Consider the following 40,962-nt stretch of genomic DNA (forward strand, 5'->3'; position numbering starts at 1 on the left):
CCTCACGAGCGGAGTGAGGGAGGGCACAGAAGAGCTTGCTCTTCCGGCGTCTTGCCGAACGGGGTGAGGCAAGGCTCGAAAGACGAGTGAAATGAGTCTTTCGGCGCATTTTGCGGCGAACAATCTGTGGCCGCAAATGCATTTTGAGGGTATTGAAGTAGAGAAGTCGCAGCCCCGGAACGGCCGAACACAGTGAGGCCGCATTCCCAGAACGTCTCCCTCCGGTTCGATTTCCGAATGACGACCGCATCGTTCGGAGAGAATCTGTTCGATTCAGGAACGACGGACGGCCAGCACCGAGAGGTCCGAGAACGGGGTATCCTCCGGCCCCGATCCGCCGGCGTGTTCGGCCAGCGTGCCGAGCGAGCGGCGGGTGATCGTCTCGCCTTCGAGGGTGAGTTCCTCCAGGACGAGAGTTTCGAGGTCGGGCGACGCCTCGGCGTTCAGCAACTCCGCCGCGATGTCACCGGGCATCATGTCGTACGGACGGGGAAGTACCAGCAGGTGACGCTGGCCGACGGCCTCGCGCAGGCGATCGAGATCGGACTCGATCTCTCCGGACTTGTGGAGCGTGACGAAACAGGTCTCTTCGAGGGGCGTCCGGGCCCGACTCGCCGCGACTTGCACCGCCGAGATCCCCGGCACCACCCGCACCGGCCGATCGATCGCGCGTTCGACCTTGCCGAGGAACTGGTAGCCCGAGTGGTTCGGATCGCCCATCAGGACCGCGACGCCGGTCGCGCCATCCGCAACCTGGTCGCCGAACGTCGAGAGCGCCTCGGCCTCGTCCGCGTAACCACACCGCAACAGTTCGGCGTCGGTGAGATCGGCGATGAAGTCCACGACCGTCGAGAAGCCGACGATCACGTCGGCCCTCGCGATCGCTTCGCGCGCTCGGTGCGTGAGGAAGTCCGTATTTCCCGGCCCGATTCCGACGGCTTCGACCGGCGCCTCGACGTTTGAGTCCTCATGACTCGCGGCCGCAAAGACGGCCGGGTCCGGCCCGGAATCGAGATCGTGATCGCTCATCCGTCGGTCCTCTCAGTCGTCGCTTCGTTCGCGACGTGGATCAGTTCGTTCGTCAGCGCCGCGGCGAGGCCGCTGCCGCCTCGCCGGCCGACGTTCGTGATTGTCGGGACATCTTGGCTGGTCCCGGCCTCCCGGAGCCGACGGCGGCTCTCGGCTGCCTTCACGAACCCGACGGGTGTGGCGACGACGACCGCCGGGCGCGCCCCCGACTCGATGCACTCCGCGAGGGTCAGGGCGGCCGTGGGTGCGTTCCCGACGACGGCGATCGCGCCGTCGTAGATGTCGCGTTCGTCGAGCGCGAGGACTCCTGCACGGGTTCGCGTGATGCCTTCTTCGGCAGCGAGCTCGTCGCCTTCGCCCAGCGCGGTGCGTTTCTCGCAGTCGTGACCCCGGTCGGTGATGCCGTGCCGTGGCATCGTGACATCGGTAACGATCGGTTTGCCGTCCTCGACCGCTTCTGCCCCGCGACGGACCGGATCGTCGCCGAACCGGAGCAGATACTGGAATTCCGGGTCGCCCGTCGCGTGGACAGCCTTCCGGCGTAGTCGATCCGCGAGCGAGTCGCCGGGTACGAGGTCCGTCACGATGTCGAGGCTGGCCTCGGCAATCGTTGTGCCCTCCGCCGTCGTCTCCCCAAGGTTCGTGTACGGCCCGTCCTCGTCGCTCATCGTCTTCCCTCCGGGCCGTCGGGAGCCGCTTCGAGTTCCCCGTCGACGGTCAATTGCACGTCTTTGAGTCGGTCGACGATTTCCCGGTCGGCGGTCCAGAGATCGCGGTCGACGGCTTCGAGCAGTCGGTCGGTGATGTGTTCCAGCGCCCACGGGTTCTCCGCGAGGAACCACTCCCGTCGATCCTCGTCGAGGGCGTATTCTGCGGCGATCTCCTTCCAGAGCGTGTCACTAATCGCGTCCGTCGTCGCGGCCCAGCCGAGCGCGATTTCGACGGTCGTCGCGAGGTCGCCGGCGCCCTTGTAGTCGTGTGCTTGCATACTGTCGATCCAGTCTGGGTTGAGTACTCTCGTTCGCATCGTTCGTCGCAGTTTCTCCTCGTTGGTGTAGATCTTCGGTCGGCTCGGATCGCTCGCGTCGCCGACGTAGGAGACGGGTTCGACGCCTCGTCGGTCGGCCACGGCACGCTTGAATCCGCCGTGGAAGGCGTACCAGTCCGAGCTGTCGAACTCGTCCTGTTCGGCGGTATCCTCTAGTTTGACAGTCGCTTCGATCTTCGACAGTCGCGTCTCGAAGGCGTCTTTCGCCTCGGCAACGTCGCCAGCGTCGTCGACTGCATAGCCGCCCCAGGTCACGAAGACGTCGGCGAGGTCGGCACCGTCGTCCCACTCGCCGGTGGTGATCGCCTTGTTCGTCCCGGAGCCGTAGCCGCCCGGTCGCGTCGTGAAGACCCGGGGGAGCACCGTCTCCAGTTCGCCCTTGCCGCTTACCGACGTCGCACGCTCTTCGAGGTAGTGTTTCCGCACGAAATTACGGGCCGGCGGTTCATCCAGGGCTGCGACCGTCTCGACGGCCTCCTGGACGAGGCCGGCCACGCGGGGGAAGGCGTCCCGGAAGAGTCCGGAGATGCGCGTCGTCACGTCGATCCGCGGTCGACCGAGGGCCGCGAGTTCGATCGGCTCGACCCCTTCGACGCGGCCGGCCGTCGAGCGGGCTGGTTCGACGCCGAGCAGCGCCAGGATCTGGGCGACGGTTTCCCCCCGGGTCCGGACGGTCGGGGTCCCCCAGGCGACGACGCCGATCTCCTCGGGATACGCTCCGGTCTCCTCGCGGTGGCGCTCGAGCACCCCCTCGGCGATCGACTGCCCGACGTCCCAGGCGGCTTTCGAGGGGACGCGCCGCGGATCGAGTGTGTAGAAGTTCCGCCCCGTCGGGAGCAGATCCGCCCCGCCGCGGGTCGGTGCGCCGCTCCCGCCGGGCGGTACGTATCCACCTTCAAGCGCGGCGACGGTGTTGGTCGTCTCTTGGCGTGCCGCCTCGACGCGCGCCAGGAGGTCCGTGGCGATGAATTCGAGGACGTCCTTCAGCTCCGAGACGGCCGTCGGCTCCGGCTCCGAACCGATAACGGGAACGGTAGCCACGACCGATTCGATTTCACTCGCAGTGGCCTCGAAATCGCGGGCCGACAGTGCCCCGACGAGATCGACGCTCGTCTCGTAGACGCGCTCGGCGGCCGTCCCGTAGCACATGTCCAGGTCGGGATCGTACGTCTCGGGTTCCTCGATCATTCGCTCGGCGGGGACGCCCATTACCTCGGCGACGGCTTCCCGGAGACTCGGGGCACCGCTGTTCTCGAAGCGGGTGAGCGCGACGAGGTACTCTACGAGCCGGTCGCCCGTCGGCGGCTGGCCAAGCGTGTGCAGCCCCATCCGGATCTGGGTCGTGCTGACGTCGGTGAGATATCCGTGGAGCTGTACGACGAGATCCTCGGTGTCGACGGCGTCGATGTCCTCGATCCCCAGATCGGGTCCCAGGTCCTTCGCCCGGACCCGTTCCCTGATCTGCGCTTCGAGGCTCGCCAGACCCGTCCCTGTCGCACCGTCGCGCGCCCGCTCGCGGTACTCCCGGACGACCCCCTCCAGTTCCGCGAGGTCGTCGTCCGTCCCCGCAGCGCGCATCGGCGGCGTCAGGTGATCGACGATCGTGGCGTACGAGCGGCGGGTGGCCTGGGTCCCCTCACCGGGGTTGTTGATGACGTAGGGGTAGACGTTCGGGATCGAATCGAGGAGACCGTCCGGGGCGCTGGCCCCGTCCAGCCCGACCGTCTTGCCCGGGAGCCACTCCAGACTGCCGTGCGTGCCGAGGTGGACGACCGCGTCCGCGTCGAGCCCCTCCGCGAGCCAGCGGTAGGCGGCGACGTACTCGTGGGGTGGCTGAAGTGCCGAGTCGTGATACACCCGCTCGGGGTCGACCTCGAATCCGCGTGGCGGCTGGACGGTGACGAGGACGTTCCCGAGGGCGACCCCCGGGATCGCGATCGGCTCCGTGGGTGGGTCGCCCCACTCGTCGCAGACGGCGGCCTGCAAGTCCGGATGCAGGGCTTCGAACCACTCCCGGTAGGTCGCCGGATCGACCGTCTCGATCCCGTCGCTGTCGTCGGGATCGGTCCACCGTACGTCCGCCGTGAGCTGTCCGACCAACTCCTCGACGATCGCCCCGCCGTCGGCTGGCCGGTCGGTAATCCGGTAGCCTGCCGCGTCGAGATGATCCAGCAACCGATCGAGACTCGCCGGCGTGTCCAGCCCGAATGCGGTCCCGATCCCGTCATCCGAGGGGGGATAGTTGTGGAGGACGACGGCGATCCGTTTCTCGGCGGGTGGCGTCCGTCCGAGGCGTGCCCAGTTGGCGGTGAGTTCCGCGGCGTGTTCGACGCGACCCTCGATCGGTCGGTGGACGTGCGGGGCCGTCCCGTCGATGCCCTCGGGCTGGTCGGCCGGGTCGACGCGCTCTTTCCCGCTGATCGGGTGGGAGACGATCGTCCCGTCGAGTTCCGGGAGGGCGACCGACAGGGCGAGTTCGAACGGGGGGAGGCCGGCGTCGTCGGCCCGATAGGCCGCCCGGGGGCGCATCGTCGTCATCGCCTGGACGACGGGTACGTCCAGCGTTTCCAGGAACCCAACCGTGGGGTCGGCAGGTTCGGCGGCCGATCGCCCACGATCGGTCATCGTCAGCGAGTACATGAACGTCGTCAGGATCGCGTCGACCCGTACGTCCGTTCCGTCGCTGCAGAAGTTCGTCGCGACCCAGGCAGCGTCCCGTCGATCCGGGTCCGCGGCCCGCGGGGTGGTGAATACCGGGAACGCGTCGACCCCCTCGGCTTCGAGCGCTCGGACGAGCGCGTCGACGTAGCGGGTGTTCTCGGCGGTCCAGTGGCTCTCGTAGAACCATATCCCGACCGTCGGTCGGCCTGAATCGAACGTCTCGGCGAGCGTCTCGACGGTCGCCCCCGGATGGTCGGGATGATACACCCCAGTCGAGGGGAGGGCGACGGGGTCGTCGTACGCCCGGGTTCCCTCGCCGAATTCCGACGCGAGATACCGACAGAGGTTCGCGACGTTGAGTACGCCCCCCTGTTCAAGATAGCGCCGAACCCGGCGCTGGACGGCAGGCTCGACCGTCGAACCCTCGCCGCCGCTGCCGTCCGTTCCCGACCGGGCAACGACGACGTCGACGCCTGCGCGACGCAACTGTTCGCGGACGGATTCGAGATCCGGGAGTCGTGATTCGGACCCGTGGAGCCAGCAGACGACCACGTCACAGCCTTCGAGTCGGTCGACGAACGCCTCGATTGCTGTCGGATCGTCCAGATCCGATCCCGAACGAACGAGGAGGTCGATCCCCGAGAGGCGTTCGGCGGCCGCCCGGATCGCGGCGACGGGCTGATCGGTCGCCGTGTAGAGTCCGATCGAACACATCCTTATTATAGTACCATTGGATTACCACAAGTATGGTTGGATTTCGGTCCGCGGTCCCGTTCCCCGACATCGTCGGGCAGGAGCGCCTCAAGCGGGCGTTGCTCGCGGTGGCCGTCAACGACGCCCTCGACGGGCTGTTGATCCGGGGCGAGAAGGGGACCGCGAAGTCGACGGCAGTACGGGGACTGGTCGAGTTACTTCCCGACCAGCGGGCGATCGCGGACTGTCCTTACGGTTGTCCGCCGGAGGAGCCGGCCCGTCAGTGTAACTCCTGTCGGGGCCGAGAGGATCCGCCCGTCGAGACCCGTCCCGTCCCGCTGGTGACGGTCCCGCTGGGCGTGACTCGCGAGCGGCTCGTCGGCTCGTTGTCCCTCTCGGACGCACTTGACGGTGAATCGACGTTCGAGCCGGGGTTGCTCGCCCGGGCTAATCGAGGCGTATTGTACGTCGACGAGGTGAATCTCCTGGACGATCACCTGGTCGACGTGTTGCTGGATGCCGCCGCCAGCGGCGTCAATCGCGTCGAACGCGACGGGATGAGCGAGACGCACCCGGCCGAGTTCACCCTGATCGGTACGATGAACCCCGAGGAGGGGGATCTTCGTCCGCAACTCCGTGATCGATTCGCCATCCAGGTCGAGGTCACCGGGACGCGAGATGTCGAGGAACGAGTGGCGATCGTCGAATCGGCGCTCGGCCGTACCCGGGAACTCGATCCAGGGTCGGACGACGACGCGGAACTCGATCGGCTACGTCGGACGATCGGCGCCGCGCGAGACGACCTCGGGGACGTCACACTACCGCGTGAACTGGCTACGACCATCGTCGAGGTCTGTCTCGACGCCGGTGTGGACGGCCACCGAGGGGACATCGCCGCTGCTCGCACCGCCCGGACCTTTGCGACACTGGACGGCCGTCGAAACGTGACGGAAGGTGATGTCCGGGAAGCCCTCGGATACGCGCTCCCCCACCGACTGCGAAGTCGCCCCTTCGAGGAGACCGAACCCATCGAGGACCTGCTGGCGGAGCATTTCGACGAGTCCGACTCCGATCCCGGGGACAGTGCCGGGGACACGGATGAAATCGACCGGAAGGGGGAACGAGAGCCGTCTCGGGACGGGGACTCGGCCAACGACGCCGAATCGGAAGCGAGCGGGGCGGTCGACGGGACGGACACCCCCGGCGACGCAGGCGGCCACGGCCCCGCTCGGGATCACTCGACGGACACCGAGGACGGACGACCGGGAACCGGTCGATCGGAAACGGAGCCTGCGACCGGGAGAGATCGATCCACCACCGATGCCGCGGAGACACCTGTCGAGACCGTTGGCGAGGAAGAACCACGATCCGGGGCGGACGATCGTTCCGGAAACGGCGAGCAGTCCAAGCCCACGGACGGCGAGCAATTGGGCCCGACGGACGACAATCAGTCTGACGAGACGACCGGCGATCGATCGGAAGATCCTGGCAGCGAGCGAACCGCCAGACCACCGTCGGGAGAACTCGACCGGGTGACGCCGGTCGAATCCAACGACATCCCTGGATTGAACGTCGATGACGGAACGACAGCGGGAGCAACTGTCGGCGCCGGCCGCCTCGAAACTGACCCGGACATCGACGCGGTCGGGCCGCGCGTTCGCACGGAGCCCGCCGATGCGGCCGAATCCGTCGACGCGGCTGCGACGATCCGGGCGGGCGCAAAGCGTGGGCGGACGGACGTTCAGCGGCAGGATCTCCGGCAGTCGGTCAGAGCGGGCTCGGCGACGGCGCTGGTGGTCTTCGCTGTCGACGCGAGCGCGTCGATGCGGCCGGCGATGGAGGCTGCGAAAGGGACCGTCCTCGAACTGTTGAAAGAGAGTTACCGGGAGCGCGACGAGGTCGCGTTCGTCACCTTCGCGGGCGAGGAGGCGACCGTCCTCCTCCCGCCGACGGACAGCGTTTCGCTCGCGGCCCGTCACCTCAAGGAACTGCCGACCGGCGACCGGACGCCGCTCCCCGACGGGCTGGCAACGGCCCGCAGGGTGATCGACCGTGCCGATCCGGCCGCGAGCGTGGCCGTCGTCGTGACCGACGGACGTCCCAACGTCGCGGGCGGACGGCCGACGGCGGCGACCCGCACGGCCGCTTGCGACCTCGGTGAATCCGCCGACGAGGTGCTGGTCGTCGACGCCAGTCAGCCCGACGACCGGGCAACGGTAACGGGGGATCTCGTCGAGGCCGCCGACGGCCGGACGATGGAACTTGAAGACCTCTCCCCCGAGTCAGTACAGTCCGCGTCCCGATCCGCCAGGCAGTGAGCGGCGCACCTGGGTCATCCCGAGCGGGACTCGTCGTGCCCGTGGCCGTGTTCGTGCGTTTCTGTGCGCTCGTGATCGTGACCGTGCTCGTGTTCGGTTGTCTGTCCGTGATCGTGACTGCTGTCGTCAGTCTGTTCGTGAGTGTGGCCGTGTCCGTTGTCGTGGCCACTTGCCTCGCCGTGATCGTGACTGTGGTCGTGGGCGTCGCTGACGTGTGCCAGCGTGTGTTCGAGCGCGTCGACGAAGGCCGTTTCGCCGTCAACCACCGAGCCGTGTTCGGCGAACGAGACCTTGTGCGTACACGTGTCACAGGACATCGAGACGGTGCCGGTTCGCGCCTCCTGCACCCGGTATTCGAGCGCTCGGACGAGCCGTTCGTCGACACCTAAGACGTCCGTCGTGGCCGTTTCGATCCCCGGGTGTGCATCGTCGAAGTCCTCGACGTCCTCGCGGACGCGCTGGGTGAGGACGCCGTCGCCGAGCATGTACGGGACGACGATCGTCGCGTCGGGGTCGTGACGAGCGACCTCCCGGAGCGTCCGATCGAGTTGCGGTTCGGTGATCCCGACGAACGTCGGCTCGACCCGGCTGAAGGCTCTACCCTCCTGGACGAACCGGGCGAGCCGATAGGCGTCGGCGTTCGCGTTCGGGTCGCTGGATCCGCGACCGACGAAGACGACCGCCACGTCTTCGTCGTGTCGATCGGCATCGAGTTCGGCCTCGGCGGCCTCGATTCGATCGGCGACGATCTCGATCAACTCCGGGCGAACGCGCAGGCTCGATCCGTAAGAGAACGCCACGTCGGGGAATCGCTGTCTGGCGTACTGGACGACGAGTGGAACCTCGTTTTTGACGTGGCCGGCGGCGAACAGCGCGAGCGGGACGACGGTGATCGCTTCCGCGTCCGGCGCCAGTTCCGCGATCCGCTCGTGGACGTGTGGCTCGGCGAGTTCGATGAAGGCCGGTACCACCCGGTCGCCCAGTCGCGATTCGAGGGCGGCCGCGACCGCCCGTACCTGCTCGTTCGATTCGTTGCGTCGAGAGCCGTGTCCGGCGAGTACCACCGGCGTGTTCGTCGTCATACGTGCTCAATAGTCGTATTTCCGCTCGTAGCCTCTGGGGGTCACCAGCCGATCGCCCCAGACGCGCGTTTGTTCGGTCCCGACGATGACAGTCGTCGTCATGTCGAGGAGGTCCGATTCCCCGAGTTCCGGAAGCGTCTCCAGGTCGGTGACGTGCGTCCGCTCCTCGGCCCGCCCGGCCCCGCGGACGATGCCCACCGGCGTTTCGGGGTTCCGGTGAGTCGAGAGGATCTCACAGGCCAGCTGGAAGTTCCCGGCCCGGTTTGGACTCCAGGGGTTGTAGAGGACGATGGCCATTCCCGTCGGGGCGACCGCCTCCAGTCGGGATTCGATTTCCGCCAGGGGCGTGAGGTGATCCGAGAGGCTGATCGATACCGTGTCGGTGACCAGCGGCGCACCGAGCCGTGCCGCCGAGGACTGGGCAGCCGGGACGCCCGGGACGACCTCGAAGTCCATCTCGTCGGGATGGATCCCCCTGGATTCGAGGACTTCGAGGACGAGACCGCCCAGCGCGTAGACGTTCGGGTCGCCGCTCCCGACGAGGGCGACTGACACCCCGTCGAGGGCCCGATCGACGGCGGTCTCCGTCCGAGAGACCTCTCTCCCCATCCCCGTCGCGTGGACCGCCTCGGCGTCCCGACGGAGCGACTCGGGAAGCAACTCGACGTAGGTCTCGTAGCCTACGATGTGATCGACCGATTCGAGCGTGTCCCTGGCCCGGATCGTCATTCCCGCATCGTGGCCCGGGCCGATCCCCACGGCCGCGAGGTATCCCCCGTCTGCGCCGTCGCTACGTTCGTCACCGTCGAAGGGACTGTCGTCGGGTGTCCGATCAGCCCCCATGCTCGCCACCTCCGTCGGAGAGCGGGGCGGAACCGTCCCGCGGCGTGACCAGAAACGGCCGGCCCCCGTTGGCGGGACGGAGGACCCGGGAGTCCTCAGTGCCGACGACGACGAGCGTGCCCGTCGTCACGACGTCGATTTCCTCGGGGAGCGCCGCCAGCGTCGTAACCGTGACCGTCTCGCCCGTCGGCGAGCGGCCGCGTTCACCCCGGGCCACGTCCTCGAGCACCGCAACCGGGACCGAACCTGATCGGTGAGTCTCGATCACGTCCAGCGCCGAGCCGAGCGATCGATTGACGTTGTACAGCGCGATCACGAACCCGGCCCCGGCGACAGCTTCGAGTTTCCGATCGATCGCCTCGCGGTCGCGTCGGGCCGTCGAGAGCGAGAGCGTACAGAAGTCGTTCGAGAGCGGCGCCCCGAGCAGTGCCGCACCGCCCAGCGCCGCGGTGACGCCGGGCAGGATCTCGATCGGGATCTCATCGTCAGCGTGGGTCTCGGCTAGCGTCACGAGCAGATCGGACTTGCCGTAGACCGCCGGGTCCCCGCCCGAGACGTGGACCACCGTCTCCCCGTCACGGACGCGATCGAATGTTGCCGCCGCCTGGCTCCGGCGGTCCCGCCGCGAGGAGTTGATCACGACCGGTTCACTGTCCGGCTGGTCCCCCTCTTCCGCGTGGTCGGTCTCGCCGCCGAGCAGTCCGTCGGCCCGCAGGAACCGCTGATACAGGGGTGCGGCGTAGACGGCGTCGGCCGCCCGGATCGCCTCGCGGGCGGCCCGGGTCAGATGCGCCGGTGACCCCGGTCCCATGCCGACGACGACGAGCTTGCCAGCCGACCCGTCGTCTGACTGCGACGGGTCGGGACGGGCGAGATGCTCGGCCCTCGGCCAGTCGGTCATCGTCCCACCGCCACCGTGACGCTGTCCTCGACGGTTCGTTTCTCGGCCAGCAACTCGTGGTTCCGTCCCCCCGCGATGGCGCTGGCCTCCGCGATTCCGGGCCAGTCGAGCAACTCCCGCGCCCGCGAGTCCGAGGGCCCCTCGAAGCGTTCGAGCGTTTCCCGTTCGAAGGCGACGACCCCGAGGTCCAGCGACGCTGCGGCCTCCCGCAGACCGGGTTCGTCCGATTTTAGCGTCCCCGTTGCGACGAACTCGACGTCTGACCGGTCCCGATCGGTCGCTTCGAGAGCGTCCAACCAGGCCTGCCGACAGGTTCCGGCGTCGGTCCCGGATCGACAGCCGGTCCCGATCACGATCTCGCCTGCGTCCGTCCGTCTGAGCACGGTCACGTCCCCATCGACGAGGACGGCCCGCGGCCCGTCGAGGCGCTCGACCGGCCCGAGGTCGCCGTCCCGAACGGCGAGGTTCGTCGCCACCGTCGAGTCGGGGGTCTCGATCGTGGCCCCGAGCGCCGCCGCACGGGCCTCGACGCCCTGCTTTCCGGCCGCGTCGGTCGCCGTCGTCACCGCCGGGACGGGGCCGGCGGACCCGATTTCCCTGGCCAGCCGGTTGGCCCCGTGATGGCCGCCCACGAGCGGGATCGCCCAGGTCCGTTCCGCGTCGACTGCCACGACCGCCGGATCGGTCCACTTCCCGTCGAGCAGCGGCGCGATCCGCCGGACGACGATCCCACTCGCCATCAGCGCCACGATGCCATCGTAGTCCCAGACACGCTCGAAGACCCCGTCGCCGTACGGGTAGATCTCGACCGTCCGACAGTCGGTATCGAGGGCCTCAGCGATCTGTTCGGCCGTCGATCTCCCGCGTTCGAACGAGATCACGGCGACGGAATCGACGCGTGCCTCGCTACTCACGGTCGATCATCCTCCGTGGTCTCGTCCTCGTCAGCTGCCCAGCCATCGTAGAGGAACGATCGATCGTACTCGCCGCCGGTCACCGCCTCACCGACGATCACCAGCGCACTGGACTCGTAGCCGGCTGTTTCGACCTTTCCCGCGATGTCCGCGACCGTCCCCCGGAAGATATCCTCGTCCGGCCACGAGGCATGATAGACGACCGCCACGGGCGTCTCGGGATCCACGCCGCTTTCCAGTAACCGGTCCATCGTCGCCTCGATCGCGTGGGTTCCCAGGTAGATCGCCGTCGTCACGTCGCCCATCCCGACGAACTCGCTGACGTGCTCGTCGGCGGCGTCGAGCGTTCGGCCCTGCGGGCGGGTGAACGCGACGTGATTTGCGACGCCAGCCAGCGTGAGCTGGGTCCCGAGCGTCGCGCTGGCAGCGAAGGCGGCAGTGACGCCGGGGATAACGTACGCCGGGACGCCGCGCTCAGCCAGCGCGTCGATCCCCTCGAGGGCCGCGCCGAACACCGCGGGATCGCCGCTGTGGAGGCGGACGACGTCCTGGCCGGCCTCGTACGCACTCGCCATCTCCGACACCAGCGTCTCCAGGTCCGCTCCGGCACTATCGAGGCGGTCGGCCCCGGGGGCATAGGTGTCGAGAACCTCGCTGTTGACCAGCGAGCCCGCGTGGACGACCAGATCGGCCCCCTCGAGTGCTTCCCGGCCGGCGACGGTCACGAGCTTCGGGTGGCCGGGCCCGGCGCCGACGAAGGGGATGGCGTCCGGTTCGGCCCAGGGGAGTCCGGTCACGGCGACCGCCCCCCATCGGCGCGCTCCGCGTAGGCGACCGTGAAGTAGTCGCTGTCCGAAAGCGCATCCGGATCAGTCGTGACGGTGGCGTCGTCCATGAACAGCCGCCGGCCGTAGGTCGCCGTATATCCCGCTGCAGTCAGTTGTTCGTGGGCGTCGGCGACGTCGGTGACTTTCAACAGCAGTAACTGCTCCGGGTGGTTCGGTGGGATTCCGGCGGCGGCCTCACGCACAGTGAGCGAGCCTTCGTCGATCTTCACGTCGAGTGCCGTCGTGAACGCCGTGACGACGCTCACCCCGGGCACCGTCCGGACCTCGACGGCCGGGTAGTCCGCGAGTGCACCGTCGAGGTGACCGAACGTAGCGTAGATCCGCGGGTCGCCGACTGTGGCGAAGGCGACGTCGTCCTCGCGGGCCACCTCGGCCACTCTCGCGGCCGCTTCTTCCCAGGCCGCCTCCAACACCGCCTGATCGTCTGTCATCGGAAACGTCAGACGTTCGATGTGATCCGCGTAGGGTTCGACGAGGCGTTCGGCAATATCGCCCGGGGTGAACACGATCGTCGCCCCCGCAACGACCTCCCGGCCCCGGACAGTCACCAGCGCGGGATCGCCGGGGCCGAGTCCGACGCCGTACAGCGTCACGACGCCCCCCGGTCGGGATGGCCGCTGATCACGTACACCGGTCGTGCCGGGTCGATCGCCGTCCCGCCGGCCAGCTGTTCCCCTCGGCCGATCGAGACGCGGCGCACTTCGGGATCGAACGCCCGGGACCGGAACCCCTCGATCGCCCGGACGGCCGTTTCGAGTCGTGCCGCGTTCAGGACCACGATTCGCGGGGCGGCCGTCGCTACCCAGTCCAACACAGTCTCGAGATTGCGCGTTCCGCCGACGAAGACGGCGTCCGCCGTCTCAGGGAGTCCGTCGGGGGCCGTCGCCCGGATGACAGACACCGAGGATTCACAGTCGTTAGCTGCCAGGTTCGTCCGGATCGCTTCGACACGTTCCTGATCACGTTCGACGGCTGTCACCCGGTCGGCGCTCCGGGCGGCCGCGATCGACACCGCGCCGGTCCCGGCCCCGATGTCCACGACGTGATCGGCCGGCCGGAGATCGAGCGTCCAGACCACCAGCGCCCGCACCTCGGGTTTCGTCGGCCCCGGTGCGGTCGATGCCGGGAGTGAGATACGTCCCATTGTGGGTGGCCTGTGCCCCGCCGCTGAAAACAATATCGTTTGATGTAGTACAACTCAATCTTCCCGGAGAACGGCTACGATCGTCTCCCACGTTCGTCACTGCGAGCAGGCACTATGCTGTAGGAGAGCGCAACGATACGGTTCGATCGCGTCCGGAAGAGCGCCGGGACGGGTGAGACCGCTACTCGCCCCGCAGTTCGGTCATGTGGTCGATCCGCGACTGGACCAGCTCGGGTTTGCCGATGTCCCAGCGGACGCGAAGCCCGTCGGTGCCGGCACGCTCCAACGCCTCGGTCGCGATCGCCTCGGCATCAGAAATGGAGTCGGCGACGCCGACAACCGCGAACGAGCGGGAGGTCGTCGTGTAGATCCCGTCCTCGCGCTCGTCGACGCTGGCGTAGAAGAGGCGGGCGTCCCCCGCGTTCTCGGGTGAAATCTGGACTTTCGCGCCGGATTCCGGATCGGTCGGGTAGCCATCGGGCACTGCGTACTTACAGACAGTCGCCTGCTCGGCGAAGCTGAGTTGGGGCAGCGACTCGTCGTCGCGGGCGGCCACGAGCACGTCCAGTAAATCCGTCTCCATGACGGGCAAGGTGTTCATGGCCTCGGGGTCGCCGAAGCGGGCGTTGAACTCCACGACCTTCACGCCGTCGGCGGTGAGCATGAACTGCCCGTAGAGGACGCCTTTGTACCCCTCAAGTGCGTCGACCGTCGCTTCGAGAATGTCCACCGCTTCCAGGTAGTCCTCGCGATCCATGAACGGCAGTTCGAGTTCCGCATCGCTGTAGGACCCCATGCCGCCGGTGTTGGGTCCTTTGTCGCCTTCGTAGGCACGCTTGTGGTCCTGAACGGCGGGTGTCACGCGACGGTCGCCGTTTGCGACGAGTGCCTGGACGGTGAACTCCTCGCCGACGAGCCGTTCCTCCAGAACGATCCGGTCGTACTCCGAGTCCCGGATGTATTCTTTGGCTTCCGCGGCGGTCACCTGATCGCCGATGACGCGCACGCCCTTGCCACCAGTGAGGCCGGCGGGTTTGACCGCCAGGTCGCCGTCGTACTCGTCGATGTACTCGCAGGCGGCCTCGCTGTCAGTGAATTCCGCGAAGTCCGGACAGCCCGGGATGTCGTGGCGGTCCATGAACCGCCGCTGGAACCCTTTGTCCGTCTCGATGCGGGCTTGCTCCTCGCGGGGGCCAAACGCATAGACGCCAGCCTCGTCCAGCGCGTCGGCGACACCTGCTTCGAGGGGGGCCTCCGGGCCGACGATCGCCAGCGAGGCATCAACCTCGTTTGCGTAGGTCGTCACGGCCTGCGGATTGGTCGCGTCCAGCGTCTCGAAGCCGTCGGCCAATCGGGCGATTCCGGGGTTGCGGTTGCCCGCGGCGGCGTACAGCGTACAGTCCGAATCGGCGAGCGCGCGGGCGATCGCGTGCTCCCGGCCGCCGCCCCCGATCAGCAGTACCGTCTCTGACATGGGAGAACACCCTCGCCAGGGGAGTGTAAAGGTTGCTTTTGGGCCTGCGAGTCTCGCCGCCGACGCCACGGGTAAACCCCTGGCGACTCGACGGGGTGCCATGAGCGATCCGCTGGAACGCAACCGCCTCGACGCGGAGGGAAGTCCGTACCTCCGCCAGCACGCCGACAACCCCGTGAACTGGCAGCCATGGGACGACGACGCCCTCGACGCTGCCCAACGGGAGGACCGGCCGATCTTTCTCTCGATCGGCTATTCGTCGTGTCACTGGTGTCACGTCATGGAGGAGGAGAGTTTCTCGGACCCCGCGGTCGCCGAAACCCTCAACGAGCACTTCGTCCCGATCAAGGTCGACCGCGAGGAACGCCCCGACGTCGATCGGATCTACCAGACGCTGGCCCAGCTCCTCGGCCAGCAGGGCGGTTGGCCGCTGTCGGTCTGGCTGACACCCGATCGCCGCCCGTTCTACGTCGGGACGTACTTCCCGCCCGCACCACAGGGTGGCCGGCCCGGATTCGGACAGTTACTGGAAGATCTCAACGAGACCTGGATGAACGATCGCGAGAACGTCGAGGAGCGAGCCGACCAGTGGGCCGATGCGATCGCCGGGCAACTGGAGGGGACGCCCGACTCTCCGGCCGAGATCGAAGACGGCGCGGGCGGGGCACTTATCGAGTCCGCCGTGGAGTCCGCAGTTCGTCAGGCTGACCGCGAGCACGGCGGGTTCGGACGGGGCGGACCGAAGTTTCCCCAACCCGCCCGACTCCATCTGCTGTCGCGGGCCGATGCGCGCCTAGACGGATTCGTCGGCGATGCCGGAAGCGATGTCGATCTCGCAGGGATCGCTGGACAGGAACACGACAGCGGCGGGGATACCGATGTCGACGCCGAGGCATACCGCGCCGTCCTGACGGAGACGCTGGACGCGATGGCTTCTGGCGGGCTCTACGATCACGTCGGCGGTGGGTTCCACCGCTACGCGACCGATCGAGAGTGGACGGTCCCGCACTTCGAGAAGATGCTCTACGACAACGCCGAGATCCCGCGGGCGTTCATCGAGGGGTACCGCGTGACCGGAAACGAGCGTTATGCCCACGTCGTCCGGGAGACCTTCGAGTTCCTCGATCGCGAACTCGGCCATCCCGACGGCGGGTTCTACAGCACGCTCGACGCCCGAAGCGAGGGCGAGGAAGGGACATTCTACGTCTGGACACCCGAACAGGTCCGGACGGCGGTCAACGACGAGACAACTGCCTGGCTCACCCTGGAACGATATGGGATCACCAAGGACGGTAACTTCGAGGACGGGAAGACGGTACTGACCATCAGTGCGGACTTCGAGAAACTAGCGGCGACCTCTGGCTTGGACGACGCCGAGATCGATGAACATCTCGAGCGGGCACGAGAGCAACTGTTCGAGGTACGATCCGAACGACCCCGGCCGAGCAGGGACGAGAAGGTCCTGGCGGGCTGGAACGGCCTGGCGATCTCGGCGCTGGCGGAGGGATCACTCGCTCTCGACGCGGATCTGGCCGACCGCGCGCGAGAAGCCCTGGAATTCGTCCGGGAACACCTCTGGAACGCCGAGGCCGGTCTACTGAAGCGTCGCTACGCCGACGGGGACGTGCGGATCGACGGGTATCTGGAGGACTACGCCTTCCTCGCCCGCGGTGCGTTCGACTGTTACCAGGCGACGGGCGACCGCGAGCATCTCGCCTTCGCGCTGGATCTCGCCCGCGAAATCGAGGCACGCTTCTGGGACGAGGATGTCGGGACACTGTACTTCACGGAGGCTGGCGGGACCGATCTGCTCGCCCGGCCCCAGGAGGTGACCGATCGCTCGACGCCGTCGAGTGCCGGCGTGGCGGTGGACGTGCTGTTGTCGCTATCGGCGTTCGTCCCCCACGATCGCTTCGAGTCGATCGCCCGGACCGTCCTCGCGACCCACCACGACGCGATCGCGGCGGACCCGCTCCAGCACGCCTCGCTGGTACTGGCCGCCGACCGGGCGGCCAACGGCGCGAGCGAACTGACGGTCTCTGCCGACGTCATGCCCGAGACGTGGCGCGATCATATTGGAAAGACGTCTCTTCCGGCCCGTATCCTCGCCCGGCGACCGTCGACGGACGAAGGGCTTGAAGCGTGGCTCGAGACGCTGGAAGTCGAGTCCGCACCGCCGATATTCGCCGAGCGGGCAGCAAGAGACGGCAAACCGACGATCTACGCCTGTCGGGACTTCACCTGTTCGCGCCCGCTCGACGACGTCGAAGAAGCGCTTGCCTGGTTTGAGGAGGGATAGAGGTCGACGAGCCGTACAATCGCGCGGCTCCTGATCAGACCGACGCTTCCGCGCTTTCGAGTCGCTTCGCAAGATAGACCGCGATCGGTTCGTTCTCTTCCTCGACGAAGCGGGCGAGTTCCTCGCCGTCGCGTTCGACGACGACCGTTGGGATGTACTCGATGTCGTATTCCGCGACGTCCGCGCCCTGTTTGTCCTGATCGACCGGATAGTGTTCGATCCGATCTGCGGGCACGTCGGCGGCGTCGAGTGCGGCGGCGAAGTCCGGGAGTTGTGACCGGCAGTCCCCACACCAGTCGCCACCCCAGATCTTGTAGGTCACGTCGTCGAACTGCCGGAGAGTCTCGACGGTGTCCTCGTGGGCCTCGGCGCTCCAGATCGGGTTGGGTTCCATCGTCTCGAGTGGCATGCGTCAGGATACGGTCCCTGCGGGTTTAACCGCGCCGCTCTCGGGAAGTACTGCGGGATCGGCGCTTCCTTCGACAGCGGCACGACCTGCCGGTGACCGCCGGGTGTTTACTTTCGGGCGGCGAACCGTGAGTAATGGACGATAGCATTCTCGATACGATCGGGACGCCGCTGGTCGAGGTCGACTCGCCGCCGGGCGTCACGGTTGCCGCAAAAGTCGAGTCGTTCAACCCCGGCGGCTCCGCGAAGGATCGGCCCGCCCGCGGGATGATCGAGGCCGCCGAGCGCGAGGGTGACCTCGAATCCGGCGACCGGATCGTCGAACCGACCAGCGGGAACACCGGCATCGGCATCTCCCTGGTCGCGGCCGCGAAGGGATACGACGTGACGATCGTCATGCCCGAGGACATGTCCGTCGAGCGCCGGCGACTCATGCAAGCGTACGGCGCGGACCTCGAACTCGTCGGCGGGGACATGAGCGACGCCCGCGATCGGGCCGACGAACTCCAAGCGGAACAAGGAATGGTTCAACTCCGGCAGTTCGAGAACCCCGCCAACCCACAGGCCCACTACGAGACCACGGGCGTCGAGATACTCGAACAGATTGGCGACCGGACGATCGATGCCTTCGTCGCCGGCGTCGGCACTGGTGGGACGATCAGCGGGACGGCCCGTCGTCTCCGCGAAACGTTTCCGGATCTGAACGTGATCGCCGTCGAGCCCGCCGACAACGCGGTCCTCTCGACCGGCGAGTCGGGATCTGACGACTTCCAGGGGATGGGACCGGGCTTCGTCAGCGAGAACCTCGATCGCGACGTGATCGACGAGGTCCGGACGATCGAACTTGAGGATGCCGAGGCGGAGTGTCGTCGCCTGGCCCGCGAAGAGGGCCTACTCGTCGGCCAGTCCAGCGGCGCGATGGGTGTCGTCTCCCGCGATGTCGCGACGGAACTGGCTGATCCCAGTGCTGCGGACCCACCTCTGGTCGTGACCGTCTTCTGGGACAGCGGCGAACGCTACCTCTCGACCGGGTTGTTCGACGGGTGAATCGACTGCAAACGCCGCTTTTTCTCCCACTGTAAATCGACGCTTACCGTTATGGTAGCGGCCGTCGTCCCCCCAGGCAGCGATGGACTCTGTCTCCGTTCTCTGTGTCGACGACGATCCGGACCTGGTTGCACTGACTGCGACGAACCTTCGGCGGGTCGAGGATTCTCTCGACATCACGACGGTGACGGACCCCCAGCGCGCGCTTGAGGAAGTATCGACATCGGCGGTCGATTGCGTCGTCAGCGACTACGAGATGCCGGGGATGGACGGACTGGACCTCCTCGAGGCCGTCAGGGAGGACCACCCTGACCTCCCGTTCATCCTGTTCACAGGGAAGGGAAGCGAGGAGGTCGCAAGCGAGGCGATCGCCCGTGGTGTGACCGATTATCTCCAGAAAGGGACTGGCGAGAACCGCTACGACTTGTTGGCAAACCGGGTGACCAATGCCGTCGAGAAGTACCGGGCGGGCAAGCGAGCGGAGACGCTCGATCGCATCCGTGGTATCCTCCGGGATGTCAACCGGTCGCTGGTCCGGGCCGAGGATCGCGAGGCGCTCGAACACCGCGTCTGTGAGATAGTTGCGACTGCCGACCCCTATCGACAGGCCTGCATCGTGACCCCCTCCGGTTCCGAGGCGTTCGACGTACGCGTCCGCGTGGGGGATGGGACCTTCGAGAGTGTCGGTGAATACGCCTCGGATATGACAGTCGTCTGTCCCGTCGATTCAGCTCTTCAGAAGGGCGAAATCGAGACCGTGTCGATCGAGGGGGGAGCGCCCGAGACCGACCGCGAACGTGCATTGCTCGAACGAGGGTACGACGCGACCGCCGCCATCCCGATCTCCTATGACAGTCGGGATTACGGCGTCCTCTGTCTGTTTGCGGATGAGACCGACGCTTTCGACGCGGAGGAACGCGCACTGCTCGCGGAAATCGGCGAGGACCTCTCTCATGCCATCTACCGGGCGGAACTACACGACCGCCTCCGTCGGGACGAACGCATCATCTCGAACCTCCCGGTCGGCGTCTATCGTCACTCGCCGTTGCCCGATGGAACGTTGCTCTCGGTCAATCCGGAGCTGGTCGAGCTGTTCGATGCCGACGACGCCGAGGACCTCCTGGGCCGACCGTTCCGGGAGCTGTACGCCGATCCGGACGATCGTGAACAGTTCGTCGCGGCCCTGAAGCGCGACGGCGTCGTCCGCGGGATGGAGCTCGAACTTGAGACGCTCTCCGGCGAGCCGTTCCATGCCTCCGTGACGGGCATCATGACCGAAGAGGGAGACCAGCGGTATTTCGACGGCGTCGTCAGCGATGTGACCGATCGACATGACCGCGAGCGGACGCTCCGGCATTACGAGACGCTGTTCGAGATCGCTCCGATCGGCTTCTTCCGGACCACTGCGGCGGGAGACCCCCGTGACACCAACTCGCAGCTGGCCGATCTCCTGGCATACGAGTCGCCCGTGGCGGCGATCGCAGCGATCGACGATCTGGCCGCGGAGCTGTACGCCGACCCCGGGCGTCCCAAGACGTTCCTCGATCGGTTGCTATCGATCGGGTCCATCTCGGGGTTCGAAATCGATGTCCGGGATCGGGAAAGTGAACGTCGCGGGCTCTCGATCGACGCCACGCGTCTCGAACGATCCGAAGACGACTGATTCGACGTCGTCGGCTGGGCCCGCCAGATCGCTCCTGCCGACAGCAACGGGTAGCATTCCGACGATGGCGCCGTTACAACATTCGAATTCTGTGGTATGCAGTCCTGCAGCAGACGGTCGTTCATCGACCGAACGCCGCCTCAGTCACACGGACGACGACCGTCTCTCCGACGTCACGGAGGTCGTACTCCGGGATCGAACCGCCGGACCTCGTCACGTACATCGGCTCGACGAGTTTCGGCGGCGCTCCCCTGTGCCCGTGGGTTCGGCCGTCCTCGTCTTCCGATTTATCCATCCTCTCGTCCGGTGATCCATGACCGTTCTCATCGGACGGGATTCCGTCGTTTTCGTCCGACGATCCCGGTCCCGGTCCGTCGGACAGGCCATCGGCGGGTTCCTCGCCCGAACTGTCCCCTGCCGACTGGACGCCATAGACCTTCAGGTAGCGGCCGGACTCGGCGGGTGACACGCGGTCGTCCCGGATCGCGGTCGCAAGGTCCCGCGAGAGCCACTCGGACTCGCTGACGCTGGGTTCGCGGACCAGCGCGGCCTCGGCGTACCGGACGAGGTACCAGTTCAGGTCGTTCAGCAGGGCGACCGCCGCCCCGAGACTCACCGTTTCGAGGCCGATAGCGTTGTGAAACGGCTCTGTGAGGTCGTACGTCCGGAGCGCCTCGCGGGCGGTCTCGTGGGAGAGGAGCGTCTGTCTGAGCGCCACGTCGTCGGATCCCAGGAGACAGACGCGCGTCATCTGTTTCGACTCGGAACGCCCGGAACAAAAACCGTTCCGTCCTCCTGCTGTCCGGTCCCGGCATCGTTGCCACCCAGTTCCGTCCTCACTCCGTCAGCGTCGGCGGATCGACGCGTTCGGGCTCGTTGGCCTCCCGTTCGGCCAGTTCGAGCAATCCGTCGGGTTCGGCTGCCCGGACGGCCGCTGGATCGCCCCGCGTCTCCGGGCGGTCGGGTGCCACCTGGTCACATCCGGCCGGAACAGTCGAGTCGTCGTAAGTCCCCAGATCACGTGCCTGTTCGACGATGTCGGTCTTGTCCGTCGTGAGCAACGGTCGGTGGATCGGCAGCGAACTCGCGGCGTCGGTCACCGCCAGGTTGGCCGTCGTCTGACTCGACTTCTGGCCGATGGACTCCCCGCTGACTATTCCGACCGCCCCTTCCTCGCGGGCGACGGTCTCCGCGGCTCGATACATGAACCGCCGCAGGGAAAGCATCCGGGTAGCGTCGGTCTCCGCAGCGAGTCCCTCGACGGCCTCGCTCCCGTCGATCACCCGGAGTCGAAGGTCGAAGTTCGGTGCACGAGTGGCCAGCCGACGGACAGTCGCCTCTGCCCGGGCCCGATGATCCGGTCCGCCGTACGCCCCCAGGTCGACGTACACCGGGAGGATCGGTGCGCCACGGGTCATCGCCTGCCAGGCCGCTACCGGCGAGTCGATCCCGCCGCTGAGTAACGCCACCAGCGGCTCCTGGCTGCCCAATGGGAGTCCGCCTGGTCCCGGGCGTTTCTCGAGGAAGACGAACGCCTCGTCTGGACGCGCCTCGACGAAGACCGTGAACGCGGGATCGTCGAGGTCGACTTCCGGCGTCTCACCGCTTTCTTCGATCGCGTTCCAGATCGTCGATCCCCCTTTCTCCTCGATGTCTCGGCTGGTGAAATCGTGGACGTCGTCGCCGCCCGCCCGCCTGGCCTGGACCGCGAAGGAGCCGCCGTCGTACCTCACCCGCGCCGTCTCGCCGAGAGCGTCGGTGATCGCTGCCATCGTCGGCTCGACCGACCGAGCGGGACTCGCCGAGACGACGCCGGGGGCGTCCGTCGCCGCGGTGGTGGCCGCCTCGACGCTCTCCTCGGTCGTCCGGACGTACAGCCGGTTGCGCTCACAGCCAGTGTCCCCGGGAAGATCGCGATCGTCCAGGAGCGCGTTGAGGTTCTCCTGAAGCTGGAACTCCATCTTCATGCGCACCTGATCGCTCTTGACGCCCACCTCGCCGTGGCGGACGACGACCACGTCGGCTCCCGGAGGATGCATGACCGTCCGTACTCCGCGAGCGAGTAAACAGGCTTCGACAGCGATCGAGGGATCGTTCCGGCAGGGTGGTCGCCGACCTATCAGAACGTCGTGAGTTCGCCGTCGATAACGCGCTCGGTGATACCGGTGATGTCCGCGAGTTCCTCGTCGATGATCGCCGTCACGTCGTCTTCGACGTCGCCGACGGCCACGCCATCTTCCGTGATGATCGTCGCGTCGGCGACGTGGGGGTCGTCGATCGGCGATCCGATCTGGCTGAGCAGGCGAACCTGCAGCTGTTTGATCCCGTCGACCTCCGCGACGACCGAGTGAGCGATCTCCGTGCTGAGGAGGTTGTAGATCTTCCCGATATGGTTGACCGGGTTCTTCCCGCTGGTGGCCTCCATGCTCATCGGACGGTTCGGGGTGATGAGGCCGTTCGCACGGTTGCCCCGACCGACCGAGCCGTCGTCGCCCTGCTCCGCGCTGGTACCGGTCGTCGTGAGATAGATCGCGCCCTCCTCGTAGTCGTCGGCCGTGTTCACGTGGATACTGACCTCGCGATCGGTGTACTCGGCGGCGAGATCGGCAACGTACTCCCGGACGCCCTCGACGGCGTCGCGGTACTCGTGGATGTCGGCGACGTGGGCGTCGACGGTCGCAGCGGCGACCGTCACGTCGATCTCGTCGCCTTCGCGTTTGCCCATGACCTTGATGTCCTGGCCGATCTCCGGGTGTTCGTCCGTGTACTCGCCATTGAGTTTCCGTTCCGTGTTCAGGACGATATGTTCGGTCTCGGTCAGCGGCGCGTGCCCGACCCCGTAGGAAGTGTCGTTAGCCATCGGAACGGCCCCGTCCTCGCCGAAGACCTCCTGGAGATCGCCGCTCCCCTCGCCCAGGCGCACGTCGACGATCACGTCCGAACCGACGTCCAGATGGGGGAATGCCTCATCCAGGTACTCGCGGGCGGCCCGCAGCGCGATCGTGTCAGTCGGGATGCGCTGGCCCTGGTAGTCCTTGGTCGCGCGTCCGACGAGCAGCAGGTAGATCGGCTCGATCACTTCGCCGCCCCCGAAGGCGGGAGCGGAAGTACCCGCGACGAGCTGGGTCTCGTCTGTGTTGTAGTGCAGTACCTTGCCGACCCGATCTAGATACGCCCGGGCCAGCGCCTGTGAAACGCGTTCAGCCACGCCGTCACAGATCGAGTCGGGGTGGCCGAGTCCCTTGCGCTCGACGATCTCGACTCGCTGATCCTCGACTGCTCGCCCGCTAGCCCGCGAGACGCGAATGTTCCGATCGGTCATTGTCACTCCTTGCCCGCCGCGGAGTCTATAACTTACGGAAACCTTCGACACCGAATCGATTACTATGAAGCATCAAGCAGGAGGCCGAGATACGAAGTCCGGATGCTCTCGGCGGGATCCAGATTGAGGTCCGAAAGCCGCGACTGGAGCTTCTCCCGGGCGTCTTCGACGGCGTCCTCGCTTTCGACGTCCGTCTCGATCTCGACGAACTCCCCGAGGTCGGTTACGTCGTCGAGTGTGACGGTGTACTCGCCCAATCTGTACCGGTGGCGTTCCTTCTCGACGGTGGCGACGGGTTCGAACCCGATCCCGCGGAGGATCGCGTCGGCCGTCTCGCCGTCTTCGACTGTCGTCTCCGCCTCCTCTCGGGTCTTGGATTGGGCATCGATCTTCGGGCCTTTGTAAGTGATTTTCGCGGTCGTCTCGCCGTGACGGTGTTCCCGGCGGATCCGTAGCGCCTCGTCGGTCGCCGCGAAGTCCCGATGGGGGGCGTCGTAGTAGGTATCTACCTGTCGGATCGTTCCGAGTGGGTTCGCCCCCGCGTCGACGAGCGCTTCCCTGACAGTCGCGTGGTCGGCCCGGACTTTCAACTCGACCTCGAACATGGCCGGTGAGAGCGGTTGACGGGGCAAAAACGGCTCGAATCGGCGACGGAAGTGACTGTACTCAGGCTGTCTGGGCCCACCGTATTCACGGCGAGCCCCGAAACGTTGTCCTTAAGAGTGCAACGGGACTCTTTGCCGGTATGAGCGACGATTCCGAGGCCGAGACGGCCGACGAGCAAGCGAGTCAGGACGACGCGACGGGTCTCCAGGACGGGGAGTTCGTCACGCTCGAATACACTGCCCGGACGGTCGAGGGCGGCGACCTCGTAGACACGACCAGCCAGGAGATCGCCGACGAAGAGGGCGTTGGCGAGGACCAGGAGTTCGAACCACGGACGATCGTCATCGGCGAGGGTCACATCTTCGAACCCGTCGAGGAAGATCTCATCGGCAAGGAAGTCGGTGACGAGGGCTCGGTCGTCGTTTCCGCCTCGGAGGCCTTCGGCGAGTACGACGACGAACAGGTTCGGACTATCAGCGCCGAGAAGATCCCCGAGGACGACCGGTATCCCGGCGCGCACGTCGACATCGACGGCGAACACGGTCACGTCGAGACGATCATCGGCGGCCGCGCCCGCGTCGACTTCAACCATCCCCTGGCCGGCGAGGACGTCGAGTACGAGTACGAGATCCTCGATGTCGTCGACGACCGGGAGGCCAAAGCCCAGAGCCTGCTTGAGACCATGCTCGGCATGGAACTCGACGTCTGGTTCGAAACCGACGTCGAAGAAGAGGAAGAGATCGTCGAGGACGCTGACGACCTCGAAGAGGCTGCGGAAGGAGCGGACGAAGACGACGAGGACGGGCCGGTCACCGAGACCGTCGAGGTCGAGAAGGACACGCTGTACATCGAAGCTACCCCGCAGTTGTCGATGAACCAGCAGTGGATGTTCCAGAAGCAACAGATCGCCCAGCAGTTCGTCGACCTGCTCGGCGTCGATCGCGTTATCGTTCAGGAGACGCTCGGCGAGGGCGCCGGCATGATGGGCGGCATGGGCGGCATGATGGGCGGCATGGGTGGTGCCGGCGGCGGCGACCTCGAGGAGGCCCTGGAGGACGCTGACGTCGACGCCGACGAACTGGCCGAGGAACTCGACGTCGACGACGCGTAACGACGGTCACGACCGGGTCGACGTTTCTGTCGGGCCCGAAGGACCTCCGCTCTTCGTGCCTTGCCTGTCCCGCATACATCGTCAGACATAGGTTACGCTTTTGTGCGGAACTCTACACCCTCTCAACGGACGATCAGAACCGATCGAACAACGAGGACCCGGCGGCGGTCGGACGGGGTACTGTTTCCCCTTTGAGTTTCAATAGCGGCGATCTCTCCTCGCCCTGTCGATATTCGGCCACGACCGCGATCAGGTTCCCCTCGGCCTCCGCTCGGACACTACCCACTGCGAGACAGTCACTCTCCGGGTCTTCGGCAACCCAGAGCGGTTCATCGACGTTCGACGTCGTCGGCTCGCGGTGCTCGACCCAGGATCGTTCGAGTATCGCGTCGCTGTCGATCCCCATACGGTCTTCAGGGTGCCTGAGACTTTAGTTCTGTGCCCGTGACGGTCGGGAGCGATCGTCGCGTGTGCTCGATGACATCGCTGTTCACCTGCGCTAGTGCGTCCCGAACGGCGTACAGCCGATCGCAGCGCTCACCTGTCCTCAGGCGATGTCCCGGCTGGTGTCGATGCTGACCTCCTCGGCCAGATCGAGCTTGATGACGTCGGTGGGCGCACGGCCGCCGCGGAACTTGGGGATGGCCATGCGGTTCTCGATCTCGTCGCCGTTGATCGAAGTGTGGAGTTCGAAGACGACGTCGGCGAAGTGCTCGGTCGTGTCCCGCAACGGCGCCACCCCGCGTCCGTCGAGGCAGTGGAGCACAGCCAGGCTGCCGGTGTTGAAGATGTGGTTCTGGAGGTCGTTCATGAAGCTCCGGAAGCGCGAGGGCGGTTCCTGTTCCTCGAGGACATCCAGGGGGTCGATGATGAGGTTCGACGTTTCCGGGAGTGCGCTCACGAGCTTGCCCGCGTTGTCCAGTGGCGCTTCCCCGGAGACGTGCCGGACGGTCGGCTGACCGGTCGCGGTCGGCGACTGGTCGAGACTGTCCTTGATGGCCTGTTCCGATCGGTCGAGTGAGAGATACAGCGTCCCCCGTGTCGCGGTCAACTCGTAGAGAAACAACTCCGCCTGGCTCGCGGGCGTCGCGTTCAGCACCACGATGCTGCCGGCCGGAATCCCCCCGTCCAGTTTCCGATCGAGAACGTCGATCCCGGTCCGGAGCCGATCGGCCATGTGTCGTGCTGTGACATGAACGCCCACGAGATTAAAGATTCCGGATTGACGATCGAGCGGAAAGTTCACTCGGTTGTGATTGGCGTCCCGGGAGATTCAAGAGCCCCGAGAGCGGGGTTGGGATCGATGCGTCACGACCACATCATCAGCGCAAAACAGCTCTCCCGGGGCGACATCGAGGAGGTGCTGGACCGCGCCGCCGAGATCGACGCCGACCCGGGGGCGTTCGGGGACCGACATCCCGGCGCGTTGCTCGGACTCCTGTTCTTCGAACCGAGCACGCGCACGAAGATGAGTTTCACGGCAGCGATCAAGCGTCTCGGGGGTGACGTGGTGGACATGGGTCCCGTCGAATACTCGAGTGTCGAGAAGGGCGAGAGCCTTGCCGACACCGTCCGTGTCGTCGAGGGGTACGCAGACGCACTCGTCCTCCGCCATCCGAGCGAGGGCTCGGCGACGATGGCCAGTGAATTCATCGATGTCCCGTTGATCAACGGCGGGGATGGGGCCGGACAGCACCCAACCCAGACGCTGCTGGATCTCTATACCGTCCGGGAGAACGCAGGGCTGGACGATCTGACGATCGGAATCATGGGCGACCTGAAGTACGGGCGGACGGTTCACTCGCTGGCTCACGCCCTCACCAACTTCGACGCCCGCCAGCACTTCATCAGTCCGGAAAGCCTCAAACTCCCGCGGAACGTCCGCTACGATCTTCACGAGGAGGGCGCGACGATCCAGGAGCACACCGAACTCGAACCGATCCTCGACAGCCTCGACGTGTTGTACGTCACGCGCATCCAGCAGGAACGGTTCCCGGACGAGAACGAGTACCGCGAAGTGGCCGGTGAGTATCAGATCGACGCCGCCACGCTCGAACGGGCTGACGACGACCTGACTGTGTTGCATCCGCTCCCGCGCGTCGACGAGATCGGTCACGACGTCGACGGGACGAGTCACGCGAAGTTCTTCGAACAGGCTCACAATGGAGTGCCGGTACGAATGGCGCTGCTTGATCTCCTTCTGGAAGGTGAGACGGCATGAGTTCCGACGAACAACTCCGCGTCAGTAAGATCCCCGAGGGGACCGTCATCGATCACATTACGGGTGGCCAGGCGATGCATGTCCTCTCGATCCTGGGCATCGAAGGTGGGGACGGTGACACCGTCTCCATCGTGATGAACGCGCCGAGTGACCGCCTCGGAACCAAAGACATCGTCAAGGTCGAGGACAGGGAGTTGAGCCAGGCCGAACTGGACGTCCTTTCGCTGATCGCGCCGGCGGCGACGATAAACATCATTCGGGAGTTCGAGGTCGTCGAGAAGAACCGGGTCAACCGTCCTGACGAGGTCGTCGGCGTCCTCTCGTGTCCGAACCGGAACTGCATCACGACCGCGGACGAACCCGTCGAGTCACGCTTCGACGTCCTCGAGGACGGCGTCCGCTGTCGGTATTGTGAGACGATCGTCCGGGACGATATCGCGAACCTGATAGACTGATCGGGGTTTCTATCCTTCGTCCCGGAAACCAAGAAAGTTTTTATCGGCCAGGGGTGAACGTTCACTTGATGTCGAAGAAGAAAATTCTGGTTGCTCTGTTGGTCGCCGCCCTCGTCGTGGTGGTCGCCAGGAAGGTCCGGCAGTAGGGCCCGCGAATTCGCTGTACAGTGTCCGCGTGGCGCAGCGCGCGAACGGCCCACTCAGTTGGGGGGTCGGTCTGGGGTGTCGTCCCCGCTTTTCGACGGAAAGCGACGGCTCTCTCGGTCGAATCCGGCCGACTTCTTACTTCAGGTTGTGCGCAGACCACCGCGTCAGGATGTCCCGATCCCGCGTGTCCTTCGGGAGAGTGGAGAACCAGTCGGCGTCGGTGATCTCGGCGTCGGGATCTTCGACGGTCAACGTCGTCTCGTCCGCTTTGGCCTCGTAGATCGGGAGGACGCCCCACGTCTCGTACTCGTCGCTGTAGAACTCTACCCGTCCGAGCAACGCCAGTCCGCGATAGGTCGCTTCGATGCCCGCTTCTTCCTGCAGTTCGCGCTCGGCGGTCTCCCGGAACGTCTCCTCGTTGCTGACCTCGCCCCCCGGGAGAACCCATTTGCCGACCGCCTCGTGACGGACTAGCAGTAGTCGTTCGCCGTCGTGGACGACGGTGTGGGCGCCGTAGGGGAGGCCGTTCGATCGTATCCGGTCGGTAATCGTCTCGAAGCGGGGCCGAGAGACGTACCGGGTCCGGGTGAACTCCGTCGGACTCTCGGCATCCTCCTGGAGGCGATGGTAGGTCTGTTCGGCCGCCTGCTGGGCTTCCTCGGCGCGGTACCACAGGTTGTCGACAACGGTCATCCGTCCGGATTCGGTCGGGCAAGCGTTCCGACGCGGTCCGGGCGACCGGTGTCGCTGGTTGAGGGGATCATGTCTCTCTGTTCGGCCGTCTTCGGCATAAGTCTTCGACACCCGAATCATACGGATTGCTCTCACTGTTTACTACTACGACCGCCTGACTGGGGGCGGTCGATGTGGAATGACTGAGAGCAATCCGTATCAGTCGTTTTTTAGTCGCCAGTCCAGTATCGGGACACATGGCATTCGAAGAAGACGATACGGTCACGCTTCACGATGAGCACAGCGAGTACGACGGCGAGACGGGGACGGTCACCCAGGTCATGGAGACGATGTTCGGCGACGCGACCTATACTGTCGAGTTCGAAGACGGTCGCGAACAGGGCGTTCCCGAGGACTCTCTGGAAGCCACCGAGGGCGAGGATCTGGAGGACGAGCCGACAGACGAGGACGAAGAGAGCGACGCCTGACCGGATGTCTTCCGTACCGTTCCACTACGTCGACCTGCGGACATTCTGTTACGCCACCGAGGACGAGGCGCGCGTCGAGGCGGCACTCCGGACGTTCCTGCCCGAGGACGTGCCGATCGAGCGCGTCGAAACCGAGGGTCACCACGGTGATCGCATCCTGGTGCTGTCGACGCGACTGGAACGGGCCGACGAGGTCAGACACGTCCTCTCGCAAGTGGCGTCGCTCGAAGCGGACGAACGGGAGCGACTGCTCGACGAACTCGACGAACGGGTCGACGAGAACTGTTCGTTCTTCTTGACGCTCTCGAAACAAGCCGCCTTCGAAGGACGGGCCGAACGCGGCGACGGGATCACGCTTCGGGGCAAAGTCGAGGCCTATCCTGCCGAGAAGGAACTGGCGATCAAACACGTCCGCGAGACACTTCAAGAACTGTGATGGACGATTGGGAAGGCCAGGTGTACGCTGTGATGGGCGACTGTGAGGGGCAAGTGACTGCCGTGATGGGCGACTGTGTGATTCAGACGCACCTACGTGAGGATCGATGATGTACGCGGCCGTCCACACCCGGCCGGACGGTGACAGCACCGTCGCCAGGCTCGCTCTGACGGCCGCCGAGTACGGTTTCGACGGCCTGGTGATCCGCAACCATGGTGACGCCCTCTCTGACTACGATCGGGGGGCGATCGCGGACACCTACGGGATCGACGTCGTCGACGGCGTCGAGATCCGCGCTGACGATCCTTCCCGGGCGAGCGGGTTCGTCGGCAACCACCGGGACCGCCGGACGCTGGTAGCGGTTCACGGTGGTGATCCCGAGATGAACCGCTTCGCCGTCGAACAGCCGGCTGTCGACGTCCTCGCCCACCCGCTGGCTGGCGACGGCGACATCGATCACGTCACGATCAAGACGGCCGCCGAGAACGGCGTCCATCTGGAGTGGTCCCTCCGTGACGTTTTGCGGACCGACGGCGGGCAACGCGTCGAGGCACTCCGGAACCTCCGAAAACTTCACGATCTCCTGTCGGAATACGACGCCCCCTACGTCGTCAGCGGTGATCCGAGCAGTCACCTCCAATTGCGCACACCTCGGGACCTACTGGCCGTCGGCGAGGCTCTCGACTACGCGACCGAATGGATCGAAACTGGACTCTCGGCGTGGGGAGATATCGCGTCACGGAACCGCGACCGGGCGAGCGACGCCTTCGTCGAACCGGGGGTCAGACGCGGTCGGGATACCGAGTCCGAGTAGGTCCGATCAGCGAAGGTCATCGACCAATTCGTCGGGTTCTCCCCGGTAGATCCGGTCGAGTACCATGCTGGCGTGCGATGCCAGCAGTTCGAGCAACTGTTCGTCCTCCGACGATAGCGTCCCCGCCCCCTCGCCGACTGCGATCAGCACGCCACTCGTCGACGCCGTGCTCTCCAGACGGATCGTGAGCACGGACGCGACCGGACCCGGGAGATTCCCTTCACGGACGGCGACGACGGCGTCGTCGTCGGCGGCGCGTCGAGCCAGCGATCGGAGCGTTCCGTCCTCGACGGTCGAGACGGTACTGCTCGCGACGTGTTCGCTCTCGACCCCGACCTCGACGAACGCCGTCTCGTCGTGATCGAGCAACGCTGAGAGCCCCTCGATACAGTAGGCGCCCACTTCCTCGACGGTGGCGGCCTGGGCCAGCGCCCGGCCGTAGTTGTTGAGATCTGCGGCTTTTCGCGCAAAGTCCGCCGTCCGATCGCGTTCGCGTTCTAGCTCACGCAGGTGGCGCTGGCCCTGTGCGTCGTAGAGACCGACGACCGTTCCCGCGACGGCGCCGACGGTCACACTGTCGGCGGTGACGTAAGCGACTCGTCCGAGCGACCCCGTCGCGACGCGCTGGCTGAACAGTGTCAGTGCCGCCACTGCCGCCAGCAGGACGGTGCCACCGAGCGCCCAGGTGGCGATGCGGGGCAAGTCGGGTTCGAACGCCGGGTGGGTCGCCAGCCAGTAGCCCACGAACGAAAGCGAGAGTCCGAGCAGGGCGAACGGGACGCCGTCGACGGCGATCGCGACCGCGACGTCGGTTTGCTCGACGGCGTGGGTCACCTGAACGGCCGCAAGCACCGTCCCGACGAGTCCGAACGTCGTCCCGTAGAAGTGGCGTGACTCCATGCGTGAGCCAACGGCGACCGACCCATTCAGCGTTCCGGTGGTCGCGGGTCTGCGTCGCACTGGTGGGGGTATCCAGGCCGTTCCCGTGTCGTTGATACCTCTCGGCGCGTAACGGGCCGACATGAAACGGTCACTCGATGATCACGCCGCCCGTTTCGATCAGGCGGCCGATTCCTACGACGAGGACGGATCGCCGGAGTATCGCGCGGCTGCCGCCCTCGTGATCGAGCACGCCGCGCCGGAACCCGACGACGTCGTGCTCGACCTCGGGACCGGCACGGGAGCGATCGCGCTCGCGCTGGCCGACGACGCCGGGGCGGTGATCGGCCGGGATATCAGCGAAGGCATGCTCGAACAGGCCCGAGAGAAGGCCGCAGAACGCGGCCTCGAGTCCGTCACGTTCGATGAAGGGCGGTTCCGCGAGCCGAACGTCTCCGGGGATCGTTCCGTCGACGTGGTAGTCTCGAACTTCGCGATGCATCATCTCGACGACGATGCGAAGCGCGAGGCGATCGAGACGATCGCCGATCTCGAACCCCGCCGGTTCGTCCTCGGAGACGTGATGCTGTTCGGCGAGGCCGATCCCGAGGAACCGTTCTACTCGCCAGCAGTGGACGATCCGGCGACCGTCGGCGTTCTCGCCGACGCATTGACCGACGTTGGCTTTGCCCTGACAGCCGTCGAACCCGTCCACGAACAGGTGGGCGTTCTCGTCGCCGAGCGATCGGAACCCACGGAGGACGAGCGCGCGTGAAACCCCTTCCAAAACACGTCCGCCAGCGCTGGCGGTACCTCGCGGTCGGCATCGAGACCTGGCCAGATGTCACGATCGATCGGCGGGCCTTCCAGCGCCATCTCTGGTTTGCGGCCCAGAACCTGCTCGGCGATGTCGGTTCCGCGGCGACCGACCTGTCCGTGATGCAGTTCGGACATGATGAGGGAACGGGGTCGGCGATCGTCCGAACGCGTCGGGGGTCCGTGAGCGATGCCCGGGCTGTGTTGACGTGTTTGAGCGAGGTCGACGGGAATCCGATCGGACTGCGGGTTCGGGGCGTCAGCGGCACCGTACGCGCCTGTGAGGAAAAGTATTTAGGAGGCCGGGGGGAAGCCACCGAGCACGGCAACGTCGCCTTCGAGGGCGCCGAGCGACCCGCAATCAGCCGGGACAGCCACGTCGACGTGCGGGTCGAGACGGAGTTCGTCGGGGCGACGCAACGTGACATCTCGTAACTATGCAGGGACAATCCCAACAGCAGGCCTACGACCGCGGCATCACCATCTTCTCACCGGACGGCCGTCTCTATCAGGTCGAGTACGCCCGGGAGGCCGTCAAACGCGGGACGGCGAGCATCGGCGTCCGGACGGAAGGCGGCGTCGTCCTGGCGGTCGACAAACGGATCCGCTCGCCACTGATGGAACGATCTAGCGTCGAGAAGATCCACAAGGCCGACGATCACATCGGCATTGCCTCGGCGGGCCACGTCGCGGACGCCCGCCAGCTCATCGACTTCGCCCGTCGGCAGGCTCAGATCAACCAACTCCGGTACGGTGAGGCCATCGGCGTCGAGACGTTGACCAAGGAAGTCACCGATCACATCCAGCAGTACACCCAGATCGGCGGTGCCCGACCGTTCGGCGTCGCGCTCATCATCGCGGGCGTCAGCGACGGCCAGCCCCGCCTCTACGAGACCGATCCGTCGGGAACGCCCTACGAGTGGAAGGCGCTGGCCGTCGGTGCCGACCGGGGAGACATCCGTGAGTACCTCGAGGACCATTACGACGAGGGCCTGACTCTCCAAGAGGGCGTCGAACTCGCCCTCTCGGCACTGGCGTCGGTCAACGACGACGAACTCGCTCCGGTCGGGGTTGGCGTCGCCACCATCGGCGTCGACGACGCTCAGTTCCACGAACTCACTGACGACGAGAAAGAGTCTTATCTCGAGCAGCTCGACATCCTCGCCGCGCAAGACGAGGCCGACGACGAGAACGACGAGTAAGCCTGGCGGAACGGCCTGCTCCAGGAATTGGCGGATCAGTTCATCGAGGGACTGGCATCGACCGCGAGTGCGAGGTCGAAGCTCGGGTCGCCGGGTTCGTCGTCGGGGGTCAGGTAACCGATTGCGAACCCGGAGTAGACGGTCCCGCCCTCCAGGTCCAGGTCGAAGCTCGCGACGACGTCGCCGTCGTTGCCCTCGGTATCGCCACGGACCTCAAGCGTGTACCCGCCAGCGGGGACTGTGATGTATCCCGATTCGCCGTAGGTCACCCCGTCGAAGAGAACGTCGCCATTCGCCAGCGTCACGTCGACGGCCGGGGCGTCCGGCGAGGCGTGGACCAGTCGGACTTTCGCCATGTCCGACTCCGGGGTCGTGGTGTCGTCCTCGAGGATCAGGGGTTCGAAGTCCCGGTCAGCCATGTCCCCGACTTCGCCCGCCGCGGCGATCGTGTAGTCGGTGCCGGCCGTGACCGGCACGTCACCGGAGAAGACGGCGGTATTGGGGTCGTCTGCGGGCGTGATCTCGATCGCTCGTGAGCCCGCGGGCACCGCCATGTAATCGCTGATGACACCGAACGAAACGTCTTCCAGGACGGCCGAGCCGTCGACGTAGACATCCACGTCGGGCGCGTTGGGCGAGAAGTGCGCGACTTTCACGCGCCCCTCCTCGGGTTCGGGTTCAGGCACCATCGCAGCCTCCCGGCCGCTCGACGTCGTCACCAGCAGGTTGAAGGGGACGTTCGCCGGAGCCTCCGACGGCATCAGGTAGCCCGCCGCGAACGCCGTGTAGATCTCCCCGCCCGCGAGGTCGATGTCGAACTCGGCCACGACGTCGCCGTCGTTGCCCTCGGTGTCGCCGCGGATCTGGACTGTGTACTCGCCGGCATCGATGGTCACGGAGCCGAATTCGCCGAACGCAACGCCGTCGAACAGGGTAATATCCCCGCCGCCGGCGGTCACGTCGACGGCTGGGGCGTCCGGCGAGGCGTGGACCACCTGAAGCCGGGCCTCGTCGTCAGCCACCTCCGAGGTGTCGTCTTCGAACACGAGCGGCTCGAAGGGCCGGTCGACGTCCTCGCCGAGTTCTCCCGTGGCGGCGACGGTGTAGTCGGTACCCGCCGCGACGGTCACTGGTCCGCTGAACACCTCCGTTCCGGGGTCCCCGGCCGCTGTGATCGTCACCGTGTGCTCCCCGGCGGCGACTGAGAGGTAGCCGCTGACTGCGCCGTACTCCACGTCTTCGAGGACGGCAGTGTCCTCGAGGTAGACGTCCACGTTAGGCGCGTTGGGTGACATGTGTGCGACCCTGAGGCGGCCCTCCGCTGCCTCCGTCTCTGTCGGAGTGACCGTCTCTGTCGGAGTGGCCGTCTCGGTGTTCATCGACCCGTCTTCTGTCGTCGTGTCCACCGAATCACCCGTACAGCCCGCGAGTCCGAGCGTGGTTGCCGCACCCATACTCACCAGCAGCCGCCGTCGTGTCGGAGTACGATCCGTCATAGGCGTGCCGACCTGCGATTGATAGTTATTTAACAATTTTCGCGATTTAGACTCAAATTCGGCGCGAATGTTCCGCAATTGCGTTCGAAAACCGTTTTCGTCGGTGCTGCAGTTGCGAGAGATTTGAGTCAGAACCACCACAATCCCTATTTCGCTGGTTCGGGTAGGGACACCAATGGGCCCTCAGTGGTCCCCGGTGGGTACTGTCTCGCCATTGACGACGGATGCCCCCGTTCAGGAGCGGCCGGTCCCGCGCCGAACAGCCACGTCGCGACCGGTTGTTTATATAATCCCGGCGGTAAACGATACTGGGTATGGAGGCGGTCCTCTGGCAGACACTTGCCGGGACGCGTGGTGGCCCCAACAGGGCACGTATCCTCAGCGCGTTGGACGACCGGCCGCGAAACGCCAACCGCCTCGCCGACGACCTCGATCTCGCGTACAACACGATCCGTCACCACTTGGACGTCCTCGAGGACAACGATATCGTCACGAGTGCCGACGAGGACTACGGGACGGTCTACTTGCCGAGCGAACGGGCGCGAAAGCACTGGGACACGATCGAAGACATCATTTCGCAGCTAGAACAATGAGACACTACCGGGCACGCGGTCGTATCACGCCGCGATGGGACGGAGGTGACCGATGACGCTGATACTCGACATCGCGCGGCTGGCAGCCGTCGTCAACGTCGTGCTACTGGGCGTCCTGATCGTCGTCTGGGGGCGGTTGTACCGGGAGATCAGGTCAACGTTCACCCTCGGATCGATCGTCTTCGCCCTGTTCTTGCTCGCCGAGAACGCGATCGCCCTGTGGTACTACTTCAACCCGACGCCCGGGCTGCCACCGTTCGCCGTCGAGGTCATGATGGTCCTGCAGGTCCTCGAGGCACTCGCCATCGCGACGCTGCTTTACATCACCTGGCAGTGAGATCGTCGCCGTTCGGAAACACCTTTGTCCCGGGATCCTGTAGCTCCCGGTATGATATCCCTTGACGAGGCAGTCACGGCCCGTCTGGAGTCACACGGTGAGCGCTTCGAGGTGCTGATCGATCCCGACGCGGCCCTGGCGATCAAGCGTGGCGACTTCGAGGGCGAACTCGAGGACGTCATCGCCGCCGAGGACGTCTTCGAGAACGCCTCCCGGGGGGATCGGCCGCCCGAGAACGCCCTCGAGGAGGTCTTCGGGACGACCGACTCTCTCGATATCATTCCCGACGTCGTCCGTGATGGGGAAATCCAGATCACCGCCGACCAGCGCCGCGAGATGCAACAGCGCAAGCACCGCGAACTCGTCCAGCGAATCACCCGGAACGCCGTCAACCCGCAGATGGACGACGCCCCACACCCCCCGGATCGGATCGAGTCCGCCCTCGAAGAAGCCGGCTTTCAGGTCGATCCGATGGAACCCGTCGAGAACCAGGTCGACGACGCCCTGGAAGCCTTACGGCCGGTGATTCCGATCCGCTTCGACGAGGTGACCGTCGCGGTGCAACTCCCAGCAGAGCACGCGGGCAGTGGGCAGGCACAGATACGCGAGTTCGGCGACCTGGAACGCGAGGAATGGCAGGCCGACGGCTCCTGGGTCGGCGTTGTGACGTTCCCGGCAGGCTTACAGAACGACTTCTACGAGCTTGCCAACGAAGCTTCGAGCGGCGAGGCCGAGACGCGTATCATCAAAGACGAGGACGACATCAAGACGCGGTAGTGGCCGGACGCTATCGAGACGCAGTAGACCCTGTCTGTCATCGAGACGCAGGGGGCGTCACGCGCTTGATGGCTGGTCCCGAACGTGTCGTGGCCCTTCTTTCCCGATCGGTAACGACTCGCACACCTCGTGGCCCGACTCTCCCGGTCGTTAACGACTCGTTTGATCATGACAATCGAACTTCGAACCGCTGAACGGTCCGGAGGATTGATTACGTGGCTCGTTGCTTTCCCGGCAAGATGACGTCCACCTCGATCCTCGATCGGTACCGGCGGCCGGAGTATACCGGCGAGAACAGGTGTCTGCCGTGTACCGCTGTCAACGCCGTGTTCGCCCTGTCGATCGGGATGAGCGTCTTCGTGGGGCTGATCATGCTCGGTCGATCGCCATGGGTCGCTTCCGGCGTCGAAGCCGTCGTCCTCATCGCGTGTGGCGTCCAGATCTGGCTCCGCGGGTACCTGATCCCTGGGACGCCGACGCTCACGAAGCGGTATCTGCCACGGCGGGTGCTTCGCTGGTTCGGGAAGGATCCGACGTTCCAGGGCCGGGGAACGATGCCGATCGAGGGGGCCTCCCGAAGTGATCGAACGGCGAGCGACGGCAGCAGCGGGAGCGCGGCGACGGTGCCGGAGGAATCGGAACTCGACGTCGAAGGGTTCCTCCTCGGGGTGGACGCGCTCCGGCCGGCCGGAGCCGGCGAGGATTTCGAAGTGGTCGAGAGCTTCGCCGAGAACTGGCGCCGGGAGATCGACGCCCTGGAAGAGGAATCACTCTCCGGGGCGGTCACCTCGGCCTTCCATGTCGACGGAGCGGTTTCCGTCCGGGAGACGTCCGAGGCGGTACAGGTCTACCGGGACGATCGGCTGCTCGCCCAGTGGGAGTCCCGCCCGGCACTGGTCGCCGACCTGGCGGCCTGTCGCGTCCTCGCCGAACGCGACGACGCGTGGGGGGGCCTCTCGGCGGCCGAACGGAGTCGACTCGCCGGCGGTCTTCGGCTGTACCTCGATCGGTGCCCGGCGTGTGGGGGAGAGACAGCGTTCGACACCGAGACGACGACGTCCTGCTGTCACGAGTACGAGGTTGCGACGGTTTCCTGTGAGGACTGTGGCACACGACTGTTCGAACTCCCGGTCGACGCTGTCCCCGAGACGGACGCCGCGGCATGAACCGGGCGTGGGGCCCCTCCCTCTGGTTCAGAAACACCGAAATGAAAACGCTCTTTGTTCACCCGATTGCCAGCTAGTGTTGCCAGCATGTCAACTGATACAGACGCGACGGGACGATCCCTGGCGACCTATGGGATCGTCGTCGTCGCAGCCGTCCTGATTGGTACCGTCCTCGCGCCGTACGCGTGGGGTGTCCTCGCCGACGACGGGCCGTCCAACGCCGTGGCAGTCGTCGACATCAGCGGATCGATCACCACCGATTACGTCGATTCGCTCCGTGACACCCTGCGTGACGTGCGTTCGAACGAGTCGATCAAGGCCGTGGTTCTCCGGGTCGACAGTCCCGGCGGATCGGCGGCCGCCAGCGAGTCGCTTTACATGGCCGTCGACAAGACCGCCCAAGAGATGCCCGTCGTCGCGACCGTCGACGGCGTGTCCGCCTCGGGATCGTACTACGGCATCGTCCCGAGTGACCGGATCTTCGTCAAGCCGGCATCGATGGTCGGGAGTGTCGGCGTCTACGCGACCGTCCCGACGACCATCCCCGACGGGTACGTTCGATCCGGCCCGGACAAGGGAACTCGCGGGACGGTCGACGACGTCAGACACACAGTCGAACAGCTGAAACGCGCGTTCCTCGACACTGTTTACGCCCACCGTGGCGGGACGATCTCCCTCGATCGGGAACAACTGGCTTACGGGAACGTCTACACCGGCACCGAGAGCGTCTCGAACGGACTGGCCGACGAGATCGGCAGTCGTGACAGCGCCATCGCCTCCGCCGCCGAACAGGCCGGTCTAGACCAGTACGCGATCGTCGAACGTGAGACCCAGCAGACAGGTATCATCCTCCTCTCACAGTCGAACGGGACCACGACCGTTCGGACTCGGAACGATCCCTTCGGATACCGTGGTGTGGAGACGACCAACTACCTCATGCTGTGGGGGCAACCCGCGAACGCCAGCGGTCAGGAGGTGATCGGCCGATGAACCGTCTCGGTCGCCACCTCGGCGTGTTCGTCGCCGTCCTGGTCGTGGTCCTGGCCGTCGCAGCAGTCGCTCCGGCACTGCTCGGTTCGTCCGGCGGGACGAGCGTCTCCGGGCAGTCACCCGAGCAGTACCAGCCGTCGAACCTGCAATTCGAGCCCATCGAGGAGTCCGGATCGATCACCGTCGAGCGCCCGGCGGGGACCAAGACAGTCGCGATCGATCTGGCACACTCCAACGACATCACCCGTGAAGACGTGACGCCACTCGTCTCGGCACTCGTCGACGCCGGTCACGAGGTCCGATTTGTCGGTGGCGAGACGAGTTCCCGGACGAGTGCGGATTCGGAATTCGGCACCACGCTCCAGGACGTTGACGCCTACGTCGTCGCTGCCCCGAGTACGCCGTTCACGACCGAACAAGTCGACGCCGTCGAGGCCTACGCCGAGGCCGACGGTCGCGTCCTTGTGCTCGAGGACAAACCGAGTTCCGGAATTACCTCGATGGCAGGTCTCGTCGTCAGCGTCGGCAGCAGTGGGGTCGAGAGTCAGGCCGATCACCTCGGGAGTCGGTTCGATGTCGCGTTCGGGACGAGCTATCTCTACGATATGACAACTGACAACGCGAACTTCAAAGCCGTTACCGCTAACCCGGCCACCGAAAGCGGCCTGCTCGAGGGCGTCGAGGAGGTCGTCTTCCGGGAGGCCGTCCCGGTCCGTACCGGCGGGGACGCCGATGCGCTGTTGACCACGACGCCGTCGACTACACTCGAATCGACGCGTGAGAGCGGGGACTACACCGTGCTCGCTCGCAACGACAACGTCGTCGCAGTCGGCGACATGTCGTTCCTCTCACCGGACTCCTACCGGGAGGCCGACAACGAGGTTCTCATTGGGAATCTGGCGACGTTCCTCGTGAGTGGTGAGAAGGATCCGAACGCTCCATCGACCGGACCGTCCGGTGATCGGTCTCCGAGCGAGCGACCGGGTCCGACGACGCCCGAACCCGGAGACAACGCCACGGAGCAACCGGCGAGCGAAACGCTACGGGCAGCTGCCACGTGACGCACCGACTGCGTGAGAAACTGTATCGTCTTCGACCGTCTACGCTTTTTTGAACGCGAGCAGGAAGCCGCCGGTGAACCCGGCACCGACGGGTAGCGTCGAGAGGATACTCATGACCCAGGAGTTGACCTGTGCGCCGCCTTCGCCGGCCGCGGCCGTCGCGTTGCCGGCAGCGCCACTGATGGCGTCCCAGTTGACGCTCAGGATACCGCGGGTCTCCAGGAACTTGAACAGCGCGAGTTCGAGCCCGATGATGATCGCGACGAGTTTCGCGATCTTCTTGGCCGCGAAGCCGATCACGGCACCGATGAGTGCGCCACCCCCCACTTCGAGGCCTATCTGTGGCAGACTGAATTCAACCATATCGGATCCGTCACGACCGGCGGTTAAGGCTTTTGTGGCGACCCGTCTACAGGTGCAACAGGCCAAGTGCCTCGGGGCTTGTCCCTGAGGTACTTCACCGGATCTCGTCTGTGTCCGTCTCCAGCAGTTCCTTGTATCGGTTGCGGATGGTGACCTCGGAGATGTTTGCCACCTCCGAGATGTCGCTCTGTGTGACCCGCTCGTTGCACAGCAATGCCGCCGCGTAGATCGCCGCCGCAGCGAGGCCGACGGGACTCTTCCCGCTCAGGACTCCCGCATCACGCGCTTTCGACAATAACTCCCGGGCCCGGTTGGTTACCTCCTCCGGGAGGTCGAGGTCGGAGGCGAAACGGGGCACGTAACTCGCGGGGTCGGCCGGCTTGATCTCTAAACTCAACTCCCGGACGATGTACCGATAGGTCCGCGTCAGTTCCATGCGCTTGACGCGGGAGACCCGCGTGAACTCGTCGAGGCTCCGGGGCACGCCAGCCTGTCGGGCGGCGGCGTATAGCGAGGCGGTGGCGACACCTTCGATGGAGCGGCCGGGGAGGAGGTCCTCGTCCAGCGCGCGGCGATAGATGACACTCGCGGTCTCGCGGACGTTTTCGGGGAGGCCAAGGGCAGAGGCCATGCGGTCG

At 65.8% G+C, this 40,962-nt stretch carries 42 protein-coding genes; 19 read left to right on the plus strand and 23 right to left on the minus strand.

Annotated features, from left to right (window positions below):
• Positions 1-273: 273 nt before the first annotated feature.
• The 3 genes from E3374_RS04070 to cobN are packed head-to-tail and all read right to left on the minus strand — an operon-like array spanning position 274 to position 5,452.
• Positions 274-1,029 carry a cobalt-precorrin-7 (C(5))-methyltransferase gene (locus tag E3374_RS04070; protein WP_136687751.1) on the minus strand — a complete coding sequence of 252 codons (756 nt, stop codon included), beginning with the start codon at positions 1,027-1,029 and terminating at the stop codon, positions 274-276.
• Positions 1,026-1,697, minus strand: coding sequence for a precorrin-8X methylmutase (locus E3374_RS04075; protein WP_136687752.1), 672 nt, complete (start codon positions 1,695-1,697; stop codon positions 1,026-1,028). Before E3374_RS04075 ends, E3374_RS04070 begins: the two co-directional genes overlap by 4 nt.
• Positions 1,694-5,452: a cobaltochelatase subunit CobN gene (gene cobN / locus E3374_RS04080; protein ID WP_136687753.1), complete on the minus strand. Its 3,759-nt coding sequence runs from the start codon at positions 5,450-5,452 to the stop codon at positions 1,694-1,696. Before cobN ends, E3374_RS04075 begins: the two co-directional genes overlap by 4 nt.
• 32 nt (positions 5,453-5,484) lie before the next feature.
• On the opposite strand from cobN, the gene E3374_RS04085 reads away from it, so the two are divergent.
• Complete coding sequence (locus E3374_RS04085; RefSeq protein ID WP_136687754.1) at positions 5,485-7,749, plus strand: VWA domain-containing protein; 2,265 nt, start codon at positions 5,485-5,487, stop codon at positions 7,747-7,749.
• Positions 7,750-7,763: 14 nt separating this feature from the next.
• On the opposite strand, the gene E3374_RS04090 is transcribed toward E3374_RS04085, so the two are convergent.
• The 8 genes from E3374_RS04090 to purD form a co-directional block, all read right to left on the minus strand.
• Positions 7,764-8,831 carry a sirohydrochlorin chelatase gene (locus tag E3374_RS04090; protein ID WP_136687755.1) on the minus strand — a complete coding sequence of 356 codons (1,068 nt, stop codon included), beginning with the start codon at positions 8,829-8,831 and terminating at the stop codon, positions 7,764-7,766.
• Between the two features lie 6 nt (positions 8,832-8,837).
• On the minus strand, positions 8,838-9,674 hold the full coding sequence (cobJ, locus tag E3374_RS04095; RefSeq protein ID WP_136687756.1) for a precorrin-3B C(17)-methyltransferase: 837 nt from the start codon (positions 9,672-9,674) through the stop codon (positions 8,838-8,840).
• The gene (locus E3374_RS04100) at positions 9,664-10,575 is read right to left on the minus strand and encodes an SAM-dependent methyltransferase (protein ID WP_136687757.1); all 912 of its coding nucleotides are present in this window, start codon (positions 10,573-10,575) and stop codon (positions 9,664-9,666) included. Before E3374_RS04100 ends, cobJ begins: the two co-directional genes overlap by 11 nt.
• Complete coding sequence (gene cbiG, locus E3374_RS04105; RefSeq protein ID WP_136687758.1) at positions 10,572-11,489, minus strand: cobalt-precorrin 5A hydrolase; 918 nt, start codon at positions 11,487-11,489, stop codon at positions 10,572-10,574. The genes E3374_RS04100 and cbiG overlap by 4 nt, the downstream gene beginning before the upstream one ends.
• Positions 11,486-12,286: a cobalt-precorrin-4/precorrin-4 C(11)-methyltransferase gene (locus E3374_RS04110; RefSeq protein ID WP_136687759.1), complete on the minus strand. Its 801-nt coding sequence runs from the start codon at positions 12,284-12,286 to the stop codon at positions 11,486-11,488. Before E3374_RS04110 ends, cbiG begins: the two co-directional genes overlap by 4 nt.
• Positions 12,283-12,930 carry a cobalt-factor II C(20)-methyltransferase gene (locus E3374_RS04115; protein ID WP_136687760.1) on the minus strand — a complete coding sequence of 216 codons (648 nt, stop codon included), beginning with the start codon at positions 12,928-12,930 and terminating at the stop codon, positions 12,283-12,285. Before E3374_RS04115 ends, E3374_RS04110 begins: the two co-directional genes overlap by 4 nt.
• Positions 12,927-13,481 (minus strand): precorrin-6Y C5,15-methyltransferase (decarboxylating) subunit CbiT, encoded by a 555-nt coding sequence (cbiT, locus tag E3374_RS04120; protein ID WP_136687761.1) that lies wholly within the window; start codon positions 13,479-13,481, stop codon positions 12,927-12,929. The genes E3374_RS04115 and cbiT overlap by 4 nt, the downstream gene beginning before the upstream one ends.
• 181 nt (positions 13,482-13,662) lie before the next feature.
• Positions 13,663-14,955 (minus strand): phosphoribosylamine--glycine ligase, encoded by a 1,293-nt coding sequence (gene purD / locus E3374_RS04125; RefSeq protein ID WP_136687762.1) that lies wholly within the window; start codon positions 14,953-14,955, stop codon positions 13,663-13,665.
• A 100-nt stretch (positions 14,956-15,055) separates the two neighbouring features.
• Here purD and E3374_RS04130 point away from each other — a divergent pair, with 100 nt between their 5' ends.
• Positions 15,056-17,254 carry a thioredoxin domain-containing protein gene (locus E3374_RS04130; RefSeq protein ID WP_136687763.1) on the plus strand — a complete coding sequence of 733 codons (2,199 nt, stop codon included), beginning with the start codon at positions 15,056-15,058 and terminating at the stop codon, positions 17,252-17,254.
• A gap of 34 nt (positions 17,255-17,288) precedes the next feature.
• On the opposite strand, the gene E3374_RS04135 is transcribed toward E3374_RS04130, so the two are convergent.
• The gene (locus tag E3374_RS04135) at positions 17,289-17,663 is read right to left on the minus strand and encodes a thioredoxin family protein (protein WP_136687764.1); all 375 of its coding nucleotides are present in this window, start codon (positions 17,661-17,663) and stop codon (positions 17,289-17,291) included.
• 134 nt (positions 17,664-17,797) lie between these two features.
• Here E3374_RS04135 and E3374_RS04140 point away from each other — a divergent pair, with 134 nt between their 5' ends.
• Both E3374_RS04140 and E3374_RS04145 read left to right on the plus strand, forming a co-directional pair.
• The gene (locus tag E3374_RS04140; protein WP_136687765.1) at positions 17,798-18,709 is read left to right on the plus strand and encodes a PLP-dependent cysteine synthase family protein; all 912 of its coding nucleotides are present in this window, start codon (positions 17,798-17,800) and stop codon (positions 18,707-18,709) included.
• Positions 18,710-18,791: 82 nt separating this feature from the next.
• The gene (locus E3374_RS04145) at positions 18,792-20,372 is read left to right on the plus strand and encodes a response regulator (RefSeq protein WP_136687766.1); all 1,581 of its coding nucleotides are present in this window, start codon (positions 18,792-18,794) and stop codon (positions 20,370-20,372) included.
• 121 nt (positions 20,373-20,493) lie between these two features.
• On the opposite strand, the gene E3374_RS04150 is transcribed toward E3374_RS04145, so the two are convergent.
• The 4 genes from E3374_RS04150 to cyaB all read right to left on the minus strand — a co-directional run bounded on the left by E3374_RS04150 (position 20,494) and on the right by cyaB (position 24,299).
• Positions 20,494-21,123, minus strand: coding sequence for a DUF5804 family protein (locus E3374_RS04150; protein ID WP_136687767.1), 630 nt, complete (start codon positions 21,121-21,123; stop codon positions 20,494-20,496).
• An 85-nt stretch (positions 21,124-21,208) separates the two neighbouring features.
• Positions 21,209-22,411 carry a tRNA sulfurtransferase gene (locus E3374_RS04155; protein WP_136687768.1) on the minus strand — a complete coding sequence of 401 codons (1,203 nt, stop codon included), beginning with the start codon at positions 22,409-22,411 and terminating at the stop codon, positions 21,209-21,211.
• Between the two features lie 80 nt (positions 22,412-22,491).
• Complete coding sequence (locus E3374_RS04160; protein WP_136687769.1) at positions 22,492-23,694, minus strand: methionine adenosyltransferase; 1,203 nt, start codon at positions 23,692-23,694, stop codon at positions 22,492-22,494.
• 62 nt (positions 23,695-23,756) lie between these two features.
• Positions 23,757-24,299, minus strand: a complete 543-nt coding sequence (cyaB, locus tag E3374_RS04165; protein WP_136687770.1) for a class IV adenylate cyclase — start codon at positions 24,297-24,299, stop codon at positions 23,757-23,759.
• A 140-nt stretch (positions 24,300-24,439) separates the two neighbouring features.
• Here cyaB and E3374_RS04170 point away from each other — a divergent pair, with 140 nt between their 5' ends.
• Positions 24,440-25,411, plus strand: a complete 972-nt coding sequence (locus E3374_RS04170; RefSeq protein WP_136687771.1) for an FKBP-type peptidyl-prolyl cis-trans isomerase — start codon at positions 24,440-24,442, stop codon at positions 25,409-25,411.
• A gap of 133 nt (positions 25,412-25,544) precedes the next feature.
• On the opposite strand, the gene E3374_RS04175 is transcribed toward E3374_RS04170, so the two are convergent.
• Both E3374_RS04175 and E3374_RS04180 read right to left on the minus strand, forming a co-directional pair.
• Positions 25,545-25,817 carry a hypothetical protein gene (locus E3374_RS04175; RefSeq protein WP_136687772.1) on the minus strand — a complete coding sequence of 91 codons (273 nt, stop codon included), beginning with the start codon at positions 25,815-25,817 and terminating at the stop codon, positions 25,545-25,547.
• Between the two features lie 141 nt (positions 25,818-25,958).
• The gene (locus E3374_RS04180) at positions 25,959-26,588 is read right to left on the minus strand and encodes an RAD55 family ATPase (protein WP_136687773.1); all 630 of its coding nucleotides are present in this window, start codon (positions 26,586-26,588) and stop codon (positions 25,959-25,961) included.
• Between the two features lie 126 nt (positions 26,589-26,714).
• Between E3374_RS04180 and pyrB the strand changes: the two genes are divergently transcribed.
• Together pyrB and pyrI are read left to right on the plus strand one after the other, a co-directional pair.
• Positions 26,715-27,632: an aspartate carbamoyltransferase gene (gene pyrB / locus E3374_RS04185; RefSeq protein ID WP_136687774.1), complete on the plus strand. Its 918-nt coding sequence runs from the start codon at positions 26,715-26,717 to the stop codon at positions 27,630-27,632.
• Positions 27,629-28,087, plus strand: coding sequence for an aspartate carbamoyltransferase regulatory subunit (gene pyrI, locus E3374_RS04190; protein ID WP_136687775.1), 459 nt, complete (start codon positions 27,629-27,631; stop codon positions 28,085-28,087). Before pyrB ends, pyrI begins: the two co-directional genes overlap by 4 nt.
• A 282-nt stretch (positions 28,088-28,369) precedes the next feature.
• Here pyrI and E3374_RS04195 read toward each other — a convergent pair whose 3' ends face one another.
• Positions 28,370-28,927: an NUDIX hydrolase gene (locus E3374_RS04195; protein ID WP_136687776.1), complete on the minus strand. Its 558-nt coding sequence runs from the start codon at positions 28,925-28,927 to the stop codon at positions 28,370-28,372.
• Positions 28,928-29,163: 236 nt separating this feature from the next.
• Between E3374_RS04195 and E3374_RS04200 the strand changes: the two genes are divergently transcribed.
• The 3 genes from E3374_RS04200 (at position 29,164) to E3374_RS04210 (ending at position 30,644) form a co-directional block, all read left to right on the plus strand.
• The gene (locus E3374_RS04200; protein WP_136687777.1) at positions 29,164-29,394 is read left to right on the plus strand and encodes a DUF1918 domain-containing protein; all 231 of its coding nucleotides are present in this window, start codon (positions 29,164-29,166) and stop codon (positions 29,392-29,394) included.
• A gap of 4 nt (positions 29,395-29,398) precedes the next feature.
• On the plus strand, positions 29,399-29,830 hold the full coding sequence (locus E3374_RS04205; protein WP_136687778.1) for an RNA-binding protein: 432 nt from the start codon (positions 29,399-29,401) through the stop codon (positions 29,828-29,830).
• A 109-nt stretch (positions 29,831-29,939) separates the two neighbouring features.
• Positions 29,940-30,644 (plus strand): RNase P subunit p30 family protein, encoded by a 705-nt coding sequence (locus E3374_RS04210; protein WP_136687779.1) that lies wholly within the window; start codon positions 29,940-29,942, stop codon positions 30,642-30,644.
• A gap of 6 nt (positions 30,645-30,650) precedes the next feature.
• Here the strand turns inward: E3374_RS04210 and E3374_RS04215 are convergent, their stop codons facing one another.
• Complete coding sequence (locus E3374_RS04215) at positions 30,651-31,544, minus strand: hypothetical protein (RefSeq protein WP_136687780.1); 894 nt, start codon at positions 31,542-31,544, stop codon at positions 30,651-30,653.
• Positions 31,545-31,665: 121 nt separating this feature from the next.
• On the opposite strand from E3374_RS04215, the gene E3374_RS04220 reads away from it, so the two are divergent.
• From E3374_RS04220 to psmA, 3 genes are read left to right on the plus strand one after another with little or no spacing between them, the layout of a single operon-like run.
• The gene (locus E3374_RS04220) at positions 31,666-32,298 is read left to right on the plus strand and encodes a class I SAM-dependent methyltransferase (protein WP_136687781.1); all 633 of its coding nucleotides are present in this window, start codon (positions 31,666-31,668) and stop codon (positions 32,296-32,298) included.
• A complete protein-coding gene (locus E3374_RS04225) occupies positions 32,295-32,774 on the plus strand; it encodes an Rpp14/Pop5 family protein (RefSeq protein ID WP_136687782.1) in 480 nt (159 codons plus the stop codon). Before E3374_RS04220 ends, E3374_RS04225 begins: the two co-directional genes overlap by 4 nt.
• 2 nt (positions 32,775-32,776) lie before the next feature.
• A complete protein-coding gene (gene psmA / locus E3374_RS04230) occupies positions 32,777-33,541 on the plus strand; it encodes an archaeal proteasome endopeptidase complex subunit alpha (RefSeq protein ID WP_136687783.1) in 765 nt (254 codons plus the stop codon).
• Between the two features lie 35 nt (positions 33,542-33,576).
• Here the strand turns inward: psmA and E3374_RS04235 are convergent, their stop codons facing one another.
• Positions 33,577-35,037 (minus strand): DUF4397 domain-containing protein, encoded by a 1,461-nt coding sequence (locus tag E3374_RS04235; RefSeq protein ID WP_136687784.1) that lies wholly within the window; start codon positions 35,035-35,037, stop codon positions 33,577-33,579.
• Between the two features lie 314 nt (positions 35,038-35,351).
• Between E3374_RS04235 and E3374_RS04240 the strand changes: the two genes are divergently transcribed.
• The 6 genes from E3374_RS04240 (at position 35,352) to E3374_RS04265 (ending at position 39,961) form a co-directional block, all read left to right on the plus strand.
• Positions 35,352-35,630: an ArsR/SmtB family transcription factor gene (locus E3374_RS04240; RefSeq protein WP_136687785.1), complete on the plus strand. Its 279-nt coding sequence runs from the start codon at positions 35,352-35,354 to the stop codon at positions 35,628-35,630.
• 52 nt (positions 35,631-35,682) lie between these two features.
• A complete protein-coding gene (locus E3374_RS04245) occupies positions 35,683-35,967 on the plus strand; it encodes a hypothetical protein (protein WP_136687786.1) in 285 nt (94 codons plus the stop codon).
• 51 nt (positions 35,968-36,018) lie between these two features.
• Positions 36,019-36,744, plus strand: coding sequence for a ribosome assembly factor SBDS (locus E3374_RS04250; RefSeq protein WP_136687787.1), 726 nt, complete (start codon positions 36,019-36,021; stop codon positions 36,742-36,744).
• Positions 36,745-36,983: 239 nt separating this feature from the next.
• The gene (locus E3374_RS04255; protein WP_136687788.1) at positions 36,984-37,910 is read left to right on the plus strand and encodes a hypothetical protein; all 927 of its coding nucleotides are present in this window, start codon (positions 36,984-36,986) and stop codon (positions 37,908-37,910) included.
• An 87-nt stretch (positions 37,911-37,997) separates the two neighbouring features.
• On the plus strand, positions 37,998-38,900 hold the full coding sequence (locus tag E3374_RS04260; RefSeq protein ID WP_136687789.1) for a S49 family peptidase: 903 nt from the start codon (positions 37,998-38,000) through the stop codon (positions 38,898-38,900).
• On the plus strand, positions 38,897-39,961 hold the full coding sequence (locus E3374_RS04265; protein WP_136687790.1) for a motility-associated ABC transporter substrate-binding family protein: 1,065 nt from the start codon (positions 38,897-38,899) through the stop codon (positions 39,959-39,961). Before E3374_RS04260 ends, E3374_RS04265 begins: the two co-directional genes overlap by 4 nt.
• A gap of 39 nt (positions 39,962-40,000) precedes the next feature.
• Here the strand turns inward: E3374_RS04265 and E3374_RS04270 are convergent, their stop codons facing one another.
• Together E3374_RS04270 and E3374_RS04275 are read right to left on the minus strand one after the other, a co-directional pair.
• A complete protein-coding gene (locus tag E3374_RS04270) occupies positions 40,001-40,324 on the minus strand; it encodes an FUN14 domain-containing protein (protein WP_136687791.1) in 324 nt (107 codons plus the stop codon).
• Between the two features lie 94 nt (positions 40,325-40,418).
• The coding region (locus tag E3374_RS04275) for a transcription initiation factor IIB (RefSeq protein WP_136687879.1) at positions 40,419-40,962 on the minus strand (544 nt) is incomplete at its 5' end.

The organism is Halorhabdus amylolytica (assembly GCF_004944975.1).
GTDB lineage: Archaea > Halobacteriota > Halobacteria > Halobacteriales > Haloarculaceae > Halorhabdus > Halorhabdus amylolytica.

Coding starts and splice junctions, on each gene's coding strand:
- E3374_RS04090 (WP_136687755.1), bottom strand. CDS start 8,831: ATGACGACGAACACGCCGGTGGTACTCGCCGGACACGGCTCTCGACGC.
- cobJ (WP_136687756.1), bottom strand. CDS start 9,674: ATGGGGGCTGATCGGACACCCGACGACAGTCCCTTCGACGGTGACGAA.
- E3374_RS04150 (WP_136687767.1), bottom strand. CDS start 21,123: ATGACGCGCGTCTGTCTCCTGGGATCCGACGACGTGGCGCTCAGACAG.
- E3374_RS04260 (WP_136687789.1), top strand. CDS start 37,998: ATGTCAACTGATACAGACGCGACGGGACGATCCCTGGCGACCTATGGG.
- pyrI (WP_136687775.1), top strand. CDS start 27,629: ATGAGTTCCGACGAACAACTCCGCGTCAGTAAGATCCCCGAGGGGACC.
- E3374_RS04265 (WP_136687790.1), top strand. CDS start 38,897: ATGAACCGTCTCGGTCGCCACCTCGGCGTGTTCGTCGCCGTCCTGGTC.
- E3374_RS04155 (WP_136687768.1), bottom strand. CDS start 22,411: ATGCATCCTCCGGGAGCCGACGTGGTCGTCGTCCGCCACGGCGAGGTG.
- E3374_RS04070 (WP_136687751.1), bottom strand. CDS start 1,029: ATGAGCGATCACGATCTCGATTCCGGGCCGGACCCGGCCGTCTTTGCG.
- E3374_RS04255 (WP_136687788.1), top strand. CDS start 36,984: ATGACGTCCACCTCGATCCTCGATCGGTACCGGCGGCCGGAGTATACC.
- cyaB (WP_136687770.1), bottom strand. CDS start 24,299: ATGTTCGAGGTCGAGTTGAAAGTCCGGGCCGACCACGCGACTGTCAGG.
- E3374_RS04160 (WP_136687769.1), bottom strand. CDS start 23,694: ATGACCGATCGGAACATTCGCGTCTCGCGGGCTAGCGGGCGAGCAGTC.
- E3374_RS04205 (WP_136687778.1), top strand. CDS start 29,399: ATGTCTTCCGTACCGTTCCACTACGTCGACCTGCGGACATTCTGTTAC.
- E3374_RS04170 (WP_136687771.1), top strand. CDS start 24,440: ATGAGCGACGATTCCGAGGCCGAGACGGCCGACGAGCAAGCGAGTCAG.
- E3374_RS04235 (WP_136687784.1), bottom strand. CDS start 35,037: ATGACGGATCGTACTCCGACACGACGGCGGCTGCTGGTGAGTATGGGT.
- E3374_RS04135 (WP_136687764.1), bottom strand. CDS start 17,663: ATGCCACTCGAGACGATGGAACCCAACCCGATCTGGAGCGCCGAGGCC.
- E3374_RS04200 (WP_136687777.1), top strand. CDS start 29,164: ATGGCATTCGAAGAAGACGATACGGTCACGCTTCACGATGAGCACAGC.
- E3374_RS04175 (WP_136687772.1), bottom strand. CDS start 25,817: ATGGGGATCGACAGCGACGCGATACTCGAACGATCCTGGGTCGAGCAC.
- E3374_RS04210 (WP_136687779.1), top strand. CDS start 29,940: ATGTACGCGGCCGTCCACACCCGGCCGGACGGTGACAGCACCGTCGCC.
- E3374_RS04220 (WP_136687781.1), top strand. CDS start 31,666: ATGAAACGGTCACTCGATGATCACGCCGCCCGTTTCGATCAGGCGGCC.
- E3374_RS04100 (WP_136687757.1), bottom strand. CDS start 10,575: ATGACCGACTGGCCGAGGGCCGAGCATCTCGCCCGTCCCGACCCGTCG.
- E3374_RS04270 (WP_136687791.1), bottom strand. CDS start 40,324: ATGGTTGAATTCAGTCTGCCACAGATAGGCCTCGAAGTGGGGGGTGGC.
- psmA (WP_136687783.1), top strand. CDS start 32,777: ATGCAGGGACAATCCCAACAGCAGGCCTACGACCGCGGCATCACCATC.
- cobN (WP_136687753.1), bottom strand. CDS start 5,452: ATGTGTTCGATCGGACTCTACACGGCGACCGATCAGCCCGTCGCCGCG.
- E3374_RS04240 (WP_136687785.1), top strand. CDS start 35,352: ATGGAGGCGGTCCTCTGGCAGACACTTGCCGGGACGCGTGGTGGCCCC.
- E3374_RS04130 (WP_136687763.1), top strand. CDS start 15,056: ATGAGCGATCCGCTGGAACGCAACCGCCTCGACGCGGAGGGAAGTCCG.
- E3374_RS04180 (WP_136687773.1), bottom strand. CDS start 26,588: ATGGCCGATCGGCTCCGGACCGGGATCGACGTTCTCGATCGGAAACTG.
- E3374_RS04245 (WP_136687786.1), top strand. CDS start 35,683: ATGACGCTGATACTCGACATCGCGCGGCTGGCAGCCGTCGTCAACGTC.
- E3374_RS04075 (WP_136687752.1), bottom strand. CDS start 1,697: ATGAGCGACGAGGACGGGCCGTACACGAACCTTGGGGAGACGACGGCG.
- cbiT (WP_136687761.1), bottom strand. CDS start 13,481: ATGGGACGTATCTCACTCCCGGCATCGACCGCACCGGGGCCGACGAAA.
- E3374_RS04195 (WP_136687776.1), bottom strand. CDS start 28,927: ATGACCGTTGTCGACAACCTGTGGTACCGCGCCGAGGAAGCCCAGCAG.
- E3374_RS04140 (WP_136687765.1), top strand. CDS start 17,798: ATGGACGATAGCATTCTCGATACGATCGGGACGCCGCTGGTCGAGGTC.
- E3374_RS04215 (WP_136687780.1), bottom strand. CDS start 31,544: ATGGAGTCACGCCACTTCTACGGGACGACGTTCGGACTCGTCGGGACG.
- E3374_RS04085 (WP_136687754.1), top strand. CDS start 5,485: ATGGTTGGATTTCGGTCCGCGGTCCCGTTCCCCGACATCGTCGGGCAG.
- E3374_RS04145 (WP_136687766.1), top strand. CDS start 18,792: ATGGACTCTGTCTCCGTTCTCTGTGTCGACGACGATCCGGACCTGGTT.
- purD (WP_136687762.1), bottom strand. CDS start 14,955: ATGTCAGAGACGGTACTGCTGATCGGGGGCGGCGGCCGGGAGCACGCG.
- E3374_RS04250 (WP_136687787.1), top strand. CDS start 36,019: ATGATATCCCTTGACGAGGCAGTCACGGCCCGTCTGGAGTCACACGGT.
- pyrB (WP_136687774.1), top strand. CDS start 26,715: ATGCGTCACGACCACATCATCAGCGCAAAACAGCTCTCCCGGGGCGAC.